This window comes from Streptomyces hamibioticus (assembly GCF_047946815.1).
In the GTDB taxonomy this organism is placed as follows: Bacteria; Actinomycetota; Actinomycetes; order Streptomycetales; family Streptomycetaceae; genus Streptomyces.
On record NZ_JBKKQY010000001.1, the window covers coordinates 4,365,268 to 4,419,676 of the forward strand.

A 54,409-nucleotide genomic window follows, 5' to 3' on the forward strand; every position below is an offset into this window, starting at 1 on the left:
GAACGTCGCGCAGGCCCTGGACGGCACGTACAAGATCCAGACCGCCGAGGAGACCTCCGACGAGAACCGCCAGGACGTCGGCGAGTTCATGAACGTCATCAAGTACGCCATGCTCGGCTTCGCCGGGATCGCCTTCCTGGTCGGCATCTTCCTGATCATCAACACCTTCTCCATGCTGGTCGCCCAGCGCACCCGCGAGATCGGCCTGATGCGGGCCATCGGCTCCTCGCGCCGCCAGGTGAACCGCTCGGTACTGGTGGAGGCGCTCCTCCTCGGCGTCCTCGGCTCGGCCCTCGGCGTCGCGGCCGGTGTCGGCATCGCGATCGGCCTGATGCAGCTGATGTCGGCGGCGGGCATGAACCTGTCCACCGACGACCTGACCGTGAAGGCGACCACCCCGGTCGTCGGCGTGGTCCTCGGCGTCGTCGTCACCGTGCTGGCCGCCTATCTGCCGGCCCGCCGCGCCGGCAAGGTCTCCCCGATGGCCGCCCTGCGCGACGCCGGCACACCGGCCGACGGCCGGGCCGGGTGGGTCCGCGGCCTGATCGGCCTGGTCCTCACCGGCGCGGGCGGCGCGGCGCTGTACACGGCGGGCACGGCGGACGAGGCCGGTGACGGCGCGCTGATGCTGGGCCTGGGCGTGGTCCTGTCGCTGATCGGCTTCGTGGTGATCGGCCCGCTGCTGGCCGGCGGGGTCGTGCGGGTGATCAGCGCGGTGCTGCTGCGCGCCTTCGGCCCGGTGGGCCGCATGGCCGAGCGCAACGCCCTGCGCAACCCGCGCCGCACCGGCGCCACCGGCGCGGCCCTGATGATCGGCCTGGCCCTGGTGGCCTGCCTGTCGGTGGTCGGTTCCTCGATGGTCGCCTCGGCCACCGGCGAACTGGACAGGTCGGTCGGCGCGGACTTCATCGTCCAGGGCAACCAGCGGATCGTGCCGCAGGCCGAGAAGGCGATGCAGAACACGCCGGGCCTGGAGCACGTCACCCGGTACAAGATGCTCGACGCGACCCTGACCTCCCCCGACGGCAAGAAGGACGACGACGGCGTCACGGCCGCCGACCCGACCTACGCCGAGGACCTGCGCCGCCCGACCACGGCCGGCACCCTGTCCGCGGCCTACGGCCCGGACGCGATGTCGGTCGGCTCGGAGTACGCCGAGAAGCACGGTGTCCGCGTCGGCGACACCCTCTCCGTCGCCTTCGCGGGCGGCGAGACGGCGAAGCTGAAGGTCGCCGCCATCACGGACGACGACACCGCCATCGACCAGGGCGCCCGCTACATCAGCATCGAGACGATGCGGAAGTACGTCCCGGCCGACCGGGTCCCGCCGAGCACGATCATGTTCGCCACGGCCGAGGACGGCCAGGAGGAACAGGCGTACGCGGCGCTGAAGAAGTCGCTGGACGCGTACCCGCAGTACCAGGTCCGGGACCAGACCGACTACAAGCAGGAGCTGAAGGACCAGGTCGGCCAGTTGCTGAACATGGTCTACGGCCTGCTCGCCCTGGCGATCATCGTGGCGATCCTGGGTGTGGTGAACACCCTGGCCCTGTCGGTGGTCGAGCGGACCCGGGAGATCGGCCTGATGCGGGCGATCGGCCTCTCGCGCCGCCAACTGCGCCGCATGATCCGCATGGAGTCCGTGGTCATCGCCCTCTTCGGCGCCCTGCTGGGCCTGGGCCTTGGCATGGGCTGGGGCGCCACCGCGCAGCGGCTGCTGGCGCTGGAGGGCCTGAACGTCCTCGACATCCCGTGGCCGACGATCATCGGCGTCTTCATCGGCTCGGCCTTCGTGGGACTGTTCGCCGCCCTGGTCCCGGCGTTCCGGGCAGGCCGCATGAACGTCCTGAACGCCATCGCGACGGAGTAGCCGTCCGGCAGTCCGACGCAGGCCACCGCACACGGGGGTTGCGGGGGAGGGCCCGGCACCGAGAGCCACACCGGCTTCCGGCGCCGGGCTCCCCCACGTTCTGAGGCCGCGCCGCCAGGTGGCCTTACCGGGGCCCACTTCACGGGGCCCACTTCACGGGGCCCAGTTCACGGGGCCATTTCGTGGTGCCCGTTTCACGGCCTGCGTCGGTCTGGAGCCCTGGCTCGGCCTGCCGGTCCGGTCACGGCGGCCGGGGCGGGGGCTGTGCTCGGCGGACCGAGTCGGGCGGCGGTGCCGTCGGGCGGGGCCGTTTCGGTGGCCGAGGCGGGTGGCGGTTGGGCACAGGGCCGGGGGGCCAGGGGGGAGCCCCCTGGCCGACGGGCGGGCCGACGCCGCCCGCCCCACCACGGACGTTGTCCACAGCCTCCGCCGTCCGCCCGCCCCGCGTCGTACGCTGGAGACCCCCCGGCCCTCACCGCGTCGGGCCATTCGTGTTGCCCACCCCCGGGACCACCCCGGCCCCGGCCCCCCGACCCCCGAATCCCCGGACCCCGAATCCCGGACCACTCCAAGGACGAAAGCGCCCCTCCATGAGCCTGCACGGTCTGCTCGACGCCGTCGTCAAGGACCCCGCCCTCGCGGAAGCGATCCCCGCAGCCGCCGACGGCCACCGTATGCACGTCGACCTGGTCGGCCCCCCGGCGGCCCGCCCCTTCGCGGTCGCCGCGCTGGCCCGCGACACGGGCCGCACCGTGCTCGCCGTGACGGCGACGGGACGCGAGGCCGAGGACCTGGCCGCGGCCCTGCGCTCGCTGCTGCCGCCCGAGGGCGTCGTGGAGTACCCGTCCTGGGAGACCCTCCCGCACGAGCGCCTCAGCCCCCGCAGCGATACCGTCGGCCGCCGCCTCGCGGTGCTGCGCCGGCTCGCCCACCCCCGCCCCGACGACCCCGAGACCGGCCCGGTCTCCGTCGTCGTGGCCCCCGTGCGCTCCGTGCTCCAGCCGCAGGTCAAGGGTCTGGGCGACCTGGAGCCGGTGGCGCTGCGCAGCGGCCGGAGCGCCGACCTGAACGAGGTGGTCGACGCCCTCGCCGCCGCGGCGTACGCGCGCGTGGAGCTGGTGGAGAAGCGCGGCGAGTTCGCCGTGCGCGGCGGCATCCTGGACGTGTTCCCGCCGACCGAGGAGCACCCCCTGCGCGTCGAGTTCTGGGGCGACGACGTCGAGGAGATCCGCTACTTCAAGGTCGCCGACCAGCGCTCCCTGGAGGTCGCCGAGCACGGCCTGTGGGCCCCGCCCTGCCGTGAGCTGCTGCTGACCCAGGACGTGCGCGACCGGGCCGCCGCACTCGCCGAGCAACACCCTGAGCTGGGCGAACTGCTCGGCAGGATCGCCGAGGGCATCGCCGTGGAGGGCATGGAGTCCCTGGCGCCCGTCCTCGTCGACGACATGGAGCTGCTGATCGACGTCCTGCCCGAGGGCGCCATGGCCGTCGTGTGCGACCCGGAGCGGGTGCGGACCCGCGCCGCCGACCTCGTGGCCACGTCGCAGGAGTTCCTCCAGGCCTCCTGGGCGGCCACCGCCGGTGGCGGCGAGGCACCCATCGACGTCGGCGCGGCCTCCCTGTGGTCCATCGCGGACGTCCGCGACCGGGCCCGCGAGCTGGGCATGATGTGGTGGTCGGTGTCGCCGTTCGCCGCCGACGAGGAGCTGGACGCAGACACCCTCAAGTTCGGCATGCGGGCCCCCGAGACCTACCGCGGCGACACCGCGCGGGCGCTGGCCGACACCAAGGGCTGGCTCGCCGACGGCTGGCGCACGGTCTACGTCACCGAGGGCCACGGCCCGGCGGCCCGCACGGTGGAGGTGCTGGGCGGCGAGGGCATCGCCGCCCGCCTGGACCAGGACCTCGGCGAGCTGAGCCCCTCCGTGGTGCACGTGGCCTGCGGCTCCATCGACTACGGCTTCATCGACCCGGCGCTCGAACTGGCCGTGCTCACCGAGACCGACCTGACCGGCCAGAAGGCCGCCGGCCGCGACGGCACCCGGATGCCCGCCAGGCGCCGCAAGACCATCGACCCGCTCACCCTGGAGTCGGGCGACTACATCGTCCACGAGCAGCACGGCGTCGGCCGCTACATCGAGATGGTCCAGCGCACCGTGCAGGGCGCCACCCGCGAGTACCTGGTCGTGGAGTACGCACCGGCCAAGCGCGGCCAGCCCGGCGACCGGCTCTACATCCCCACCGACCAGCTGGAGCAGATCACCAAGTACGTCGGCGGCGAGGCCCCCACCCTGCACCGCCTGGGCGGCGCCGACTGGACCAAGACCAAGGCCCGCGCGAAGAAGGCGGTCAAGGAGATCGCCGCCGACCTGATCAAGCTGTACAGCGCGCGGATGGCCGCGCCCGGTCACGCCTTCGGCGCGGACACCCCCTGGCAGCGCGAGCTGGAGGACGCCTTCCCCTACGCGGAGACGCCCGACCAGCTCACCACCATCGCCGAGGTCAAGGAGGACATGGAGAAGTCGGTCCCGATGGACCGGCTGATCTGCGGCGACGTCGGCTACGGCAAGACGGAGATCGCGGTCCGCGCCGCCTTCAAGGCCGTACAGGACGGCAAGCAGGTCGCGGTCCTGGTGCCCACCACCCTGCTGGTGCAGCAGCACTTCGGCACCTTCAGCGAGCGCTACGCGCAGTTCCCGGTGAACGTGCGGGCGCTCTCCCGCTTCCAGACCGACACCGAGGCCAAGGCGGTCCTGGAGGGCCTGCGCGACGGCTCGGTGGACATCGTCATCGGCACCCACCGGCTGTTCTCCTCGGAGACCAGGTTCAAGGACCTCGGCCTGGTCATCGTCGACGAGGAACAGCGCTTCGGCGTGGAGCACAAGGAACAGCTGAAGAAGCTGCGCGCCAACGTCGACGTGCTGACCATGTCCGCCACGCCCATCCCGCGCACCCTGGAGATGGCGGTCACCGGCATCCGCGAGATGTCGACGATCACCACCCCGCCGGAGGAGCGCCACCCGGTGCTGACCTTCGTCGGCCCGTACGAGGAGAAGCAGATCGGCGCGGCCGTCCGCCGCGAGCTGCTCCGCGAGGGCCAGGTCTTCTACATCCACAACCGCGTCGAGTCGATCGACCGAGCGGCGGCCCGGCTGCGCCAGATCGTGCCCGAGGCACGCATCGCCACCGCGCACGGCCAGATGTCGGAGCAGGCGCTGGAGCAGGTCGTCGTCGACTTCTGGGAGAAGAAGTTCGACGTGCTGGTCTCCACGACCATCGTCGAGTCCGGCATCGACATCTCCAACGCCAACACCCTGATCGTCGAGCGCGGCGACAACTTCGGCCTCAGCCAGCTGCACCAGCTGCGCGGCCGGGTCGGCCGGGGCCGCGAGCGCGGCTACGCCTACTTCCTGTACCCGCCGGAGAAGCCGCTGACCGAGACGGCGCACGAGCGGCTCGCCACCATCGCCCAGCACACCGAGATGGGCGCGGGCATGTACGTGGCGATGAAGGACCTGGAGATCCGCGGCGCGGGCAACCTCCTCGGCGGTGAGCAGTCCGGCCACATCGCCGGCGTCGGCTTCGACCTGTACGTACGGATGGTCGGCGAGGCGGTGGCGGACTACCGCAAGCAGCTGGAGACCGGCGGGGTCGAGGAGGAGCCGCCGCTCGAGGTCAAGATCGAGCTTCCGGTCGACGCGCACGTCCCGCACGACTACGCCCCCGGCGAGCGGCTGCGCCTCCAGGCGTACCGGGCGATCGCCTCCGCCAACAGCGAGGAGGACATCAAGGCCGTCCGCGAGGAACTCGTCGACCGGTACGGCAAGTTGCCCGAGCCGGTGGAGAACCTGCTGCTGGTGGCCGGACTGCGGATGCTCGCGCGGGCGTGCGGCGTCGGCGAGGTCGTGCTCCAGGGCACCAACATCCGCTTCGCCCCGGTGGAGTTGCGCGAGTCCCAGGAGCTGAGGCTCAAGCGGCTGTACCCGGGCAGTGTGATCAAGCCGGCGGCGCACCAGGTGCTCGTACCGCGCCCGAAGACCGCGAAGGTGGGCGGCAAGCCGCTGGTCGGCAGGGAACTGCTCGCGTGGGTGGGCGAGTTCCTGACCTCGGTCCTGGGCTCGTAGCCGGTCCCCTGGCACTCGTGCAGCCACGCCCGGCGCGGACGCGGGCCCTGCGCCGGGCGTGGGCGCCGGGAGGCCTGCGCCGGGCGCGTGGGTGCCGGGACGCGGAACCGTCCGCGGAGCCGGCTCCGCGGACGGTTCATGTCGTCGGGTCGGTCCGGCGGACGCCCGCCGATTCCTCCGGCGGTCTACTGCTGGTCCGGCCGGTCGCGCTGCTCGCCGCCCATGCCGAAGCGGTCCTCCGCCTTCTGCTGAGCGGTGTCGACCTGCTGTTCGTACTTGCCGCCGGTCCTCTCGTTGACCTGCCGTTCGGCCGCGTCGGACGCCTGCTTGCCCTTGTCCTTCGTGCCGTGACTCTTGAACCTGTCGAAGATGCCCATGCAAGGCTCCTTCCGGACGTGACTCACGTTCGACGATACGCCCGGCTTGTCCCGCATGCCCGCTGAGGCGCGGTGGGGTGCCGGCCGGCGGCTCGCTACCGTGGAGCCGACGAACGGCAAGGGGAGGGGCGCGGGTGAGGCGGCACAGCGGGACGGCGGGCGGATTCCGCCGCGCGGGCGGGGCGGCTGCCGTGTGCACGGCCCTGGCCCTGATCGCCGGGTGCGAGGGGATCGGGAGCGACGGTTCGTCGGCCGGCTCCGGCGCACCGGCACCGGATGGGCGGGCCGTCAGCCCCCTGGAGAACCCCGAGGGCACCGCACCGGGCCTCGCGCCGGTGACCGGCGACCACGACCGCGCCACGGCACGCGGGCTCATCGAGAAGCTGCGCACCAAGGGCCGCGGACCGAGGACGGGCTACAACCGGGACGAGTTCGGCTACGCCTGGATGGACACCGCCGACGGGGTGCCGCTGGCGAGGAACGGTTGCGACACGCGGAACGATCTCCTGCGGCGCGATGGCCGCGACCTCCGCTTCCGCAGCGGCTCCGACTGCGTGGTCATCGCCATGACGTTGCGCGATCCCTACACCGGCAGGACCATCGAGTGGCGCAAGCAAGACGCCGCCGAGGTGCAGATCGACCACGTGGTGCCGCTGTCGTACAGCTGGCAGATGGGCTCGTCGCGGTGGCCGGAGAGCAAGCGCGAGCGGTTCGCGAACGACGCGCTGAACCTGATTCCGGTGGAGGGGCGGGCCAACTCGGCCAAGGGGGATTCCGGCCCCGCCTCCTGGCTGCCGCCCGACAAGCCGGTCAGGTGCGCGTACGCGGTCCGCTTCGCCCAGGTCGCGCTGAAGTACGAGATGCCGGTGACCGCACCCGACAAGCGGATGATGCTGGAGCAGTGCGGCGGCTAGGCACCTGCTCCGCAGGCGGTGGAAACCCGCTTTCCGGCCCAGGTCGCGCTGGCTACGGTGACCGCATGGAGTACAAGGTGTCGAGTCTCGCCGAGCGGCCCGGGATGCGTGACGCGGTCCTCGCGATGGCGGACTCCTGGCCCGAGTTCGCCGTCGAGGACATGACGGGCAACGCCCACTACCCGCGCATCTCCCTGGAACTGCCCGAGTACGTGCAGTTCGCCGAGGACGAGCACGGCGAGGTCGTCGCCCACGCCCACAGCGTGCCGTTCGCCCTGCACACCGAGGGGCGGGGCACCCTGCCCGACCGCGGCTGGGACGAGGTGCTCGTGTGGGCCTTCGCCGACCTGCGCCAAGGTGTCCGGCCCGACACCGTCGGCGCCGTCTCCGTCACCGTCGCCCCGCACGCCCAGGGGCGCGGACTGTCCGGCCTGATGCTCTCGGCCATGCGCGACAACGCCCGCGCCCGCGGCTTCCGCGAGGCCGTCGCGCCCGTGCGGCCCAGCGCCAAGCACCTGGAACCGCACACGCCGATCGAGGAGTACGCCCGCCGACTGCGCCCCGACGGCCTGCCGCACGACCCCTGGCTGCGGGTGCACGTCCGGGCTGGCGCCACCATCGACTCGGTGGCACCGGCCTCGATGACCGTCGGCGCCTCGCTGGAGATGTGGCGCCGCTGGACCGGGCTGCCCTTCGACACGGCGGGCGACGTCGAGGTGCCGGGCGCCCTGGTCCCGGTGCGCTGCGAGCCGGAGCGGGGCTACGCGGTGTACGTCGAGCCCAATGTGTGGCTGCGGCACGCCCTGTGAACCCGTTCCGCAGGGCACCGTGGAGCGGCGCCCCGCCCGCGGCCGCTGCGGGCGGCCGGCACGCGGCCCCCAGGGGCGCGGCGCGCCGGTGCCTGACGCCCCGGTGAATCGTTGGTCGAATGGGTTGGCCAAAGCCTGGCCACTGCATACCATCGATCACCGCAAGACTTTGTGCACCGTCGCACAATCTCCAACGGGAGGTTCACTTGCACCGCCGCCGTCGCACCGCGCTCCTCCTCACCGCCGCGATCGCCGCCGCGGCGCACCTCCTGACCGCCTGCGGAAACGACGCGCACCCCGGCGCGGCGGCCGTCGTCGGCGGGCAGCGGATCACCGTCGCGCAACTGGAGGAACGGGTCGGCGAGGTGCGCGCCGCACAGCGCGCGGCCGTCCAGGACGAGGCCCAGTACCAGCAGGCCGTCGCCCGCACCGGCACCCTGAGCCGCGACACCCTGCACGGCATGGTCCTGGACCGGGTGCTGCACCACGCCGCCCAGCAGGCGGGTGTCACCGTCAGCCGCAAGGAGCTCCAGAAGATGCGCGACGGCCTGGAGAAGCAGGCCGGCGGCGCGAAGGAGCTGGAGACGGTCTGGCTGCAGCAGTACGGCATCGCCCCCGAGCGCGTGGACGAGAACCTCCGCCTCCAGCTCGAGGCCCAGAAGCTCGCCGAGCGGCTCGGCACCGACACCGGACAGCCCGCCTTCTGGCAGGCCCTGTCCAAGGCGTCCAAGCAGCTCGACGTCGACCTCAACCCGCGCTACGGCAGCTGGGACGTGGAGCGGAGCAGCCGCGTCGACGCCGAGACGCCATGGGTGCGGGAGGTCACGGAGGCGGGGACGCGCCAGACCGCCTGACGCAGGGCGCCGCCGTCGCCGTCTGGGGAAAACCGGAAGGCCGGGAGGCCCCGGAAGGACCCGGGGCAGACTCCGGCAGCCCGCCCTGTGGATAACTCGGGGAGTCGTGGGCGGCGTGCGTTACGTTCGGTGCTGTGAACGCAACGACCCCCGAAGCCGCCACCGGCCCCGCCTCCGACCCGGGCCGCATCGTCCTGCTGACCACCAGCCACCGGGTCGCGCCCGGCCTGCTGTCCTGGCCCGCCTGGCAGGCGCTGCGCTCCGCCGACCGCGTGCTGTGCGCGGACGGCGCCCATCCGCAGCTGCCGTACCTGCGCGAGGCGGGGACAGCGGTCGACGAGGCGGCCCCGACCGCCGAGCAGCTGGTCGACGCCTGCGCCGGCGGACACACCGTGGTGGTCGTGGCGACCGGCGAGGGCGAGCCGGACCTGACCGACGGCCTGGCCCGGCTGGCCGGCTCCGGCCGGGTCCGCATGCCGGAGCTGGAGCTGCTCCCCGCCTCCTACGACCTGCCGGGCGCACGGCTGCTCGACCTCGTGCAGGTGATGGACCGGATCCGGGCGGAGTGCCCGTGGTCCTCCCGGCAGACCCACGAGGGACTGGCGAAGTACGGCATCGAGGAGGCGTACGAACTCGTCGAGGCGATCGAGGACGGTGACCGGGACGAGCTGCGCGAGGAGCTGGGCGACGTCCTGCTCCAGGTGGTCTTCCACGCCCGCATAGCCGAGGAGGACGACACCGCCCCGTTCTCCATTGACGACGTGGCCGCCACCATCGTCACCAAGCTCATCCACCGCCACCCGCACGTCTTCGGCGACGAGACGGCCACGACCCCGGAGGAGGTCAAGGAGCACTGGCTGCGCATGAAGGCGGCGGAGAAGCAGCGCACGTCGGTCACCGACGGGGTGCCGCTGGGCCAGCCCGGCCTGGCCCTCGCGGCGAAGCTGGCGTCCCGGGTGCGGACCGCGGGCCTGGAGGTGGAGCTGCCGCGAGGCGAGGGCTTCGGCTACGAACTGCTCGCCCTGGCGGCGGCCGCGGAGGCGGCGGGCACGGATCCCGAGGCGGCCCTGCGCGCGGCGGCCAGAGCCTACCGGGACGCGATCCGCGCCGCCGAGGGCTCCTGACCGCGCCGCCGGACGCTCCTGACCACCGCGCCGGACGCTCCCGGCAGCCCCGCCGGGGCGCCCGGCCGCACCACCGGGGCCGGCCGCAGGTGACCCTGGCCCGAAAACGGCCGTGTGCTCCGGAGGCGTCGCCTCCGGAGCACACGGTGAGCAGTCGGCCGGACCGGTCAGGCCCGGCACCGCTGCGTCAGTTGAGGGACCTGAAGCCCGACAGGCCCGTGCCCACGTTCAGGCCGCTGCCCTTGATCTCCGGGTAGAACAGCAGGTCGCCGGAGGAGTTCGTGGCCCAGACGGACGGGAGGCCGTCGCCCTTCACGTTCGGCACCGACGTGACCAGCGGCCGGTTGGTCGTCGTCCACCCGGTGCCGATCTGGACGTTGCTCTCACCGGAGCCCAGGCCCTCGCCGTTCGGCCCGGTGCCGGCGTAGCGGTACAGCACACCGGTCGACTTGTTGCGGGCGATCATGTCGACGCGCCCGTCACCGGTGGCGTCCCCCGGCGCCGCGATGTCGTAGCCGGACCAGCTGCCGTTGCCGACCAGCACGGGAGGCTGCTCCAGGTACTCGTCGAGGTAGCCGGACGGCGAGCCGAAGTACAGCCACAGCAGGTTGCCCTGCTTGACGAGCAGGTCGGGGTGGCCGGGCCGGTCGTCGGGGCCGATCGTGCCGTCCCCGTCGAGGTCCAGCGGGCCGTCGACGTCACCGATCGCGAGGATCTGGGCCGCGCCCTGCCAGTGGTCGTTCTCCGGCTCCCAGACGTTCAGCTCCCGCACGTCGGAGGCGTCGATCGCGCCGGCACCGTCGTTGGCGTGGATCCACAGCCGGTCGCGCTGCTCGGTGGCGTCGTGACGCAGCAGGAGCAGGTCCTCGGTGCCGTCGTCGGTCCAGTCGCCGCGCCGGGTGGTCTTCGCGTCGGAGTAGCGTCCGGCCGCCGAGGCGGGCTCGGAGGCCTTGAGGGCGGCGCCGGTGCCGTCGCCGAAGTACCGCTGGAGGGTGCCCGCGCCGTCGACCGCCCACAGGTCGGGGTGGCCGTCGCCGTTGAGGTCGCCCGGCTTGTCGGGCACCGCGGCGCCGTTGACGTAGAACAGGTAGGCCTGCAGGTCGGACTTGTTCTGCGCGCGGTCGAGGCTGCGCACGTACAGGTGGTGCGGACCGGCCTTGGTCGGCGTGAGCGAGATGGTCACGTTGCCGTTGAGGGCCGCCGGGGTGGCGGTGCGCACGGTGGTGTCCTGGGTGGTCCAGTACTCGTAGGAGGCCACGTCCTTGGCCGTGCCGGGCGTGACGACGAAGTCGCCCTTGGTGCGCACCGGACTGGTGCCGGCGGGCCAGCCCGCGTCACCGTTCGGGAACTGCTCCGAGGACACGGTGGGCGGCGTGCTGGGACGCTGCGGGTCGAAGACGAAGCGACAGCCGGGCGCACCCTTCGTGGGGGTCCAGTCCGAGTACAGGGAGCCGTCGTTGGCCTGGGCCTTCCACGAGAAGTTGCCGTTCGCCGTGCCGACGTGGGGCACCAGCGTGCTCTTGGCGACCTTGAGCTTGGCGATCGAACCCGAGGAGACGGCCACGGTCTGGTTGACGACCAGCACACCGTTGGGGTCGTCGTTGGGGTGGTGTCCGGTCGGCCACAGGTGGAACTTGACGTTGACCGTGCCGCCGTCGGGGTCGCTCGCCCTGGCGGTCAGGTAGATGTCGGTGTCACCGATGTAGCCGTGCGGGGCGGTGTCGCCGCAGCCCGTGCTGTTCTTGGTGCTCGGAACGGTGTCGAGCGCGCTCGGCGCGGCCGGCGGCGTGTTGTACTCGGTGGAGATGACGGCGGTGGAGGCGTCGAACTTCTTCCAGCCGTAGGTGTCGGTCTCGCTCGCCTTCAGGCCCAGCGTGATGGTGTTCCACTTGTTCGCGGAGGCCTTGGTGGCCGCGTCGAGCGTGGAGAACTCCAGGTTGCCGGCCGGGCAGGAGGACGACCAGCCCTTGGCGTCGGTGACGGTCTGCTGCGCCGTGCTCCACGAGGGCTGGTTGTTCCAGGTGGTCGAGGAGTTGATCGTGCCGGTCAGGTTGAGCGTGACCGGCTTCTTGGTGCAGGACCAGGAGTGCGTGTTCTTGATCCGGAACGTGGACTTCACGATCGTCTTGCCGTGCAGGTTCCGGGAGTCCATCGTGAAGAAGGACCGCCAGGTGCCGCCGGTGTCCGACTCGTAGCCGACCCGGGCGACGTTGTCGGACTTGTTCCAGAACGCGGTGGTCGGGTACTTCTTCGCGACGGCGGCCCAGTTGTTGCGGCCCCCGGAGACGAACGGGTCGATGTGCACCGGGTAGACCGTGTCGGACCCGGTGAGCACCTCCTGGTCCGGAGTGAGCTTCAGCGCGTCGCCGTCGACGTCGGTCTTCAGCTTGGCCTGCTTGGCACCCACCGCCGGGTCGAAGTTGTGCTTCTGGTCCGCCGCGCGGGGGGCGGAGTGCGGTGCGGCGAACGCGGCGTCGGCCGAGCGCAGCTTGGCGGGGGCGGGCTCGGCGGGGACGCCGGAGCTGTCCCACATCAGCGGGGTGGGCGCCGTGAAGACCTCCTGGCCGGCCGGGTCGACGGCGGTCAGGTTGCCCGCCGCGTCGGCCTCGGCCTTCACGCCCTCGCCCCGCAGCGCGTACTGCAGCTGCTTGAGCTTGGGGTGGGCGGCTGCCCGCCGGTTCTTGACGACCAGCAGCTGCTGGAAACCGGTGACCCCGGCGCGCAGCTTGAGGTCGACGCCGGGCAGCACCTCGGCATAGGTGGCGGTGTCGCCGTCGAGGACCGGCGCGGGCAGCGTGCCCTCCCAGTCCAGCGCCAGCGAGCGGCCGTCCCGGACGATGGTGGCCATGGTGGTGTCGGCGGGCGCCCCGCCGCCGGAGAACTCGATGCCGACGGCCGTGGCCCGGGGCCGTACGACGCCGTCCTTGCCCTTGGTGAGCGTCGGGTCGGCGGTGACCAGGCGGCCGTTCTGGCGCACCCGGACCGGGACGACGTGCGTCTCCTGGGTGAGCGTGCCCCCGGGGTTGGCGAAGGTGCTGGAGTACTCCGTGCGCTCCGAGACCACCTCCACCCGCGCTCCGGTGTCGGCCGCCCGCTCCAGGGCGCGTTCGGTCTCGGTCCGCTCGATCGTCGGGGCGGCGTCCGCGGCTGTCGCCGTGGCCGCGGGCAGGACGGTGCCCGCCAGGCCCGCGACGATCGCGCAGGCTATGAGCCGGCCTGTTCCCCCCGGTCTGTGACCGCGCGAGGGCGGTTGCTTCCTCAAAACTCTCCCCTCCCTGGCACTTGGGCCGGGCCGCCGGTCGGCGGCCGTCTGCCCGCAGTGCGCCGGTGCCCTCGGAGAAGGCACCGGATACTCGGCGAAATCCAGAGAAGAGTAAACGCTCGCGGTGGCCTGAATTCCCTCCAGGTCCCGTCTGATCACAGCTCAGAAACGTTTCCTCGGCGGACTATAGAGCTTGTCCGATAGGTCTGATTCGCCCTCTTCGTGATCAGTAAAGCCCGCGTAATCTACCTCCGTTTTATTTGAAACTGACAGGGGGCGGGAGTGTTCAAGACCCTGGGCGCCGCGGCGGGGAAGCGGCGCAGAAGATCATCCATCAGGCAACGCCGATGGAGACGTGCCACAGCCATCACCTCAACAGCCGCGCTGTTCACCGGACTTCTGGGTACCGACATAGCGGTGGCGGCCGGAAAACTGAAATTGCCGGGCCTCGACGAGGTCAAGCCGGTGCCGGTCTCCGAGGTGCGGACCGAGAAGGCGGGGGGCCGCAACGACGCCGCGCGAGACGCGCTGCGGACCACCCCGAAGGTCAAGTGGCCCCGGGCGGCCACCGCCGAGGCCGACCTGCCGGAGCGGCGCGGCACCACCCGCAGGGCGGGCACGCTGCCGGTCGCCGTCGGCCTCCCGGAGAAGGACCGGAAGGGCAAGGACACCGCGCCCCCGCAGACGGCCGAGGTCCAGGTCCTCGACCGCGCGACCACCAAGCGGCTCGGCGTCGAGGGCGTCGTCGTGGCGGTGCGCGGCACCGGCGGCGGCGAGGACGGCAAGGTCCGGGTCACCCTCGACTACTCCGACTTCGAGCACGCCTACGGCGCCGACTGGGCCTCCCGGCTCTCCTTCGTCCAGCTGCCGCACTGCGCGCTGGACAACCCCGGCGCCAAGAAGTGCTCCACGGTCAAGCCGCTGGCCGGCGACAACGACGCCGACGACAAGACCCTGACCGCGGACGTGCCCGTGGACGGCACCGCCGAACTGTCCGGTGACCCGGTCGAGGGCGGGGCCCGGACCATGCTCGCCCGCGAGGCCGGCTCCGCCGACTCGGGCGTCACCCTGCTCGCCGCGACCGCCGCCCCCTCCGGCGGCGGAGGCGACTACAAGGCGACCCCGCTCAGCCCTTCGGGCCACTGGGCGGCCGGGTCCTCCTCCGGTGGCTTCACCTGGTCCTACGACATCCAGACCCCCGAGACGCCCGGCGGCCTCGAGCCGGAGCTGGGACTCGGCTACAACTCGCAGTCGCTGGACGGCCGGACCGCCGCCACCAACAACCAGGCCAACTGGGTGGGCGACGGCTGGTCGATGACCGAGAACTACATCGAGCGCCGCTACGCCTCCTGCAACGACGACAAGTCGGGCGGCAACAACACCGCCAACAACGGCGAGATGTGCTGGCGCAGCGACAACGCCACGATGTCCCTCGACGGCGAGTCCCACGAACTGGTCCGGGACGACACCACCGGCACCTGGAAGCTCAAGGACGACGACGGCACTCGCATCGAGCGGCTGAAGGACACCGCCCGCGCCAACGGTGACAACGACGGCGAGTACTGGCGGATCACCACCACCGACGGCACCCAGTACCACTTCGGCTACCACCGGCTGCCCGGCTGGACGTCGGGCAAGGCGGAGACCAACTCCACCTGGACCGTGCCGGTCTACGGAAACCAGTCCGGAGAGCCCTGCCACAAGACCTCGTTCGCGGACTCCTACTGCAAGCAGGCCTGGCGCTGGAACCTCGACTACGTCGTGGACACCAACGACAACGCCACCGCCTACTACTACGCCGCGGAGACCAACCGCTACGCCCGCAACGCCAGCGCCACCACCGGGCTCGGCACCGTGACCGCGTACGAGCGGGGCGGCTACCCGCTGCGCATCGAGTACGGCCTGCGCGCCGGCAACCTCTACGGCACCAACGCCGCCGCGGCGAAGGTGGAGTTCACCGTCGCCGAGCGCTGTCTGCCGGACGCCACGTTCGACTGCGCGCCGTCGAAGATGACCGCCGCCAACGCCAAGCGCTGGCCCGACGTCCCCGTCGACCAGTACTGCCGCGAGGGCGAGGACTGCAAGGCGAAGATCGCGCCGACCTTCTGGACCACCAAGCGGCTGACGAAGATCACCACCAAGGTCCTGGCCGGCACCTCCTACGCCGCCGTGGACAGCTGGGACCTGCGCCACCAGTTCCCCGACCCGGGTGACGGCACCACCCCGGCGCTGTGGCTGGCGGGCATCACCCGCACCGGGCACACCGCCGACCCGGCGCAGAAGCTGCCCGAGGTCACCTTCCTCGGCCAGCAGCTCGCCAACCGCGTCGACACCACCGGCGACGGCATCCCGCCGATCACGCGCTACCGCGTCCGCCAGGTGAACACCGAGACCGGCTCCACCATCGGCGTGACCTACTCGGCGCCCGAGTGCACCCCGGGCAGCCTGCCCGCGGAGTCGACCAACACCAAGCGCTGCTACCCGGTGTACTGGTCCTCGGCCGACTCCCCGGCCGCCGACTACAAGCCGGTCAAGGACTGGTTCCACAAGTACGTCGTCACCCGCGTGCTGGAGAACGACCTGGTCGGCGGTTCGCCCACCGAGCAGACCGACTACACCTACGTGGGCGGCGCGGCCTGGGCCAAGAGCGAGGACGAGTTCACCAAGGCCGAGCACCGCACCTACAGCGACTTCCGTGGCTACGGTGAGGTCCGCACCCAGGTCGGCAACGGCACCGACGGCCCCAGGCTGGACAGCCGGACCCGCTACTTCCGTGGCATCGAGGGCGCGACCGTCGCCGACTTCGAGGGCAACACGGTCGCCGACCATCCGGTGTTCGCCGGAGTCGAGCGCGCCGACGCCACGTACGAGGGCGGCGCGATCCTGGAAGAGGAGACCACCACGCCGTGGCGCAGCGGCCCCACGGCCACCCGCGCCCGCGCCGGTCTTTCCGCGCTCACCGCGTACCAGACCGACGTGGCCGAGGAGACCACCCGCAGCCCGCTGAAGGGCGGCGGCTGGCAGCGCACCAAGTCGGAGCGCACCTTCGACGCCTACGGCATGCTCGCCACGGAGACCGACCACGGCGACACCGCCAAGAGCGGCGACGAGTCCTGCACGAAGATGACCTACGCCCGTAACACGGCGGCGAACATCCTGGAGCTGGAGGCCTCCGAGAAGACCACCGCCGGCACCTGCGCCGCCCCCGGTGAGCTGATCTCCGAGGAGCGCACCTACTACGACGGCAGCACCACCCTGGGCGCCGCGCCGACCAAGGGCAACGCCACCCGGCAGGACGAGAACGACGACAAGGGCACCGGCTTCATCACCGCCGCCACAACGTCGTACGACGCCTACGGGCGGGCCACGAAGGTCACCGACGCCGAGAACCAGAGCATCACCACCGGCTACACCCCGGCCACCGGCCCGGTGACCAAGACGGTGGTGACCAACCCGCTCGGCCACACCCTCACCACGGAACTGGATCCGCGGCGAGGCGTCGTCACCGCCGAGATCGACCCCAACGGCAAGCGGACGGACGTCGCCTACGACGCGCTCGGCCGAGTGGTGAAGGTATGGGAGCCGGGGCGCAGCAAGAGCCAGTACCCCGACTCCCCGAACGCCTCGTACGAGTACCGGATCTCACGCACCGAGCCCGCCGCCGTCACCACCCGCGAGCTGCGCGGCGACGGTTCCACCGAGGCCAGCTACGTTCTGTACGACGGTCTGCTGCGCGAGCGCCAGGCCCAGTTCAGCTCCGCGAACGGCACGGGACGGGTACTCACCGAGACGCAGTACGACTCCCGCGGCCTGCCGTGGAAGGTGTTCGACGACTACTACGCCACCGGTTCCCCCGAGCCCGTCCTGGTGACGGGCGACGACACCAAGTCACCGGCCGTGGCGCGCACGGAGTTCGACGGCGCCGGGCGGGAGACCGTGACCGTCTCGATGAAGTACGGCACGGAGACCCGCCGCAGCACGACGGTCTACGACGGAAACCACACCACGGTCATCCCGCCCGCGGGCGGGATGGCGGCGACCACCGTCACCGACGCGCTGGGCCGTACCACGGAGGTGATCGAGTACACCAACCCGGCCCGTACGGCGTCGCAGTCCGTCAAGTACACGTACGACAAGCGCGGTTCGCTGGCCAAGATCACTGATCCGGCGGGCAACGAGCGTTCCTTCGCATACGACCTGCGCGGGCAGCAGATCCGCTCCACCGACCCCGACCAGGGCACGACCACCAGCACCTACGACCCGCTCGGCCGGCCGGTGAGCATGACCGACGCCCGCGGTGTGACGCTCACCTACTCCTATGACGAGCTGGGCCGTCAGACCGCGCTGAAGAAGGGCGGCACGCTCCTCGCGGAGTGGAAGTACGACGCCGTCGCCAAGGGCGAGATGTCGGAGTCCGTGCGCTACGCGGGAGGCAACGCCTACACCCAGCGCATCACCGGATACACGGATGACTACCAGGCCACCGGCTTCGAGGTGGTCATTCCCGCCGCCGAGGGCAAGCTGGCCGGTAGCTACCGGTGGGCCTACAGCTACAACAGCATCACCGGACTGCCGACCCAGATCGTCCAGCCCGCCATCGGAGACCTGCCCGCGGAGCGCGTCGTCACCCGGTACGGCGCCGACGACCAGGCCCAGGGCCTGACCGCGGGCGGCAGGATCCTGGTCAACTCCACCATGTACGACCCGTTCGGGCGCACGCTGCGCAGTGAGTACAACGACCAGACCCGCCGCCTCTACCGCAGCTGGTCCTACGACGAGCACACCGGTGAGCTGCAGCGGGTGACCACCGACCGGACCCTGTCGCCCCAGCGGGTGGAGGATCAGCACTACACCTACGACCTGGCGGGCAACGTCACCCGGATCGTCACCGAACAGGGCCAGGACCAGTCGCAGTTGAAGGACACGCAGTGCTTCGTCACCGACGCGCTGCAGCGGCTCGCCCAGGCGTGGACCGCCGTCGACAACTGCGCCTCGACCCCGTCCGCGGCCACCGTCGGCGGCCCTAAGCCGTACTGGACCTCGTACGAGTACGACGCACTGGGCAACCGGATCAAGGAGGTCCGTCACGACACGTCGGGCAACGGCGCCGCGGACGTCGTGCGCGACTACCGCTACGCCAAGCCCGGCGGTGCCAAGCCGACCGCGCTGACCTCCGTGGAGACGGCCAGGGCCGGTACGACCTCGATCGACACGTTCACCTACGACCAGGCGGGCAACACCGTCACCCGTGCGACGGGCGGCCGTGAGCAGACCCTGACCTGGGATGACGAGAACCAGCTCAGCAAGGTCGAGGAAGCGGGCAAGGCGGACACCGAGTACGTCTACACCCCGGAGGGGGACCGTCTGCTGCGCAAGGACGGCACCGGTACGACCCTCTACCTGCCCGGTGGCAACGAGTTGCTGCTCAAGCCGGACGGGACGCAGGCCGGAACCCGTTACTACGACTTCGACGGCGAGACGGTCGCGGCCCGCGCGGACGGGCAGATCCAGTTCCTGTTCGCCGACCACCACGGCACCGGTACGACGGCGATCGACGCCACCACTCAGGAGGTGACGCACCGCTCGCTGGATCCGTTCGGCGAGGAGCGGGGCCAGCTGTCGGCCGCGTGGCCGGTCAACCGGGGATTCGTCGATGGCACCATGGACGCCACCGGGCTGACCCAATTGGGAGCCCGGGCCTATGACCCGGCACTCGGCCGCTTCCTGAGCGTCGACCCGATGATCGACTACGGCGCGTCGCAGCGTATGAACGCGTACGCGTACGCGAACAACAACCCGGTCAGCTTCTCGGACCCGGACGGCCTGTTCTTCGGCAAGATCAAGAACGCCGTCAAGAAGGTCGCGAAGAAGGTTGTCAAGAAGGTCAAGAAGGTCGTCAAGAAGGCCAAGAAGGTCGTCAAGAAGGCCGTAAAGAAGGTCAGCCGCGTCGTCAAGAGGGTGGCCAAGACGGTTAAGCGCACCGTCAAGAAGGTCGCCAGGACGGTCAGCAAGGTCGTCAAGAAGACGTACCGGACGGTCAAGAAGTACGCCAAGAAGGTGACCCGCTACGCCAAGAAGGTCACCAAGAGGGTCGGGGGGTACGTCAAAAAGAAGGCCGACCAAGTCAGATCGGCGGCCAAGAAGGCGAGCCAAGGCGTCAGGAAGGCCGCCTCTTCCGTACGGAGCGCCGTGTCCAGGGGCCTGGACGCAGCGACCTCCACGGGAATGGCGGACGTCCTGGGCAAGTTCAGTACCATGACCGGAGCCGCGGCCGGACTCCTGGCGCTGACCGGGGTCGGCGCCCCGGTGGCGGCGGCGCTCGCCGCGATCTCACTGGGGACCGGCGTGGCCAGTGCGGGCATTTACGCGGCCCGCGAGGGAGTCGGAAGCCAGAACTTTAAGAACGCCGCCGTCGGTGTGGGCCTCGGCCTGATCGGAGGCGGTGCGGGACGCCTCGCCGGACGTGCCGCCAGCAGACTGGGCGTCCAGGGCGCCAAGTACATCGCGGGCGGTATCAAGGCGGCCTTGCCGGGCAAGGGTGAGGGTGGCGCCGCCATGGGAGCCGCGTCGAAGTACATTGCCGCGAAGTACGACGCGATGCCCACCCTGGTCGGTGCCTCCACCACCGACTGGTCGAACTGGTCGCTGGGCAACCGGTAGCCGACGACCGTCACCAGGGTGCCCCGGGCGCGCGTGCGCCCGGGGCACCCTGCTCAGTGGGCGGTGTGCCGAGAAGAAGAGAGAAGAGCCATGGTTTCCCATCCCGAGAACGAGGGTGTCCCGCCCGAAGGACGGCTGGAGTTCCTGACCCCGGACCGGATGCGCACCCTGGTGTTCGTCGCCGTCTGCGTGGTCCTGGGCGCGTACGGTCTGGTCCGGGTCGTGCTCGGGCACGTCACGTTCGTCGAGATCCTGGGCATCGCGCTGCTGGCCCTGTCGCCGTTCCTCCTCAACGTGGCCTTCGGCAAGACGGTCGTGGACGAGTCGGGCATCCGCACGGGCCGCCCTCTCGGGCGGCGCTTCGTGCCGTGGACGGACGTCGAGTCCGTCACCGTGGAGGAGAAGACCAGCCGTGGCCACGGCGCGCACCGGGTCCGCGTCCGCACCACTCGTGGCCGCACGGTCTGGCTGGCCGCCCCCTACATCGAGATCCGGTGCACCGAGCAGCAGTACGCCCGCTTCTGCGCCCAGGCCGATCGGATCATCCAGTACTGGCACAGGTCCAGGGACTGAGCCGACGCTGAATTACTGTGCCGTCACGGTGAACTCGCGCCAGCGGACACCCCTGCTATGGATGTCCATCCCGCTCATCGGTGGCCCTGGAGGGCCGCCGCCGACCGGCTGGGCGCTGAGAAGGAGTTTCCTGTCGTGGGCGGACGTCGATCCGTCGCTGTGGAGGAGAAGACCAGCCACGGCTAGCGATCCCCGTCACGGGCACCGTCCGTAACGGAGTCTGGAGTGTGCAATGGCTGAATTCGCCGAAGGCAAGCGAGGCGACGGTGCTGATGAGAAGGACGGCATCTCTGTGCGTGTCGCGTGTAGCTTGCTGCCATTTCGCCCCGATGGTGAGCGGATTCCGATCAGCTACATGCAACACCGTCTTGGTATCGCCGTATTCATTTGGGCTCCAGGAGGGTTGTGCATCGGTGTTGTCTCTGCCTTGGACAGGATGTGGTGGCTTTCCCTTCCGTGTCTAGCGGTTGGGGCGATCTCTGTGGCCTTCAGTCTTCTTGCGGTAAGGGGCCTGTGGAAAGTCAGGCGGCGGCGTCCGCGCGACGCGGGAAAGTGAGGAACAGGGTGGCAAGCCTGTTGAACCTCGGAGGGACGGTCGGCCGGGGGCAGTGGAGGGGCGAGGGTGGTGCGGATGACGGACTGCGGGCAAGGAGCTTGCTCCAAGCCGAAGGCACTGGCGGCCGCTGGTTTCGGTCTGCTCCTTGTGCTGCTCTCCACCGGGCTGTTCGCCACCGTGCCGAGCTCGCTGACGGACAAGCGTGCGTACGACACGGCGCCCGCCTGCCCGGTCGGCACGGCATCGGAGTCGTGCACGACGACGGTTCCGGCTGTCGTCGCGGGCAAGGAGGAGGAGTCTCGCGTCAAGAGCCACCTGTACTGGCTCCTCCTCGCCGAGCGGGGCAGGGATACCGCGCAACGCGTGTGTATGGCCGGGGCGGACCCGGTGTACGACGCGGTACACGCCGGTGACGAGGTCATGCTGACGTACTGGCGAGGTGAGGTGCGCACCGTCCGGTTCGGCGCCCTGACCCAGGAGACCCAGGCGTCGCCGGCCGACGACTGGCGAGGCCCGCTGGCCTTCGGCCTGCTGTTGCTGCCGCTGGGACTCGGTCTGCTGTGGGGCGGCTGGTGGCACCGCCGCCCGTCGCCCGCAGCGCAGGCCCGGCCCCGGCAGCTCACCGTGGTCGGTCTGGGCGCCGGTGCCCAGGGCTGTGTCGGCTTCGTCGGAGGCATGACCGGCAGTGGCGTCCCGGGTGCCCTCCTGATCACGGCCGCGGGTGCGCCCGCGGTCGCGGCCCTGGCCCGCCTGTGGGCGTGGAGGCTGCGCCGTCGCGCCGACCGCGCCGCTGACACCAGCGACATCGTCCCGGTACCGCCTGCCGGGAAGCAGTGTGTGCGCGCGACCGTACACGGTGACGTCCCCTACAGCGTGGACGGCTTCGACCACCTGGTGGTGGGCGACGGACGCCCGGCCGCCACCCCCGACCCCGACGGGCGCGTTGCCCGCAGGGCGCTTCCGCAGACGCTGACCGTCCAGCGCGTCCGGCCACTGCGGCACGACGACCCCGAGGACTGGCAGCACACCTTCCGGTACGAGGACGGTGTCGTCATCGAATGCCGGGACGGTGACCGGACAGTTCGCATCACCACCGCGCGACGCGACGCCCCCCTGGTCCTCGGCGCCCTCGCCATGGTCCCCGGGGAAGGCGCGTAGCGTGCGGCGGAGCCCCGTGAGACTGGAGTTCCGCACCCCGGACCGCGGGCGCTCGCTGGTGTTCGCCCTTGTCTGCACGGTGTGGGGCGTGATCGGACTGATCCGGGTGTCGCTCGGGCACGTCACGTTCTTCGACGTACTGGGCATCGCCCTGGCAGCCCTCTCGCCGTTCCTCCTCAACGTGGCCCTCGGCAGGACCGTCGTGGACGGGACGGGCATCCGCACGGGCCGTCCCCTGGCGCGGCGCTCCGTGCCGTGGACGGACGTCGAGTCCGTCACCGTGGAGGAGAAGACCAGCCGTGGCCACGGCGCGCACCGGGTCCGCGTCCGCACCACTCGTGGCCGCACGGTCTGGCTGGCCGCCCCCTACATCGAGATCCGGTGCACCGAGCAGCAGTACGCCCGCTTCTGCGCCCAGGCCGATCAGATCGTCCGGCACTGGCACAGGTACCGGGGCTGAGCCGACGCCCCGCCCCGCCCGCTACCGTCGAGGGGTGACCGACCAGACCACCCCCCGCACGCCCGCCCCCGACCTCTTCACCTGGGAGTTCGCGAGCGACCCCTACCCGGCCTACGCCTGGCTGCGCGAGCACGCGCCCGTGCACCGGACGAAGCTGCCCAGCGGGGTCGAGGCCTGGCTGGTCACCCGGTACGCCGACGCCCGGCAGGCGCTCGCCGACCAGAGGCTGTCCAAGAACCCGGCGCATCACAGCGAGCCCGCGCACGCCAAGGGCAAGACCGGCATCCCCGGCGAGCGCAAGGCCGAGCTGATGACCCATCTGCTCAACATCGACCCGCCGGACCACACCAGGCTGCGCCGGCTGGTCAGCAAGGCGTTCACCCCCCGCCGCGTCGCCGAGTTCGCGCCCCGCGTGCAGGAACTCGCCGACGACCTCATCGACCGGTTCGCCCCGCGCGGCTCCGCCGACCTCATCCACGAGTTCGCCTTCCCGCTGCCCATCTACGCCATCTGCGACATGCTCGGCGTCCCGCGCGAGGACCAGGACGACTTCCGGGACTGGGCGGGCATGATGATCCGGCACGGCGGAGGGCCCCGGGGCGGGGTCGCCCGGTCGGTGAAGAAGATGCGGGGCTATCTCGCCGACCTCATCCACCGGAAGCGGGCCGCGCTGCCCGCCGAGCCCGGCCCCGGCGAGGATCTCATCTCCGGACTCATCCGGGCCTCCGACCACGGTGAGCACCTCACCGAGAACGAGGCCGCCGCCATGGCCTTCATCCTGCTGTTCGCCGGCTTCGAGACACCGATTCAGGCAGGAGCAGAATTCAAGTTTATTGTCTGATCAGCTCCTGACCTGCTGAAACGACACCCCGAGGCCCCCACTCACCGCTACGAGCGGGGGCCTCGCTCATGATCAACAAGGGGTGAAGGAGACCGGCAGCGTGCGCAGGCCCCGCATGATCAGCCCACCACGCCAGCGCAGCTCCGCAGGGTCGACAGCCAGGCGTAGGTCCGGCAGCCGGCGCAGGAGAGTGGCCAACGCTGTGTGACCCTCCAACCGGGCCAAGGGAGCGCCCAGACAGTAGTGGATACCGTGACCGTAACCGAGGTGTGGGTTATCTCGGCGCGTCAGATCGAGGGTGTCCGGTGCGTCGAAACGCGCTGGGTCACGGTTGGCAGCAGCAAGCACGACGAGGACAGGATCGCCCTGGGAAATCTCTTCACCGCCGATTTCGAGCGGCTGAGTCGCATAGCGCCACGTCGCCAGCTCCACTGGTCCGTCATACCGCAGTAGCTCCTCGACTCCGGTCGCCAAAAGGCGGTCGTCGCCTTGTGCGAGGGCCTGCTGGAGCAGGAGCCGCTGAGCGGGGTGTTGCAGTAGTGCGTGAGTGCCGTTGCCGATCAAGTTAATGGTGGTTTCGAAGCCAGCGAACAGAAGCACAAAGCACATCGCGGCGGCCTCGTCCTCGGTGAGGTGTTCACCGTGGTCGCTCGCCCGGATGAGCCCGGAAATGAGGTCGTCGCCCAGAGCGCTGCGCTTGCGGTGAATGAGGTCGGCGAGATATCCCCGGATCTTCTTCACCGACCGCGCGACCCCACCGCGCGGGCCCCCGCCGTGCCGGATCATCATCCCGGCCCAATCTCGAAGGTCGTCCTGATCTTCCTTCGGGACGCCGAGCAGGTCGCAAATCGCGTAGATGGGGAGTGGGAACGCGAACTCATGGATGAGGTCGGCGCTCCCCTTTGCAGCGAAGTCGTCGATCAGCCGGTCCGTCAGCTCCTGCACCCGCGGCGCGAACTCCGCCACCCGGCGCGGCGTGAACGCCTTCGAGACGAGGCGGCGGAGGCGGGTGTGGTCCGGCGGGTCGATGTTCAGCAGGTGCGACATGAGGTTAGCGCTGCGCTCACCGGGGATACCGGTCTTGCTTTTTCGCTCCGCATCGTCAGCGTGGTGCAGGGGATTTTTGCTGAGCCGTTGATCGGCGAGGGCCTGGCGGGCGTCGGCGTACCGGGTGACCAGCCAGGCCTCGACCCCGCTGGGCAGCTTGGTCCGGTGCACGGGCGCGTGCTCGCGGAGCCAGGCGTAAGCGGGGTACGGATCGGTGGCGAACTCCCAGGTGAAGAGTTCCGGGTCGTCGTGCGCAGAGTTCACGGAGCGACGGTACCTGGGGATGGGATGACCCAATCGAGGGACACCGCGGGCAGCCGGGCGGGCGCGTTCACCGTTACCCGCCCCATGGATGCTTTTTGTTTGATATCACCCATACGAATGGGGAAATCCGTTTACGAGGAGGCTAGAAGAGTGAGTCCCAGAAAAAGGCGGCTTCTGGCGTGGCTGACCGGTCTTAGCGCGCTGGCAGTGGTCGTCTGGCTGGCCATGCGCAGCGTCGAGGCGGAGCCGGACATCGACCAGCGGAGCTACGAGAAGGGCTACCACGCCTTCGGGGGCGCCTGGTTGTCGCCGAGCGACGAGGAGCGGGCGGCGTCCGAGGCCCGATGCGAGGAGCTGTGGGGCGCCTTCCCGTCCGACGAGCTGGCCGGCCTGAATAAGGACGACTGGGTGGACGGATGCGCCGACTACGTCGAGGGAAGGGACTCTCGCTTCTAGCCCAGACGGGTGAAAGGGCAGAAAGTCTTGGGCCCCTGCCTCCTTCGGGAGGTGGGGGCCCGTGTCAGTGGTGGTGCCTACGCTGTGCGCTACGCGAGGAGTGAGGGAGAAATGGGCAAGATCCGGTGACGCTATTGCAGCGGGCGACCGCGGAGGGGGATGAGCTGATGCAGCAGTACTACATGCCGAGCGCCGAGAAGGACCGCAAAGAGGGGGGAAGCGACGAATGCTGATTGAGAAGGGCATGGTCTTCGACACCGTGGCGGAGAAGGGGTGCCACGCGTTGGCCACCCCTGACGAGGACGGCGTGTTTCTCGCCGTGGACAGCCAGAGCGTGGAGTGCGAGTTCAGCACAGACATGGTGCAGAATGCGCGGCGGCCCGGGTACCTCGTCGCGGCCCGCGCGGAGATCGACGGCGCCGATCTGAGCATCACCGACCAGGTCGCGGTGACGTTCTTCCCCGCCCTCGAAGCGGTGAAGGAGCTGGACCCGCAGCCGAGCGAGATGTTCGCTGTTTGGGAGGCCGGCGAAGTCGAGCCGTCCGCGGAGTTGGCCGAGCACCTGACACAGGGGCTGTTGCCTCAGTACGTGTACGTGTACGCCGGCGGTCGGCTGTGGCTGCTGGACGAGATGTACGTGGGCGTCACCAAGAGCGCCGGGCGTGGGTAAGGGGAGCGAGAGTGGCTGAAGAGCAGTCCTTGGACGAGGTACGTGACGAGCAGGCCGAAGGCTACCGGCTTGCGGTGCTGACTCATCTGACGAGCTGGGTGCAGGTTCTCACGGGTGTCCCGGCCGATCCGGAGAAGCCGGACAGTGCGAGCATCGCGTGGTCGCTCCAGAAGGCGTACGAGAAGCTGCTGAAGATGCAGCCGAATCCGGCAAGCGACGTCATTGGAGCTGACGGGGTGCTCATGATCCAGAGCGCCGCGCACCTGATGTTCCGAGCCTCGCAGCACAGCGGTGTGGACCGGGCGGCGGAGTGGCGTTGTGTGCGCGCCACGGTGACGCTGCTGGACGAGGCGTACAAGGACATCAAGTCCTGGCAGCGGTACAGCGACTTCGGTCGGCGGCACCCCGAGCTGCGGATCGAGTAAGAAGAGGCTGACACTCAGCCTTTTGGGCCCCAGTCCTGGTTATGGGCGGGGCCCTTTTTCATGCCCGAAATCAAAGGGAGGGGTCGGTATGGCCGAGGAGCAGCAGCAGGAGCCGCACGGTCGGTTCGGGTACGTCACGTGCGTGCCCAGCGAGCTGATGGACAACGAGGAGTTCTGGGACAACGTACGGCTTAGCCTGCTGGGTCTCGTCGGGCTGCGCATCTGGGAGTTGCGCGATGCGGAGGACGACGAGCTGGTGGAGCTGGGGAAGCTCGCGGCGTCGATCATCGGGAGCCGGGGCGACAAGTTTCAGTTCCCCAAGGACAAGAAGCCGAGCGGAGTCCTGGCCGAGCTGGTGACGGGGTTCGCCGCTGCGGCACGGCTGACGGACGGGGGGATCACCGCGATCGGGGTGCATGCGTGCTTCTACCCGCATGAGGGCTGCCCGAAGAACAAGGACCGGTAGTCGCCGGTCGTCGTCTGCCCCCGCTTTTCGGAGCGGGGGCTTCGTCATGTCTGGAGGAGCGTTGTGGTGGAGGTCTTGGGGTGGCTGTTCCGCAGCGACACGTCCACGGTGGTCACGTCGGTGTCGATCGGCCTGCTCGCGTTAGGCGGGTGCCAGTGGTTGATGGGGATGGATGAGCGTCGTCGGCGGCGGAAGCACCGGCGGGGCTGAGGGGGGCCTTCCGGTCATCGGGTGGCACGAGGGGGTTACTCCCTTGGCGCAGGCTCCTCGACGATCTCGGCGTCCATGATGCCCATCTGGGACAGTGCGTCTTCGGTTGACACTGTCCCGGCTGGCGAGAGGGCGGGGGGCCCATCGGAGCGTGATCCGAAGAGGCGGGAGATGATCCCGGCCTCGTTGCCGGCCCCCTGCCCGCGGCCTTCCATCTTCATGGAGAAGGTGAATCCTGCCTCCTCGATGTCTGCCTTCAGCTTGACGTACTTGGCGAGACGGTCCATTTCGCCCGACAGATTGGGGTCCGCGTACCCGCCCTCTACCTCCTCTGACATGCGCATACTGAAGACGCGCATGGCTTGCATGGTGATAAGGCTGTCGAGCAGTGCGATGTACTGCTCCTTGGTTTTGACCTTGATCGGCATCTCGTAGACGCACGACTCCCCGGGCTGGTACTCGGGGCACTTCTTGGCGAGGAAGCATCCGTCGCAGACCCGGACGTTGGGGTCGACGGCGTTGATGCGGTGCTCGGTGCGGGTCTTTCGTTTCCCGGTGTCGGGGTCGGTGTATCGGTGTGTGAACTCCTCGGTGGCGATGCCGGGGAGGAGCTTCTTCACTCGTTCGGCGGGTGGTTCAGCTACCCCTTCGTGCGCCGCTTCCGAGCGGATCGCCGTAACTGATGCGAGGCGGTTTTCCTCGTTTCCGTCAGTGGCCGTTTCGGCGGTGGGAGTTACTCCGTCTCCTTGGCGCTGCGAGATGTGGTCGATCTGCTTGCGCCAGGACCACAGCGAGAGGCGCAGGTTCTCGGTGGCGTCGTCGGCTTCGATCAGGTCGATGTCGAAGCCGGCGGAGGCGATGAGGGTGCGGTGGCGCTTGCGGGCCTGGGCCTTGTAGCGGGTGGGGTAGCGCTTCATCTCGGAGCCGGTCCAGATGAACGTTTCTCCGTGCTGGGCCGCGGAGAGCCAGGTGGTGGAGGAGACGCTGTACCAGTCCGCGGAGAGCATGAGGGGCGGGCTGCTGAAGCCCATGCCGTGGAGCTTGATCTGGCGGGAGATGCTGCGCAGTAGAGGGATGATGTCGCGGTCGCCGCAGGTGGCCTGGCCGACGGCGATGTAGGGGTATTGGTCGGCCATGCGCTTGAGGACGTCGATGCCCCACTCCTCGTGCCAGACGACGATGGCGCGTTCGGGGTCCAGGTGCTGCCGGCGGGCTTCGATCCAGTCGCGGCCCATCGTGAGCGCGTCGAACTCCGTGTATGCCTGGATGCGGTCCAGGTTCTGCTCCACGAACTCGTCGTAGTGGTCGGCGATGGCCTGGATTTCTTCGGGGGCGACCTCGACGCCGGCGCGGTTGAGTGTGTGGCAGCCACTGTCCAGGAACACGGACTGCTGCGGGGGGTAGTGGTCGTTGATGAGCCAGGGCTTGGAGAACTTCACTCGCCGGCGCAGTCCCATGTAGCTCATACCGACGTGGGTGGCCTCTTCGGCGGCCAGGAGGGTGCGGTGCGAGGGGATCTCCGCGCCGGCGAAGTAGACGATCATGAGGGTGGCTCCGGTTGTGCGGCGTCGTAGAACTGCTGTCGGCGGAAGTGGTGGTTGTCCTCGGCGCAGACCCTGGCGAGGTTGCTGGTGATGAAGGCGATGGCGTCTTCGCTGTCGGGGAAGTACTCGCGGGCCTGGCGGAGGATTTCGGCGAAGGCGCGGTAGTGCTTGCGGGACATGGCCACGTCAATTGTCCTTTTCGGCCTCGCGTTCGGCCTGCGCGCTGTGGAAGGCCGACCAGTGGGCGGCGACGTTGGCGTAGAGGCTCATGAATGCCACCCAGAGGATGCTGTTGGGCCACCAGAGCAGGGTGGGGATGGCGAGCAGCGCCCAGATGACGGTGAGGGTCAGGTGGAGGCGGCTGAGGAGGCGGGCCTGGCGGCTGTGGTTCATTCGGGGTCGATGAATTCGACGGTGGTGGCGCCGTCGTGTCCGTGGATGTGCTCGATGTCGTTGAGGGAGGCGTACGCGGCGGTGCTGGGGACTTCGGTGCGCCAGCGCATGGCGCAGGTGCCGTCGGGCCACTGGACGCCGTCGGCGACGTGTCCTTCGCCGGAGACTCCGGTGACGTCGGTGCGGCGGATGAGTTTGAAGCGGCGGGGGGCCTTGTCGGCGGGGACGATCATGGGGACTCCTGGGTGCGGGGGTCGGTGAGGCGGAGTTCGGTCTGCCGTTCGACGGCCGTGGTGAGGTCGTCCCAGGGGCGCGGGGTGCCGGGGTAGTCGGGGCGCCATTGGGGCTGGGTGTAGGCGGCGTGGGTGATCAGCGCGGTGTTCCAGCCGTCGTCGAGTTCTGCCGCGGCGCAGGTGGGGTCGGGCTCCAGGACGAGACCGATGCGCCAGGAGCGGACGCGGTTGAGGACTTCGAGGCGGCCGGCCGGCCCGGGGGTGGGCTGGTGGAGGAAATCGAGGTGGCCGGTGAGGTGGCGTTTGGCCAGCCAGAGGGCGCACTGCTGCTCGGTCCAGGTGTGGGAGAGCAGGTACAGGCGGGAGTTCTTGGCGAGGGCCTGGTACAGGCTCCAGCCGGTGTCGTAGTGGCCCTCGCCGGCGGGGGTGCGCAGGATTCCCTCGACGACCATGACGGCGGTAAGCACAGCGGCCCTAGATCTTGAGCTTGTCGGCGAGGGCCTGGTGGGCGGCCTGCTGCTGCATCTGTGCCGTCATGGCCATCAACTGGTGGGCCGTGATGGCGGCTTGCTTGCTGGCCTCGATGTCGGAGACGACCTCGCTCGCGCCGAACTTCATCTCCAGCACGCTGGGCTGGTGCTCGGCAGTGACCGGCTTGGAGATGTCGGACAGGGCCTCCCACTCGCCGTTGGTGTGCTGGACGACCATGAACGCGGTGCGGACCTGGAGGGTGCCGTCGGGCCCGGTGGGAGTGGAGGTGTCGAGGGGCATAGCTGCTCTGCTCCTAGTCGATTTCGTATGCGTCTTGCTTTTCCGCGCGCCGGGCTGCTCGGCGTTCGCGGTCGCGGGCTCGGATGCAGGTGATGCATTCACGTCGGCCGGAGTGCCAGCGGGTGTTTTCCTCGGTGTATTCGTGGCCCTTGGGGCAGTGAGTTTTCCGGGCATTTCGGGCGGAAAAGGATTCGCCGCGGGCGACGTTCTCGGTGGCCGGCACGGGCTCTAGGTGGTCCGGGTTGCAGCAGCTCCGGATTCGGCATCGGTGGTCGACGTGCCAGCCGGGCGGAACGGTCTTCTGATTGGCGAGTTCCCAGGCGATGATGTGGGTGCCTTTTGTGCGGCCGTTCGGGAGGCGGAATTTCCCGTACCCGTACTCGTCCTTGGCGCCCAGCCATATGTGGCAGTCGTCGAATTCGGTGCCCTTGTCGACCTTGTCGAAGAACCGTCGGGTCCAGTCGCGGTCGGCGGGGCGGCGCCGTGTGCTCACTTGTACAGCCCCAGCTTGCGACGCACCTTCTGCTCGTTGACGCTGCGGATGGGGCAGTAGTCGCAGAGGTAGCGCTGGGTGGCGGGGTTGGACTTGTCCCACTTCGGGAGACCTTCGCTCTTGCGGTCTCGGGCGGTGGGCGGGGTGATGAGCTTCTTGTCGCTGTGGAAGTCGGAGCAGGTCTCGGGTCGGTGCCGGCTGCGCCAGCACTGCATGGCGTCGGCCTTGAGGGTGTCGACGGCCTGATAGACCCAAGGCTCCATTCCTGTGGCGCCTTCCTGCTGCCAGACCCGCTTGAGGACTTCCTCTCGGATCTCGGCCGAGGAATGCCAGCGGTCCTCGTCTACGCCGTCGATCGGGTAGAGCCGACCGAAGTGCCTTTCCCCGTTGGGGTAGGCGTGTTTGGCGGCGGCGTATTCGAGGACCGCATCTCCGCGGGGATCGCCTTCGTAGGCGGGCAGGACTTCAGTGGTGCGGCAGTCCTTGCAGAGAAGCAGGCGGATTCGCGTCATGTGGGGACGCTAATACCACCGATTTTTCTGCCAGAAATTCCACGCGCCGCACGGGGTGCCGTAGCGGGCCTTGATATAGGAAAGCCCCCACCGCATTTGCGTGAGGGGGTTGGTGCGCCAGTCGCTGCCGGCGGACGCCATCTTGGAGGCGGGCAGAGCCTGGAAGAGGCCGTAGGCGCCGGAGGAGGGGTTCGTCGCGCGGTGGTTCCATCCGCTTTCCCGGGTGACCAGGTTGCTGAGGCACCGGTACTGGGTGGGGGACATCCGGGCGCGGGCGTAGCTTCTGGCACCGGAGACAGTGGCTGCGGGGGCGAGTGCTGGTCGCTGGGCGGTGCGTGCGGAGCGCTTCTCGGCCTGGCGGGCTCGGGCCTTGTCGCGGGCGGCCTGGGCGGCTGCTGCTGCGCGTTCGCGGGCCTGGCGCTCCTGCTCCGCCTTCTGGGCCTTCTCGACGGCCTCGCGGTGGGCGGCGGCCTGGGCGGCGGACTGGGCCTTCAGCGCGGCGCTGAGCTTGAGGTGGCCGGCGTCCACGGTCTGGTCGATCAGGGGCATCGGCGGGGTGAGGACGGCCGGGCGCTCGGGCGGCTGGTCGGGCTTGGCGTCGGCCGGCTGGGTGAGGGAGGCGGTTGTCAGGAGGGTGGCGAGTGCGGCGGCGGAGGCGATCCGCGTCTGGCGCCAGGAGATGGTGGGGAGCTTCGGGCGGGACACGAGGGTGCCTTTCAACGGGGACAGGACCCCGGCCATCCCGAAGGCTTTCCGGCGCCGGTCACCCTAAAGGGCCCGAAAATGAATCAGGTAGCCGGCGGCTTCCCGTATGGGGGCACCGTCGGGTTGGACTTGGGGTAGGCCGGCGGCTTGGCCAGGCCGAGGGCCCAGCCGAACGCGGGGCTGACCTTGGCTTCCAGCAGCCGGAACAGGCCGTGGTAGACGATGGCGAACGCGGCGACGAGGGCCTGCGCGAGTGCCTCGTCATCGACGTCGATGTAGACGTGCGCGAGGACCGCGCCCACGCATCCGACGATGACGGGGACCGCGGTTCTCCATAGAGAGGCCAGTACGTCGTAGGCGGTCATGCTTGGCCTGCTTTCTTTTCCAGTGGCTCACGGGGGTGAGTTACTTCGGGGGCAGCTTGAGTACCTGTCCGACCTTGATTGCGTTGGGGTTGGAGAGGCTGTTGAGCTTGGCGATTTCCGTGTAGCGGGAGGCGTCGCCGAGCTTGGTCCTGGCGATGGAGGAGAGGGTGTCCCCCTTGACGACGGTGTAGGTGGTTGTGCCGCCCGGCGACCAGGAGCTGGTGTGCTTGAGCCGCTCGGCGATGCGCGTGCGCAGGGACGCCATGGTGAAGCCCCTGGGGTCGCTCTTGTCGTCCGACCACTCCAGGTGCCCGATCGCGCTTTTGGCGGTCCAGCCGTGCGCGCGGCATACGGCGGCAGCGGCGCGGACGATGGCTTCGAGCTGCTTGGCCGGCCATGGGTCCTGGCCGTTGCCGAGGTTTTCGCACTCGAAGCCGTAGAAGTGCCTGTTGCCGTCTACGCCGTCCGAATTGCCTCGGGTGGGCTTGTTCGGTGCGGTGCCGTAGTTCTCGGCGATGACCTGCTGGAGCACCCTGGGGTCGCCGCCGCCGGCGTGGTTGGTGCGGCCGTAGCCGACCAGGTAGACCACGCCGTTCTTGCCGATGACGCCGTGGCACAGGGGCCCGGGGAGGCCGGAGTAACCCCGGCGGCAAATGTCGATGGTCTTCTGCGTGCCCTTGGTGACCGTGTGGTGGACCAGGACGCCGTGGACCGGGCCCCACGGGCGGGTCGAGGCGGTTCGGGTGTGTGTCTTCCAGGAGCCGACCTCGACGACGGTGAGCCCTTCGGCTCGCAGCGCATTGAGGAAGGCGGTGGTGGTGAGGGGGGTGGCCATTTACTTCACCTCCGGCCAGGACCACTGGGCCACGTCGTTGCCTTCCTTGCGGGAGGTGGCCCAGAAGGTGTCGTTGCCGTCCAAGTGGACTTGCAAGTTGCAGGTGATTTCGGCGTCGTCCCAGACGCGGACGATGGTGGCGGGGCAGACGGCGCCTTCGAGGGCTTCGTTACCGACGTGCCCGATGTAGCCGGTGCGGTCGGCGTAGCCGGGCCCGTTGGAGAAGTCCTTGCGTCGGCGGTTGATGTCGGCGCAGTCGGAGGCGGAGAGCCGGTAGAGGACGGTGCGGCCGACTGTGGGGGTGGGCATGGTGCGCGGCCTTTCAGACTGTCGGGACGCTGCCGGCGAGCGCATTGGAGGGCGTGGAAGAGCCCGCGCTGTTCCCGGCGACGGTGGTGAAGGAATAGGACTGGCCAGCCGCGTACTGGAGGGTGACGTGCGGGGCGGTGCCCAGCGGGGCGCTGAGGGTGGCGACCTTGCGGGTGCCGTCGTAAAGCGCGTACCACTCGGGGGCGCCATTGGAGGCGTTGATGGTGGGGGCCGTGATGGTGATCTGGAGCTGCCCGTCGGAGGTGGGGGCGGTGGTGAAGGTCGGCGCGTTGGGCTTGCCCGGGGGGTTGGTGGCGGCGGGGATCGTGCCGCGCAGCGGCGTGCTGAACTCGGAGACGGCGGAGCCGTTGGCGTCGGTGCGTACGGCGCGGACCTTGAGGGCGAAGCGGGTGCGGGGGACCTTGTAGGCGGGGGTGGTGAAGGTGACGGGGCCGGCGCCGGCGGGCTGGGTGACTTCGCCGAGCTTGGCGTCGCTTTCGCTCAGCCCGATGCGGCCGAGGTCCATGGCGTCGGTGGTGTCCTGGGCGGTGTTGTCGTAGATCTCGTACTTGGTGACATTCGGGATCTTGGTCCAGCGGAGCTGGATCGTTCCGCCTGCCGCGGAGCTGATGACCGGGAGCGGGGCTGCGAAGTCGATGTCGTTGGGTGGCCGGGGCGGCAGGGTGAGCTTCCGCTGGTCGTAGCCGACGGCCGGCGTGGTGATGGTGAGCGGGTCGGAGGCCGGCCCGTACTCGTACTGGGCGTTGTGGGCCGCAACGGTGAAGGTGTACTGGGTCTCCGGCTTGATGGATGTCCAGACGGGGTTCGCTGGGTCGGTGCGGTCCCAGTAGCCGTCGATGGTGGCCGAGGTCTCGCCGCCGGGGTGGTGGACGTCGCCGGTGCCGTTGACGGTGATCTTGTGGCCGGTGACACCGATGGACTGGAGGCCGCGGACGCCGGTGTAGTAGCGGTCGTCGAGGTCGGCATCCTGCTGGCCGACGTTGGAGCGCCAGAAGAGCAGGATCTTGTGCGGCTCGGTGATGCCGTAGGAGTGGGCGTTGCCGGCGCTGTCGAGGTACCACAGCGGCTTGGGTGGGGCGACCTGCTCACCGTAGTCGGCGGGGCGGTCTGCCACTCGCTGGTCGGCGGTGCGCGGGGGGTTGACCAGGCCGACCGGGGTGCCGGGCTCGGCGGTCAGGTCGCCCGATGTGTTGAGGTTCCACTTTTCGTTCGCCATCAAAGCGGCCTTTCTGCGTCAGTGCCGGTGTGGGGGTCGGCCGGGGGTGCGGGGGGCGCTGGGTTGGGACAGCGGCGGGTGAAGAGCCAGGCGATGACCATGGCGACGGCGGCGACGACGATGGAGGTCACCTGGGCGACGAGGTCACTGGTGTGCACGGCAGGTCTCCCGGTGCTGGTACAGCCAGGCGCTCGCGGCGACGACGGAGATGGTCAGGAACCGCAGGCTGTTGAGGAGGTTGACCGCCGCGTTCTCCTCGATCCGGAACAGTGCGAGGGAGGCGAAAGCCAAGATGTAGGCGGCCAGGTAGCACATGGGGCGCAAGCTGTTGCGGATGATGACGTAGGCCATGGCCACCAGGCCGATGGCGACGCCGGCCACGACGAAGGCCACGGCGATGAGCTGGGCGACGCCGTGGGTGTTGTACACGGAGAGGGCGCTGTCGTCGCTCATCCCGCGGTACAGCGCCAGTGAGATGGTGTAGGCGGACAGCGAGATGCCCAGCAGGTGCATGGGCGTGAGGCGCTTGGGTTCAGCTCGCGCCGGGATCGCTTTCATCGTCATCGTTCGGTAGAGGCTTTCTGCGCGGCCGGGGGATCGGATCGGGGTCTTCCGGCAGGTACTTGGCGATCAGGCGAAAGATGACGAGGCCCAGCGCGGAGACGAATATGGAAACGATCTGCGCCGCCACGTCGGACATCGTCATGGACCGTCCCCCTCTCGCAAGTGGTGCAGCCAGGCGGAAAAGGCTGCCAGGGAAACGCCGATGAAACTGATGACGTTGGCGAGCTGCATCCACACGGTGGCCGGCGAGTTGAAAAGAGACACGGCCGCGAAGGCGAGCAGGTACGCGGCGACATAGCCCATCAAGCGCAGGCTGGACGTCTTGAGCGAGTACATGGCCGAGCACGTGCCGAGTAGAATGCCGAGCGTGGTGTAGGTGAGTGCGATGTAGTACCGCGCCGTGTCGGTGGGTGCGTCGACCACCGAGAACGGGGTGCTGCCGAGCGCCTTTTGCAGGGACGCGGCGGCGGTGAAGGTGCTCAGTCCCAGGCCGAGCACCTTTTTCGTGAAGGCGGGCGGGTAGATCAGCCCGTCGTAGTGGTGTCGCACGGTCACATCCCGAAGTAGAGGTGTGCCGGCGGGTTGGGCACGTACCCGGGTGTGCGTGCGGCCAGACCGTCTGGACGGCGCTTTACCGGGGTCTCGTGGACGCCGTACCAGAGGTCGTTCAGGTCCTGGCGCACGGCGTAGGTGGTGGGATCGACGGCCCCGCCCCGGTCGGTGTTGATCTTCTTGTAGGTGCCGTCGGTCAGGCCCTCGTCGAGTTCGCCGGCCAGGCGGCGGCGGGGTGCGTAGCTCATACCGGTGGGGCCTTCCTCGTGCGTTCCGCGCGCCGCTGGGCGCGGAGGTGTTCGTACGTGGCCTTGATGCGGTGGAAGGCGGCCACAAGGAATCCGGACAGGGCGCGCATACTCACTTGGTCTCCCCGAGCTTTCGCACGGCCGGTGCCGCACGCTTCTTCGCTCCGCCGGATGGAACGCCCTTGCTCATGGACGTGCCGACGGAGATGCCGGCCTGGAATTCCGACGTGGTGCTGGGCGGCTTCGGCGCGTACCGGCCGGCGGTGCGCTGGTCCTGGAGGTTCGCCTTTCCGTGGGTAACCCCGGTGACGTTGTCTCCGCGGCCGGTGCGCCGACGGTCGGTGGTGCGGGTCGCCTTGGGCATTTCAGATCACTCCCAGCGCTGGAAATGAGGTGGCGGAATAGCCGGACTGCCGCTGCGAGAAGTCGACCCGGCTGCCGGGGTACACGTCGTCGAGTCGTGCGATGTCCGTGATGGACAGCACGTGTTGGGTGAATCCAAAGCGCGGTGGTGTCCTGCCGATGTTCGGCACCGGGGGCTTCATGCGGCGGGCGGCGTCCGGGGGGATGTCCGTCCACTCGCGCAGGTAGTTGGTGACCTCCTGCTCCCGGGCGGTGGCCCAGGGCCGGCGGGCGTAGAGGGAGTCCTGCTGCAACATGCACGTCACCTCCAGGCCGGTCGGAATCGCTGGAGCTGCGTGCGGCGCTGCTCGTTGACGGCCGTGAACGGGGGGGTGATCTCCTGGGTGTACACGCGCTGGGCGGTGGCGAACCGGGCCTGCGTGGCGACGAGCGTCTCGGACTTGCCGTCGTTCACCAGGGGGCTGCCGATCATGGAGCCGCGCTGCGTCCAGCGCTCGCCGCGGGCCTGGGCCTGGAGAGCGGCGGCCGGGTGCACGTCCTCGGTCCAGTAGTAGTCGGCCGGGTCGATCCTCTCGCCCTTGTGCACGCCGCGCTCGTAGGACTTCTGGGTGGCGCGGGCGCCGATGTTGTTGAGCAACCTGTCCTGACGGCGGGTGCCGGCGCCGATGGTGCCGAGGTAGCCGTCCGGGTATTCGGCGCTGGGCACATGGCCGCTGTCCATCATCCGGCGGGCGTCGAGGATGTCCCGGGCGCCGGAGATGAGCATGCCGCCGGAGCCGCCGGCGTACGTCATGGAGCCCGCCTGCGCCTGGGCGTAGGGCGGGTTGTACATCAGGTTGCTGTTGGCGCCTGCGCGGTTGGGGTAGCTCATGAGCGCATCCACCCCTGGTTCGTCTTGTACAGCGGGTTGCCGGAGCGCTTGGGGTCGGTGGCCGGCCGGTTGATGGACTGGAGGGCCTTGGCGGCGACGAAGGTGCCGACGCCGACGGCGCGGCCGGCACGGGCCATGCCGGGGGTGATGCTGAAGCCGGAGCGGCCCGAGACCGAGGAGGGCGGCGCGGTGGGCCGGGGCGGTGTGGTGGGGCGCGGGGGCACGGCCGACGGCGCGGGGGTGGTGTCCGGCTCCGGGGGCGGGCCGAAGCGCTGGCCCTGGGCGCGGTAGGCAAGCTGGTTGATGCGGACCTGTTGGCCCGGACCGGACGGGGTGGCCGGAGGGGGCGGCGGGGTGTTGTCAGGTACGGAGCTGGGGTCCACGCGCGGCGGTGGGGCGGCGGGCGGGTCGGGAAGTTCGGGCTGGGTCCAGCCGCTGGGTGCGGCGGGCTGGGCCGGGGTGCCGTTTTGGGGGGTGGCCGGCGTGACGCGGTGGCGGCGCATTGCTTGGTCGCCGAAGCCGCGGAAGGCGGACTGGCGGAACTGGTTGCTGTTGAAGTCCATGTCACCTCCCAGTGGTCATGCCGTGTTGGAATTCGGAGAGGGCGGCGGCACGCGAGCCGACGTCGGTGCGGAAGCCGGGGTCGGGGGCGGTGGGCGGTGGCGCGGGGGCCAGCGATCCCCGGTCGGAGGAGCCGGTGGTGCGCAGCGAGCTGGGCGTCAGCGGGCTGGGTGAGGTGACGGCCGTGCTCATGAGCGAAGCCACCCGGTGTGGTCGGCCGGCGCGGGCGGAGGTGCAGCGGACTGGCTGGGCTTGTCGCGCGAGGCTGCGTGGACTCCGGAGTTGGCGAACTGCGCGGCGGACAGCAGCCGGCTGCCGGAGTGGGCGGATGCGGTGCCGGCGGTGATGGAGCCGCTCGACGCAGCGGAGGTCACAGCCGAGCGGGTTGCGCTGGTGGCTGTGCCCCGGGCGGCCGTGGAGAGCCCCGCGCGGGCGGCGACGCCGGCGAGGAGGGGCCACATGGGTCAGCCCCGCTTCCCGGTCGCCTGGCCGGCCCGGAACTGCTCCTGGCTCCCGAACGCGGAGGGCATGCGGTACCGGCCGGTCGAGGCGCAGCAGGAGCAGCCGGCGCCGTGCAGGGAGCGCTTGACCTGGACCACGCCGGCCGGGCCGAACGTCTCGCTGGCTGAAGTAGTGCGGTGGGGGCGGTGGGTGTTGCGGCCGTAGGCGCCGTCGCCGCTCTTGGACAGGGCCTGACGGCTGACGGTCTGGCCGGCTTCGGGGCGAATCCAGCGCGCCTGGTGCAGCTCGTCACCCATGGTGGGGAACTGGCCCGTGGACAGCGGGCCGCGGGTGCTCGTCTTGCCCTTGTTCATGGGCGTCCAGTGGGACATGCTCTTCCTCCGCGCGGCGTGCGTGGCCCAGGGAGTCAGAACGTGAGCGATGTGTGAGTCAGTGCTGGGCGGCCTGATGAGTGGAGTTTAGGTCTCCGGATTTTCAGCCGGTATTTCATGTGCCCATAACGCGGATGGCGATGCCGAGGATCTCACCTTCCGGTGTCTTGCTGCGGAAAAAGGTGATCTCTTCCAGGAGTCGCGTTCCGAAGGAGCTGACGAAGCTCTGCGCGATGGGGATTGCCTTCACGGCCTGGTTGATGGCGCCGGCGCCGACGGCCTTGAGAACGACCTGATTGCCGGACTTGATGGCGTGGGCGATGGCTGAGCCGAGTTCCGGAGGCGGAGTCACGGACTTGACGCGGAACTCCTTCTCCTGCACCGGCGTGTCCTGAGTCTGCACGACAAATACGCTCCCTGCATTTGTGCTGATGCAGGGAGCGTAGGTCGAGGGAATTACCGTCTGTTATGCGGCGTCTTTCGTGCGGGTCCGCTTCGGGGGGTTGCGGATGGTGTCGAGTACTTCCTGCTGGAACTTCAGCTCCGGCGGCTCGGGGTTCGCCAGCGCCTCGGCGATGCGCGCCAGGGTGTAGGCGTCGGCGGCGTCGTTGTTGGACGCCTCGTGCTTCCAGCGCATGTAGACGGCCATCATGATCTTGTCCTTGTTGGCCTGTCCGCTGCCGGTGACGAACTTCTTCACCGACGCGGGCGCCACGGCATGCACGCGGCGCTCGATGTGCCCGGGAAAGGCGGCGACGAGAGCGAGCTTCATCATGCCGCCCAGCTCCCCCAGCTCCTCTCGCCGGTACTTGGAGCCGTAGGCGTAGCCCTCGTAGCAGATATGGGTCACCTGCCCGAGCAGGGCGACGCCAGCGAAGTGGTCGCGCAGCGTGTAGTACACGAAGTGCAGCCGGTTGATGCCGGTGCCGGCCGTCTTCGGGCTGAAGTCGAAGACACGCTCGCTCGCGGTGTCATCGGTGGCGTTGTAGCTGACGACTGCGCAGCCGGAATACGACTGGTCGATGCCGATGGAGATACGGGGCATGTCAGACCCCCCAGCGCTGGTAGCGCGAGTCGGCCTGGCTGTTCTGCCGGCGGGAGAGGTCGCGGGAGCAGAACTGCGCGCGGGCCGCCGCGTTGTCGTGGACCATCTCCAGGCCCTCGGCCAGGGCCTGGGCATCGAGGTAGCGCTTCTCGTCCTCCTGGACCTGGGGGTCGGCACCGGCCGCGGCCTTGCGGCCTGCCACGGTCCTCTCCGCGGACGCGGCGAGCGCGGCGCGGGCCGTCGAGTAATCGAGGTTCTGCTTGGCGGCGCGTACGTTGGTGCGGGCCTCGACCAGGCGCATGGCGGCGTACGCAGTCCAGGAGACGTACTGGCCGTACAGCGCCATGAGCTGCCGGTCGTCGAGGGCGGTGATGTCCGCAGGGAGCTGGGGGAGGTAGCCGTCGGGCTTCTCCTCCCGCTCGAAGCCCTGCTTTTCGAGGCGTTCCCAGAGGTCGTCGGCGGCGCTCATTGGTCGGTGTCCTCCTTGAATTCCAGGCACGCGGGGCAGCCGGAGCGCCCGTTGATGTTGCAGAAGGGAGGGGTGTCAGCCCGGAGACAATCGACGATGGCGGCGGCTGCTTCGATCAGCGGCTCGGAAAAGGACTCGTCGTAGGTGACCGTGAAGGACTTCGTCTCCTGCGTGGGCTTGAAGTCGTAGAAGAAGACGGTCTTCTCGGTGGGCAGATCCTCGAAGTGGTTGGCGAGGTACATGTAGAGCTGCACCTGGCGCACGGCGGTGGGCAGCGGCCGGCGGAAATCGCGCCACAGCCGGGTCATGTCGGGCAGCCGGCCGTACTCGGTGTCGACGGTGTACCGGTCCAGGAACTCGGGCCGCTCGAACCGCAGCGAGCCCAGCCCGAGGGTCTTGATCTCGATGAGGGAGGCGTCCTCGGGGCTGTAGCCGTCCGCCTTGCCGCCGATGCGCAGGGGGTGGGCGTTGAGGGGGACTTCGGCGTACTCCAGGCAGGAGGGCGGGGCGGAGCATTCGTGGCACTCGGCCGGCGTGGTGTCGTTCCAGAAGCGGGCGCCGCAGTACAGGCACTTCCAGTCGCCGGCCAGGCGGCCCATCTCGGTGAGCCAGCGCTGCCACTTGCTGTGGGTGCGGTGCCCTTCCTCGAAGATGTTCTCGCGGGTGAAGGTCGTCTTGCGCTTGTCGGCGGGCTCGACCGCCAGGCGCAGCCGGTGGTAGGCCGCGAGGTGGCACCAGTCGGACTTGACCATCTCGCTGGGGTGGAAGACGTCCTGGGCGCGGTCGCTGGGCTTGGCGGCCTTGTCGAGGACGTGCTTCTGGACGGCGCCGAACAGCGGTTCTGCGCTCTTGGTGGCGTTGAGGTACTCGGTGAGCTGCGGTCCGCCCTTTACGACGCGTGTGGCCACTGCTTCTCCTGCTGTTCGGGGGTGTTTTCAGCGGTGGGCGGATGCCATATCCAGCGCTCCGGCATCGCCGGGTAGCGCATACGCAGGGCCAGGCGGTCTTCAGGGCGCATGCCGCCCCAAATGCCGTAGTTCTCCCGGTTGACCATGGCGACGTGTAGGCATTCGGCCCGGCGGGGGCAGACCACGCCGTCATAGGTGCCGTTGCAGACGTCGAGCGCCTGGGTCTCGTCGGAGAAGAACACGTCCCGGCCGCGGGTAGGGGTGAGGGCACGGCATTTCGCTTCGCCGCGGTGATGCTTGGGGGACCAGTCCGGGGCGTTGATGACGGCGCGGATTCCCATCAGCTATCCGCCTCCAGTTCCAGGAACCGCAGGAAGTTCTCCTCGGAGATGACGACCCAGTTCCGGCCGTGCATCTCAAAGACGAAGGCCATCTGCCGCATGTCGAGGAGGGCGTTCTTCTCGGCGTTGACCAAGGCGGCGTGCGTCACGCTGAAGCGGCTGCTGGCGGTCGTCTTGCACTCGATGGACCACCGGTCGTTGCGGACGTCGTTCTTCACCGCCCACCCGGCGCCGGAACCTGCGACCGTGGTCCCGCCGATCCTCTGGGCGAGACGTTTCTCCTGGGTCCGGGAGGCTTTGATGCGGCGGTCCATCAGGCAGCACCGGGCTGTACGAGGGCCATGACGTCCGCGGTGAGCTGCTCCTGGAGGTCGAGGTCTTCCAGGAAGGCGGCGCGCATCCTCTTCTCGCCCTGCCACTGGTGGTTGGCATACTTGTACCAGGAGCCTTCGAGCTTGATCAGGCCGTGCAGGACGCCCATGGTGAGCATCTCGGCGGCCGTGTCGTAGTCGCCTTTACGGATGCCGGTGGCGGAGTCGGCGAAGTAGAAGCGGATGCTGGCCACCTGCTGTGGGGCCGCGCTCTTGGACTTGATCGTCTTGAGCTTGATGACCTGTCCGACGCGGACGCTGCCGCCGGGCCGCTTCTCGTCGATCCACTCGGTGCGGCTGGCTTCCAGCCGCGTGTAGTAGGCGTAGTTCTTGGCCTTGCCGCCGGGAGACGTCTTCGGGGTCACGCCGGCTGGCGACCAGCCGCCGATCTGGTCTCTCCACTGGTTGATGATCAGCGCCAGCAGGGGGCGCTCCACGTCCACCAGGCTGCGGCGGGTGGCGGAGCCGGCCTTCCGGAAGAACTTGCCGGTGACGCGGGCGCCGGCCGAGATGGTGGCCTGGTCCATGTCCCGCTCGGCCTCGTCGTCGGCGACGAGCGCGGGATAGGAGTCGAGGACCACCGCGTCGAAGGCGCGGGACTGGGCCGCGTTCAACATGGCGGTGTAGGCGTCCTCCATCGCGTTGGTGGAGTACACCGCGACGCGGTCCACGTCCACGCCGAGAGTCGACGCCCATTCGATGTCGTAGTGCTCCGCGGCCACCCAGAACGTCTGGAATTCCGGGTCGCGTTGCTGATTCGCCGCAATCGTCTTGTGGACGATCGTTGTCTTTCCCGAGGACTCGGCTCCCAGGATCTCGTTCCACTGATTGGCTGGCCATCCCCCTCCCAGCATGACGTCGAGGGAGAGGGAACCGGTCGTGAAGCGTGAAACCGCGGGCATTGTCGAGGCGACAATGACTGAGCCGGGGCCGTGTTTCTTATTGATCTGCGCCATGACGGCGCGGGCCTCATTGCTGAGCGGCATACGACGACCGTATGGAAGTCAAAAATTACCGCACAGCGCCAAACGGGTGACTAATTTTCTATTTACGGACAGCCAGGCGGTTCGTCGTCGGTGCCGAGACAGACGTGGGTCCAGGCCGGTGCGCCGGCCGGGGACGGCCGCGGTGCCGGCGGGGCCGAGCTGTCGGCGGCGGGCGCCATGCCGATGTACACGAGGACGGCGCCGGCCGCGATGAGCAGGAGCGCGATGGCGAAGCGGATCACAGGCGCCCCACGATCACGGTCGGCTGGTAGCCGGCGCCCTTGGCCTGGAAGAGGGAAGCACGGCTGGGAGCGCTGGAGTTGTTGGCGACAGCCACCCCTTGTGTCGAGTTCTGCACCGGGTAGTGGCACGCGTTGCACATGGCCTGTGTCTTCGGCGTCGGGCGCCAGTACTGGTCGCTGCCGCAGGAGGGGCACAGTTCGGTGTGCTTGGCGGACTGGGCCTTGTCGGTGCGGTACGCGGCCTGTGCTGGCGGCTGCTGCATGGGCTGCTGGGGCGCCGGCGCGGGGGCGTAGGTCGGGTGTGCCCACCAGGGACTGCCCTGCGGCGTGAGGCCGGCCTGCGGCACGGCCGGCGCCGGGGTGCCATTCGATTCCTGGAGCTTCCTGAGCCAGAAGTCGGAAGTCATCTCTTTACTCCCAGGGTGCCGTTTTCAAGGAGATGGCCGATGACGATGGCGACTGCTGTGCGGCTGACGACCGTGAACATGGCGTGCTCCGAATCGTCTTCGTCGTCCTCGTCGTCGCGGTTCAGGCGGACCAGCCTGTAGAGCATGTCGGCCGCGATGTCCGCGTGCGGGAAGACCTCGTCGGCCACCTGATTGAATGCTTCGATCCGCATGTGTGACTTGTAGTGCTCGATTTCGTCTACGTCTGGGCCCGCAGGCACCATGCCGAGCATTTCGCACACCGTGTGATAGTCGCTGCACGCGACGACGTCGCGCAGCATTCCGCGGAGGATGGCCGGTGCTTCAAGCTGGGTGGGCATAGAGCCAGAGTAGATCGAATGATTATTTCGCTTCACTCCAGCGCTTGCAGATTTTCACGTCAGTGGTAACGGGGACGGAAAGGAGCTGCATGTCGGGGCCGGCCATTGCGTCGTGCAGGATCTTCGCGCCTTCCTCCGCGGTGTCGACCGGGCACATGGCGGCGATTTCGTCGTGCACGGTGAGCAGGATCTGCATGTCGGGCAACAGGTTCTTGTGCAGCCTCGTCAGGGCCAGCTTCGTCATATCCGCGTTCGAGCCCTGGATATGGGAGTTGACGACCTGGCGCTCCGCCTTGGCGCGGCGCCCGTGGTCGTGGGACAGCAGATCGGGAAGCCGGCGCTTCCGGCCGAGAAGGGTGCGCAGGTACGGCACCGGCCGACGGCCCCGCACGGTGCGCAGCAGCTTCCGCTTGTAGGCGTAGACCTCGGGGAACTGCTTCTCGTGCTCGGCCAGGATCTGTTTCGCACGGCGCAGCGTGGTGTGGGACATGTCCGCCACCTTCTGCGGGCCGGCGCCGTAATTGATCGCGAAGGCAATGGCCTTGGCGATCTGCCTCATCTGCTTGGTGACGTCCTCGGGAGCGACGCCGAACACCGCGGCGGCGGTGGCCGTGTGGGCGTCCACGCCGTCCCAGAATCCTTGCCAGAGCGCCCCCTTGCCGGCGAAGTGGGCGAGGATGCGCTGCTCGATCTGGGCGTAGTCCGCGACGAGCAGGACGAACCCGGGGATCGGGTCGACCAGGTCCCGGATCGCCTTGCCCCACTCCGTGTCCGGCCTGGGCCAGTTCTGGACGTTGGGCTTGGAGGAACTGAAGCGGCCGGTCACGGTGCCGTACTGCTTGAGGATGGGGAAGATCCGGCCGTCGAAGATCTGGGTCGGCTTGTCCTCGTCCGGGTTGCCCAGGTAGCCCTCCACGTACGTGGACAGCAGCTTTGATACGTCCTGGTACGCCAGGATCGCGTCGACCACCGCGTTGCGGCCCTTGTACGGCTCCAGGGCCTCGGCATCGGTGGACGGGGCCCCCTTGGGCGTGCGCTTTCGGGGGCGCAGGCCCTGCTCCTCGTAGAGGATCTGTGCCTTCTGGGGGGCGCTGCCGAGATTGAAGACCCTGCCGGCGGCGCGGTACACGCCGGCCTCGCACTCGGTCATGCGCTCGCGCAGTGATGCACGGAGCCGCTCCAGGGCGGCGATGTCGATGGGAACGCCTCCGGAGCCCATGTGCAGGACGCACGCCAAGACGTCCATCTCCAGGGCCCACATGTCCTCCAGGCCCTCGTCAGTGATGCGGGGCCGGATGTCCAGCCACTGGAGCCAGGTCGAAGCGGCGTCCATGTAGGCGTAGTCGGCGACGGTGCGAAAGCCGTGCTTCTCGACGCACTTACCGACGTCTTCGGTGTCGTAGACGAGGTTCCAGCGTTCCTTGTCGAGCGGCTTCAGACCGATGGGGCGGTTTTCGTTGAGCATCCACGCGCCGACGATGGTGTCCCCGTACGGCGGAGGCGGGTACTTGCCGCGGTAGTACTTCGCCACCGACAAGAGGTCGAAGGGCGCGTTGTGGGCGACTTTCATCCGCTCGCTGAAAAGCAGCTCCTCCAAGGCGTCGAAGACGACGGAGGGCCGGAGCTGGGGCGGGGGCTCCTCCCACTGCGCGGGGATCTGCTCCCACTCGCCGGTGCGTTTGTTCTTCCGGCGGGTCGCCTTCCGCAGCAGCGTGTTGCCGTTGGGGTGGCCCATGGGGATGACGACCGTGCGGCCGTTGGTGGCCATCGAAAGCCATACGACTTCGTTGACGGCGGGGACACCGCGGTATTCGCCGGTGGTTTCGACGTCGAAGGCGAAACCGTCTTCGGTGCGGAAGTAGTCGACGGCGTCTTCGAGCTGACGGGTGTCGGTGATGAGCTGCACTGGAACCCCGGGCCGGTGAGGAGACGGAAGAGCCCGCGCCGGCGGAGAGCGAGGGGAGCACACCGGCGCGGGCAGCTTGAGGGGGGAAGGGGCCGTCAGGCGTCGTCCATCAGCATGTGGACGATCTCCTCCATGGCCTCCTCGTCGAGCGGCTCCTTGACCTTCTCGCCGTACTCGTGGCACTCGGCCTGGAACTGGCGCAGGGCCTCCTCGTCCAGCGGCGCGACGCCGTACTCCTCGTCCAGGTCGCGTTCCTTGACCCGCTCCAGGGTGTACTCGACACTCCGCTTCTTCTGTTCCTTGCGGATGGTGAAGTAGAGGTCGCTCCTGTTGAGGGGGCCCCTCTTCTCGTCGGTCGCGATCTCCTTGAGCTGCCTCGCGATCTTGATCCCGACGTCCCACACCTTCAGGACCGGGTACTCCGGGTCCTCCAGGGACACGACGTCGAAGCAGGCGCTGAAGCGCTTCGCCTTGTCGCCGATGGCGCAGAGCGGGCAGGCCGGCGAGCCCCAGCAGCGCACAGACTTGGAGCCGTCCTCGATCTCGTCGATCCAGTGGCTCGCGAACACGTCGAAGGGTCCGGCAGACAGGATCTTGATGACCATGCGGTTCTCGGTCACCTTGAGGTAGAGGTCACCACCGCCGGCGGCGGAGGCGACCTTGTCGACGTCGTCCCAGCCCGGCTGGCTGGTCGGGCCGGAGCCGGTCTTCACGACGCGGCCGGCGACCGCTTCCCGGCGGGCGGGCGTGCGGGAAGGGGTGGTGGGTTCCTCGGCCTTGTTGGGCAGGGTCCGGCGGCGGCCGTAGGTACGGGTCTCGGGCATGACTCAGCTCCAGTCGTGAATGGGCTCGGGGAGGACGGCGCGCGTCTGCCGGAATAGCTCCGTGCAGCGGGCCGGGAATTGTGTGTGGGAGAGAAACCGCTTGGTGCCGGACAGCACGCCCTCTTCGTAGGCGATGGCGACCACGCCTTCGATCTGCCTGCGGGTGTACAGGCGGCGCCGGCCGTTCTTCGATTCGCTGTTGTAGATCCAGGTAGCGCCGGGGAACAGGCCGAGGCTTTCCCACTTGTAGAGGGTCTTGGTTGAACGGCAGAGCGCGTTCGCCAGGTGGCTGATGGCGAAGAACTCGCGGTAGTAGCCCTGGATTTTCTTATAGACCGGGTCTTCGTCCCAGCGGATCGCGTCGCCCAGGCCCGGATTGACGACCGGGTGGGGGACTCCGATGGGGCGGGCGGTCCCGGGGTAGACGTCGAGCGGCTTTCGCGGCGGGTGAATCATGACGTCAGTCCCCGGAAGGCGTACGTCTCCTTCTGGACGAAGATCCGGTCCATTTCCTCTTCGGTGAGGTGTCCTTCCTGGAGCAGGACGTACAGTTCGTCCGCGTCCAGGGTCGGAACCGGGGGAAAGGCCCGGCGGTACAGCGCCTCGCCCTTGTCCTTGAGAATGCGCTCGGCGACTTCCTCGTCGGCGCTGATGGAGACTCGCCGCTCGCGCTTGATCCGGATGTACTCGTTGTCGCCGGCCGGAATGGGGAATGGCAGATCCAGGTACTGCGATCCCTTGTGGTCGGTGTACCCGCGCTGTTCGACCGCGGCGGCCACCTTGTCCCGGAGCTTGTTGAGTCGGGACGTCTGGTCGGTTACCTGGGCCTTGAGGACCGCCCATTCCCTGAACAGTGGAATGACCGGGTCAAAGGGGATGCGCTGGGTTTCCGGGGCGGCCGTGGGATTGTTTTCTTCAGGCACGCAGTGCTCCCGTAGGGGTGGTGCGAAGGAGCTACTCCGAAGCTCCGTGCAGTTGACCCTACGAAATGAAAAAATGACCGCCTATAGGCCAGACGGGTGCCCTCAGAGGGTATTTCCGATGTGGTCCGAGAGGCTTTCCACGTCCACGTCGAGGGAGCCGGCGCCGCGGCCGTCGACCACGGCCTGAGAGAGGGTCTGACGCAGCCGGAGGGTGGCCTGGACGCGCTCTTCGATGGAGTCCTCGACGACCAAGTTGACGATGTGGACGCGGTCGAACTGCGAACTGGCGCGCACGTGCCGGGTGTTGCGCTGGGCCAGTAGGCCGTTGGAGTACGGAAGGTCGTAGTTGATCAGGTACTGGACTTCCGGCAAGTCCAAGCCGTAGCCGCCGGCGTTCGTGCTGAGGAAGACGCCACATTCCGGGTCGTTCTTGAACCGGCTCAGGGCGCTGGCCTTCTGGTCCGAGGTGAGCTGGCCGTGGAAGGAGACCACCTCGGAGTACTTCTCCAGGCGGGAGGCGAGGCGAGGCAGGAGCCGGCGGTAGTCGGTGAAGACCGCGACTTTCGCCCCCTCGCCGGTCATCGTGGCGACCAGCTCTTCCAGAGCGTTGAGCTTCGGGGAGTGGTGCAGGTCGGGCAGGTCGATGCGGGAGGCTGCGAACTGGGCTGCGTACTCGGAGCCGTCCGTCTTGCTCTCGTGGAAGGCGACGGCGGAGTCCATCAGGAGCTGGGGGTGGTCCAGCAGCAGCCGGGCGGCCTGCATGCGGGCCATGACCTTGCCCTGCGCGCCGAAGCCGGTGTCGGGGCGGACACCGGCGTAATAGGCGGCGACATCGAAGTCCTCGCCGGCCTCAGCCAGCTCGTCCATGGCGGCCTGGAGGTCGAGCAGGATGGCCTTGTAGATGGCCTTGGTCGTCTTGTCGAGCTGCACGAGGTGCGTCGTCTCCGTTACGGACGGCAGGTACTTCGCGACCTCCGGGTCCAGGCGCGACTTCCGGATCATTGCCTTGGACAGGTTTCTGTGAAGCAGATCCAGGTTTTTGTACGACAGCACGCCGCCGAACCAATTCCTGTTGATGAAGCTCTTGTCGAAGTGGTCCCAACGCCCCAGAACCTTTTCGTTGACCCATTCCATGATGGAGAAGACTTCCTCGGGCCGGTTCTCGACAGGAGTTCCGGTCAGGGCCACGCGGATCGGCGGCTTGAGCTTCTTCACGCGCTTGGTCGTCTGGGCAGCGAAATTCTTGATCGCGGTGGCCTCGTCGAGGACAAGGGCATCGGCCCACACCGCGCACAGGTACTTCCAGTCGTGCAGCACGGAGCCGTAGGAGGCGATGACGTAGTCCGCGTGCTGGGCTGCCTCCCATTGCTTGCGGCGCTTGGCCGGCGTGCCGTTGACGACCACGCACACGTCCTCGGTGGGAACGGTGAGCTTCACGCCGCGGACTTGGACGGTGCGCCTGGGGGCGTCCGTGAACTGGGCCAGGGCCTGGGCCCACTGCCATTTGAGCGAGGACGGGACGAGGATGACGCAGCAGCGGATCTCGCCGGCGCCCAGCAGCTCTTCGATGGCGGCGATGGTCATGACCGTCTTGCCGGTGCCCATGGAGTACGCGACCAGCAGGCGGCGGTCGGAGAGGATGCGTTGTACGCCGTCGTGCTGGTAGGGGTGCAACGTGCCGGTGAACATCTAGCGCCTCCTGCGCCACGGATAGTGGGCGCCGGCGTATGCGGACTTGGCCGCTTCGTCGTCCATGTCGCCCAGGTCTTTCGCGGAGTTCCCGCGGTAGTTCAGGAACTTGATCGCCAGCCCTCGCGGTCGCCAGCGCGCGTACAGCCGGTCGCGTGAGGCAATTCCGGCGGTGTCGTTGTCGAGGCCGAGCACGAGAGTCGAGCAGCGCTCTTTGATGAGGCGCATCTGGGCCTCGGACACGTGGGCGCCGTAGGCCGCGAAGGCGCCCGCTATTCCCAGTGAGTGTGCGCGGACGGCGTCGAGCGGTGATTCGAGCAGGAGCGCTGTGGGCCCTTTCCAGGAGAGGTCACCGAAAAGGGTCCGCGACTTGGGAATTCCCGACGGGTAGTTTCGGAAGTACCTCTTGCCCTTCTCCTGCCACCCCCACAGTTCACCTGTGACGGGGTCGCGGATTGGAAGAATCCAGTGCCGGTTCCCGGGATGCCACAGCACACCAAACGCCCTGCACGCTTCGGCGGTCAGTCCTCGCGATTCAAGCGCATCAGCAGGAGGAGGCTCGAAAAGAGCCAGCGACGCTTCAGTGACTCGTTCCTCTGGTGGTTTGCGCTCGGGCTGCTCCTCGTCGTCCCGTGTGCGGTATACGCCGTGTCGTGCGATCCACTGGAACGCTTCCACACGGGAGTACCCCAGCCGGTCTTCGACCAGGTCGATGAACGCTCCGGCGTACCCGCACGAGAAACAGTGAAAAAGCCCCGAGTGGGAGTTGACGGAGAACGACGGCCGGCGGTCCGCCTTCCCGGTCAGAGCAAGGTGGGCGGGGCAGCGAGCGAGAAACTCCGTTGAGTCTTCTCCGCTCACCTCCCGCAGAACCTCGATGTCCAGGTGACGCATCGCGCCGGCTACGTCGGCCGGCACCGGGTTGGAGAACGCGGAGAGCTGGGTCCAGGCGTCAGTAGGGGAGGTCATCTTCGACCTCCTCCTCCTCGAATGCCGGCGGGTCCCAGGAGATGGAGAGGAGGTTTTCCTGCGGGGGCGCGTTCCGGGCAGCGAGCACCTTCATGCGGTAGAAGAACTCTTCGTCGGTCGCCTCCATACCGACGACCAGGTCCGCGTCTTGCACCCAGGCCGAGGTGTACCCGAGCGACGATGCGGTGAGCCCTTTGGCGCCGACCTTGTGCGACAGCGACTGGGTGGTGATGACCACCGGGATGTCGTTGTTCAGCGCGATCTTCTTGAGTCCTCGGGAGATGTTCGTCAAGGCGATGGGGGTCTGCGTCTCCCGGGACACCTCGTCGAGAAGGAAGTAGGCACCGTCGATGAACACGACGTTCGGTGAGAGCTGGTCGATCTTCGACTGGATTCCGGTCAGCGTCATCGCGCCGGCGCGGTCCTCGGTCACGATGTACGGCTGCTCTCCGAGCTGGCCGGACAGGGCCTCCTCCAATGCCCGCCACTCCCGCGCGGACAGCTCGCCGGTCTGGAGCTTGCGCGGGTTGACCTTGGCCAGGAAGCCGTCGAGCCGACGGGCGATCTCGATGTATGGCATCTCGAAGCTGATCAGCAGCGGCCGGGCCCCGTGGTCGTAGGCGGAGCGGGTCATCCCGAGCATCACGGTGGTCTTGCACGACTTGGCGAGGCCGGTGAGCACGATCATCTGCTGCGGCTGAATGCCGAGCGTCAGCTTGTCGAGGAAGCGAAAGCCCGTCGGGATGCCCAACAGCTCGTTCGGGTTGTCCCGCGCCTGCCGGTACGTCTCCAGGCGTTCGGCGCCGGTCGACGCGTAGTCGATCTCCCGGGAGGACGCGGTCGCCGTGGCGGCCTGCGCGAGCATGATCCGCAGGAGCGGCAGTGCAGCCTCGCTGCCGTTCTTATCGAGGGCCTCCGCGACCGCGTCCAGGCCCAGGTCGATGATGACCCGGCGGCGAGCCTCGTGCAGCTCCCGGATGAGGTAGTCGATCGGGCCGGAGCCTTCCTCGCGGAAGGTGAAGTTCGGGTGATCCCGCTGGATTACCTCGGGGGTGGGCGGCTCGCCGAAGTCGGCCTTGAAGGCGAGGATCTCGGTGAAGATCTTGCGCGTGGTCGGGTCGAGGAAGTGATCAGCGGTGATGCGCGCGGTGGTGACTGTCTCCAGGTCCCCGGTCAGCGCAATGTAGCTGATCACTTCCTCTTCGATGCTGCTCACAGGACTTCCAGCAGCGTCAGCGGGCCGGCTTCCTCTTCAAGGTCGCCGAGCGGGACAGGGCCCATGCAGTCGTCGTCAACTACCGGTTCGACGGTGATGTGCGGCAGCTCGCCGGCGACGAAGGTTGCGACGACGGCCCAGCCGGTCAGCGGTAGCTCGTCGTAGCCCGACAAGCCGAATTCTGACCGCAGGTGTGCGATTTTCCCCGTGGTGTCGGGGATGAGCTGGACGACTTCTCGTCGGCGGTCTTCGCCTTCCTCGGGTCGGTAGTCGTGCACTCAGACCACCTGACCCATCAGCTCGGGGTTGTGGGGGTGCACGTAGATGCCGCGCGGTCCGTACCGCAGGGTGTGCTCGGGCAGGCTGTGGAAGATGTGCGCGTTGCCGAGGAGGGTGACCAGGCGAGCCATCTCGTTGGGCGTGGTGACGACCAGCCGGCCGTGGGGGATGGACTCGGCGTCGACCCGGACGGCGAGGTCGCCGGCCAGTTCCTGGGGGAGGAACGTGACCAGGGCCACGCTCACGTCGCGCTGCCACAGGCGCCACAGCTCGGCGACGGCCTTGCCGTTGGTCTCCTCGAAGAGGTCCAGCGCGCACCGACTGAGTCGGCTCCAGCGCACACGCCTGCGGAAACGATTCTCCGTGAAGCGGGGCCCGGGGAGGCCGATGAGGTGCTCCCAGACGACGAAGACCTCCGTGGTGATCGGCTCGTCGTCTTCGAGGTCGGCGTATCCGATCACGCGTCGGCCCTCCGCAGCGAGTCACCCAGGAAGATCTCCCGTCGGGTGCACTGGTCGACGAAGCTCCGCAGGGGCTTGGAATAGCGCTGCGCCCAGGCATCGCCGGGCAGGTTGGTGGTGATGAGCGTCGGCCGGCCCGTGTCGAATCGCTGCCGCAGCAGCTCGTTCAGTACGTCCTCGGCGTACTGGGAGCTGGTGGAGTGCTCCTGACCGACGTCGTCCAGCAGGACTACATCCGCCCACTCGGTGCGTTCGATGGCGTACTGCCAGCGCGACAGCTCCTCGGGGTCGGTGTCCGCGCCCGCCTTGAGCACTTTGATCTTGCGCTCGACGTGGGCGGGGAAGCGGGCGTGGTAGACGGAGACGCCCCACCGCCGGCGCAGCTCGCATAGCACCGCGGCGGCCATGGTCGTTTTGCCGGTGCCGGGCGGGCCGGCGAAGAGCAGTCCGCGGCCGAAGATGTTGGGGTTCGTCGGCAGGCCCCGCCAGTTCTTGTCCTGTTGGCCGCGGAACTGCTCGACGTAGGAGCGGCAGTTCTTCAGGGTGCGCTCCTGGCTGGTGCCCATCTCCGCCACGTCGTTGAGGGTGAGGCCGCGGAGCCGCGGAGGAATTCCGGTACCGACCCAGCGGGCACGCTCGGGGTCCATGCGGGTGGTGATCACGGGTTCTCCCAGGAGGCGGCGAAGGACTCGTCCTCGCTGCGGTCGGTGGTGGCGGTGGTGTTCCAGCTCTCGTATTCGGCGTCCGTGACGGTCACGCCGGTGCCTCGCAGGGCGCGCAGCAGCTCGTAGCGCCGCCACTTGAAGTCCCAGACGTAGGGCTTGGTGGGGGCCCTGCCGGCGAGGCGGGTGACGTAGAGGTCGACCATGGCGCGGCAGTCGTCGGGGCTGAGGCCGACGTCGTTCCGCAGCTCGCTGAAGATGGCCATGAGCGCCTGCCGGTTGCCGATTTCGAGGGTTCCCGCCCAGCTCAGGGGCGGGCAGGCGCGGGTGAAGTAGTCGACCAGGCCGCGGATGGAGTCCGGGCCGTGTGTGCGGCCCTGAGAGCGCCTGGTGCGGCGCGGGGCGGGCTCGGGCGGGGTCCAGGCGGTCTGCGGGGCTGAGGAGGGTTCTGGGGTGCCCTGGAGGAGCTTCCGGGCGCAGGCCGTAGCGTCGAATTCGGCGTCGGGGTCAATGCGGTGTCGAGCCATGGTGTGTCTCTCCTGGCGGTGTGGCGGGCCAGAAACTGCACGCGAACGGATGTTCGCGGGCAGTAAATAGAAACCGAAGGTTTCTATTCACCAAGCAATGGCTTGGGCTAGAGCTTCTGCTTGTATGTGCGCGCTCGATGAGTCAGTTGCTGTGTCACCGGAGTTACTCGCTCCGCGTCAGCTCCTCCTCCAGTCGACGGTTTTCCTTCACGAGGAGGCTGATGGCGCAGTCGACGAGCTGGTGGTGCGGCATGTGTTCCTGTGCCATCCGAACGGGGCCGAAGACGCTCGCCACTGGCACGTCGCCGACGCGAATCTGCGTTTCTGTCTTGGCGCCCGGCCAGGCGAGCACGCGGACAAGTCCGATGGCACGAAGGTCGCTTACTGCCCGAGTCGCGGTTCGGAGGCAGACCTTCATTTCGTCCGCCAAGTCCTGCTGGGTCAGGTAGGCGCACGACCAACCTGTGTTCTCGTCGTACCGGCTTTCGGCGTGCGTGACGAGGTTGGTGTAGGCGGCCTTGGCCCTCTCAGGAACCCTCGCGAGAATTGCATCTACGGGAATTTCGAGGCTCATGTAAACTCCCCGTGGAGTTAGTTGAATGGCGTGGCAGCCAGAGCGACGGCCCCCGGCGGAATCCGGTCAATGTCCGCCGGGGGTCCTGCTGTTTCAGGCGGGGACGCGGCGGGTCTGCGCGTTCTTCGGGGGCCGTCCACGACCGGCCGGCCGCCACTGTCCCGACTGCTCGTCGAAGATCTCCAGCCGGGTCTTCTTCCGCGTCTCGCCGGCCTCGGTGTCTGCCGGTGCTTCCGGCTTGGGTGCGAGCAGCGACCGGCCGCGCACCAGGCCCTGCCGGAGGTCGGCCGCCGAGCTGACCATCGCGCCGAAAATGGTGTCGATGAATCCCTCCGCGTCGGCGAGGGCCTGCCCCACGACGGCGGCCTCCGCCGCGGTGAGTGTGACGTCCGGGGCGTCGGAGACGACGCTGAGTGCCATCTGCCCGTCGGCTTCGACCTCCAGGACCGGCTCCTCCGGCGGCGTGTGGTCGGGCAGGTGCTGCCAGGTGATTTCCAGCAGCATGCGAGCCAGGTCATGGACGGGGATGCCCTCGCGCAGCGCTGCGGCGGCGGCATCGGCCGTTGTCTGGTCGAACGCGCCATCGTCGGAGAGGACCAGCAGCATCGGGTTCTCGGCCTTGACCAGGCGCTCCACCATGCCGGCGTCCGGGTCGACACAGTTGATGAAGATGTCGTCCTCGGGGTCGACCACGTTTCCGAGGATGTCGTCGGTGCGGTCGTTGCCCGTCTCGTCGAAGAGC

General features: G+C 68.8%; 64 protein-coding genes and 1 pseudogene (2 of these 65 running past the window's edge). 15 read left to right on the forward strand and 50 right to left on the reverse strand.

The features are described 5' to 3' along the window. Together ACLGIH_RS19725 and mfd are read left to right on the forward strand one after the other, a co-directional pair. On the forward strand, positions 1-1,870 hold the 3' portion of the coding sequence (locus ACLGIH_RS19725; RefSeq protein ID WP_416526561.1) for an ABC transporter permease. Its footprint begins 695 nt before the window's first position; the window shows 1,870 of its 2,565 coding nt (coding positions 696-2,565); its start codon lies off the left edge, out of view; its stop codon occupies positions 1,868-1,870. 590 nt (positions 1,871-2,460) lie between these two features. Further along, complete coding sequence (mfd, locus tag ACLGIH_RS19730) at positions 2,461-5,994, forward strand: transcription-repair coupling factor (protein WP_416526562.1); 3,534 nt, start codon at positions 2,461-2,463, stop codon at positions 5,992-5,994. Positions 5,995-6,179: 185 nt separating this feature from the next. Here mfd and ACLGIH_RS19735 read toward each other — a convergent pair whose 3' ends face one another. Then, complete coding sequence (locus tag ACLGIH_RS19735) at positions 6,180-6,371, reverse strand: antitoxin (RefSeq protein ID WP_416526563.1); 192 nt, start codon at positions 6,369-6,371, stop codon at positions 6,180-6,182. Positions 6,372-6,505: 134 nt separating this feature from the next. Between ACLGIH_RS19735 and ACLGIH_RS19740 the strand changes: the two genes are divergently transcribed. The 4 genes from ACLGIH_RS19740 (at position 6,506) to ACLGIH_RS19755 (ending at position 10,072) form a co-directional block, all read left to right on the forward strand. After that, positions 6,506-7,285, forward strand: a complete 780-nt coding sequence (locus ACLGIH_RS19740; protein WP_416526564.1) for an HNH endonuclease family protein — start codon at positions 6,506-6,508, stop codon at positions 7,283-7,285. Between the two features lie 65 nt (positions 7,286-7,350). Then, positions 7,351-8,094: a GNAT family N-acetyltransferase gene (locus ACLGIH_RS19745; protein WP_416526565.1), complete on the forward strand. Its 744-nt coding sequence runs from the start codon at positions 7,351-7,353 to the stop codon at positions 8,092-8,094. Positions 8,095-8,300: 206 nt separating this feature from the next. Next, a complete protein-coding gene (locus tag ACLGIH_RS19750; RefSeq protein WP_416526566.1) occupies positions 8,301-8,948 on the forward strand; it encodes a SurA N-terminal domain-containing protein in 648 nt (215 codons plus the stop codon). 134 nt (positions 8,949-9,082) lie between these two features. Further along, the gene (locus ACLGIH_RS19755; protein ID WP_416526567.1) at positions 9,083-10,072 is read left to right on the forward strand and encodes a nucleoside triphosphate pyrophosphohydrolase; all 990 of its coding nucleotides are present in this window, start codon (positions 9,083-9,085) and stop codon (positions 10,070-10,072) included. 187 nt (positions 10,073-10,259) lie between these two features. Here the strand turns inward: ACLGIH_RS19755 and ACLGIH_RS19760 are convergent, their stop codons facing one another. Further along, on the reverse strand, positions 10,260-13,334 hold the full coding sequence (locus ACLGIH_RS19760; RefSeq protein WP_416526568.1) for a VCBS repeat-containing protein: 3,075 nt from the start codon (positions 13,332-13,334) through the stop codon (positions 10,260-10,262). A gap of 417 nt (positions 13,335-13,751) precedes the next feature. Here ACLGIH_RS19760 and ACLGIH_RS19765 point away from each other — a divergent pair, with 417 nt between their 5' ends. The 5 genes and pseudogenes from ACLGIH_RS19765 to ACLGIH_RS19785 all read left to right on the forward strand — a co-directional run. Continuing rightward, a complete protein-coding gene (locus ACLGIH_RS19765) occupies positions 13,752-19,994 on the forward strand; it encodes an RHS repeat-associated core domain-containing protein (protein ID WP_416526569.1) in 6,243 nt (2,080 codons plus the stop codon). A 90-nt stretch (positions 19,995-20,084) separates the two neighbouring features. Beyond that, positions 20,085-20,567 (forward strand): PH domain-containing protein, encoded by a 483-nt coding sequence (locus tag ACLGIH_RS19770; protein WP_416526570.1) that lies wholly within the window; start codon positions 20,085-20,087, stop codon positions 20,565-20,567. A 631-nt stretch (positions 20,568-21,198) separates the two neighbouring features. Continuing rightward, on the forward strand, positions 21,199-22,281 hold the full coding sequence (locus tag ACLGIH_RS19775) for a hypothetical protein (RefSeq protein WP_416526571.1): 1,083 nt from the start codon (positions 21,199-21,201) through the stop codon (positions 22,279-22,281). A 16-nt stretch (positions 22,282-22,297) separates the two neighbouring features. Continuing rightward, positions 22,298-22,741 (forward strand): PH domain-containing protein, encoded by a 444-nt coding sequence (locus tag ACLGIH_RS19780; protein WP_416526572.1) that lies wholly within the window; start codon positions 22,298-22,300, stop codon positions 22,739-22,741. Positions 22,742-22,775: 34 nt separating this feature from the next. Next, positions 22,776-23,549 (forward strand): annotated as a pseudogene (locus tag ACLGIH_RS19785) (cytochrome P450 family protein); the annotation flags it as partial. Positions 23,550-23,654: 105 nt separating this feature from the next. Here the strand turns inward: ACLGIH_RS19785 and ACLGIH_RS19790 are convergent. After that, the gene (locus ACLGIH_RS19790; protein ID WP_416526573.1) at positions 23,655-24,893 is read right to left on the reverse strand and encodes a cytochrome P450 family protein; all 1,239 of its coding nucleotides are present in this window, start codon (positions 24,891-24,893) and stop codon (positions 23,655-23,657) included. Positions 24,894-25,043: 150 nt separating this feature from the next. On the opposite strand from ACLGIH_RS19790, the gene ACLGIH_RS19795 reads away from it, so the two are divergent. The 4 genes from ACLGIH_RS19795 (at position 25,044) to ACLGIH_RS19810 (ending at position 26,910) form a co-directional block, all read left to right on the forward strand. Next, a complete protein-coding gene (locus ACLGIH_RS19795; protein ID WP_416526574.1) occupies positions 25,044-25,349 on the forward strand; it encodes a hypothetical protein in 306 nt (101 codons plus the stop codon). A 226-nt stretch (positions 25,350-25,575) separates the two neighbouring features. After that, entirely contained in the window at positions 25,576-26,019 is a 444-nt protein-coding gene (locus ACLGIH_RS19800) for a hypothetical protein (protein ID WP_416526575.1), read from the forward strand. 11 nt (positions 26,020-26,030) lie between these two features. Next, positions 26,031-26,444, forward strand: coding sequence for a hypothetical protein (locus ACLGIH_RS19805; RefSeq protein ID WP_416526576.1), 414 nt, complete (start codon positions 26,031-26,033; stop codon positions 26,442-26,444). A gap of 88 nt (positions 26,445-26,532) precedes the next feature. Continuing rightward, positions 26,533-26,910 carry a hypothetical protein gene (locus tag ACLGIH_RS19810; protein ID WP_416526577.1) on the forward strand — a complete coding sequence of 126 codons (378 nt, stop codon included), beginning with the start codon at positions 26,533-26,535 and terminating at the stop codon, positions 26,908-26,910. 245 nt (positions 26,911-27,155) lie between these two features. On the opposite strand, the gene ACLGIH_RS19815 is transcribed toward ACLGIH_RS19810, so the two are convergent. From ACLGIH_RS19815 to ACLGIH_RS20045, 47 genes are all read right to left on the reverse strand, one after another. Continuing rightward, positions 27,156-28,664 (reverse strand): hypothetical protein, encoded by a 1,509-nt coding sequence (locus ACLGIH_RS19815; protein ID WP_416526578.1) that lies wholly within the window; start codon positions 28,662-28,664, stop codon positions 27,156-27,158. Next, the gene (locus ACLGIH_RS19820; RefSeq protein ID WP_416526579.1) at positions 28,661-28,849 is read right to left on the reverse strand and encodes a hypothetical protein; all 189 of its coding nucleotides are present in this window, start codon (positions 28,847-28,849) and stop codon (positions 28,661-28,663) included. The genes ACLGIH_RS19815 and ACLGIH_RS19820 overlap by 4 nt, the downstream gene beginning before the upstream one ends. A gap of 1 nt (position 28,850) precedes the next feature. Then, positions 28,851-29,057, reverse strand: coding sequence for a hypothetical protein (locus tag ACLGIH_RS19825; protein WP_416526580.1), 207 nt, complete (start codon positions 29,055-29,057; stop codon positions 28,851-28,853). Continuing rightward, entirely contained in the window at positions 29,054-29,290 is a 237-nt protein-coding gene (locus tag ACLGIH_RS19830; RefSeq protein WP_416526581.1) for a hypothetical protein, read from the reverse strand. Before ACLGIH_RS19830 ends, ACLGIH_RS19825 begins: the two co-directional genes overlap by 4 nt. After that, on the reverse strand, positions 29,287-29,742 hold the full coding sequence (locus ACLGIH_RS19835) for a hypothetical protein (protein WP_416526582.1): 456 nt from the start codon (positions 29,740-29,742) through the stop codon (positions 29,287-29,289). Before ACLGIH_RS19835 ends, ACLGIH_RS19830 begins: the two co-directional genes overlap by 4 nt. Before the next feature lie 22 nt (positions 29,743-29,764). Continuing rightward, the gene (locus ACLGIH_RS19840; RefSeq protein WP_416526583.1) at positions 29,765-30,061 is read right to left on the reverse strand and encodes a hypothetical protein; all 297 of its coding nucleotides are present in this window, start codon (positions 30,059-30,061) and stop codon (positions 29,765-29,767) included. Between the two features lie 13 nt (positions 30,062-30,074). Next, entirely contained in the window at positions 30,075-30,554 is a 480-nt protein-coding gene (locus ACLGIH_RS19845; protein WP_416526584.1) for an HNH endonuclease signature motif containing protein, read from the reverse strand. After that, entirely contained in the window at positions 30,551-31,066 is a 516-nt protein-coding gene (locus tag ACLGIH_RS19850; protein WP_416526585.1) for a hypothetical protein, read from the reverse strand. Before ACLGIH_RS19850 ends, ACLGIH_RS19845 begins: the two co-directional genes overlap by 4 nt. A gap of 9 nt (positions 31,067-31,075) precedes the next feature. Further along, positions 31,076-31,771, reverse strand: coding sequence for an aggregation-promoting factor C-terminal-like domain-containing protein (locus tag ACLGIH_RS19855; protein ID WP_416526586.1), 696 nt, complete (start codon positions 31,769-31,771; stop codon positions 31,076-31,078). 83 nt (positions 31,772-31,854) lie between these two features. Continuing rightward, the gene (locus ACLGIH_RS19860) at positions 31,855-32,073 is read right to left on the reverse strand and encodes a hypothetical protein (protein WP_416526587.1); all 219 of its coding nucleotides are present in this window, start codon (positions 32,071-32,073) and stop codon (positions 31,855-31,857) included. Between the two features lie 103 nt (positions 32,074-32,176). Then, complete coding sequence (locus ACLGIH_RS19865) at positions 32,177-32,971, reverse strand: peptidoglycan recognition protein family protein (protein WP_416526588.1); 795 nt, start codon at positions 32,969-32,971, stop codon at positions 32,177-32,179. Then, positions 32,972-33,280: a hypothetical protein gene (locus ACLGIH_RS19870; RefSeq protein ID WP_416526589.1), complete on the reverse strand. Its 309-nt coding sequence runs from the start codon at positions 33,278-33,280 to the stop codon at positions 32,972-32,974. Positions 33,281-33,293: 13 nt separating this feature from the next. Further along, on the reverse strand, positions 33,294-34,517 hold the full coding sequence (locus ACLGIH_RS19875; protein WP_416526590.1) for a fibronectin type III domain-containing protein: 1,224 nt from the start codon (positions 34,515-34,517) through the stop codon (positions 33,294-33,296). Further along, positions 34,517-34,675, reverse strand: a complete 159-nt coding sequence (locus ACLGIH_RS19880) for a hypothetical protein (protein WP_416526591.1) — start codon at positions 34,673-34,675, stop codon at positions 34,517-34,519. The genes ACLGIH_RS19875 and ACLGIH_RS19880 overlap by 1 nt, the downstream gene beginning before the upstream one ends. Beyond that, complete coding sequence (locus tag ACLGIH_RS19885) at positions 34,662-35,081, reverse strand: hypothetical protein (RefSeq protein WP_416526592.1); 420 nt, start codon at positions 35,079-35,081, stop codon at positions 34,662-34,664. Before ACLGIH_RS19885 ends, ACLGIH_RS19880 begins: the two co-directional genes overlap by 14 nt. After that, positions 35,050-35,223 (reverse strand): hypothetical protein, encoded by a 174-nt coding sequence (locus ACLGIH_RS19890; RefSeq protein WP_416526593.1) that lies wholly within the window; start codon positions 35,221-35,223, stop codon positions 35,050-35,052. The genes ACLGIH_RS19885 and ACLGIH_RS19890 overlap by 32 nt, the downstream gene beginning before the upstream one ends. Then, positions 35,220-35,636 carry a hypothetical protein gene (locus tag ACLGIH_RS19895; protein WP_416526594.1) on the reverse strand — a complete coding sequence of 139 codons (417 nt, stop codon included), beginning with the start codon at positions 35,634-35,636 and terminating at the stop codon, positions 35,220-35,222. Before ACLGIH_RS19895 ends, ACLGIH_RS19890 begins: the two co-directional genes overlap by 4 nt. After that, on the reverse strand, positions 35,633-35,881 hold the full coding sequence (locus tag ACLGIH_RS19900; RefSeq protein WP_416526595.1) for a hypothetical protein: 249 nt from the start codon (positions 35,879-35,881) through the stop codon (positions 35,633-35,635). The genes ACLGIH_RS19895 and ACLGIH_RS19900 overlap by 4 nt, the downstream gene beginning before the upstream one ends. A gap of 112 nt (positions 35,882-35,993) precedes the next feature. Continuing rightward, the gene (locus ACLGIH_RS19905) at positions 35,994-36,245 is read right to left on the reverse strand and encodes a hypothetical protein (RefSeq protein WP_416526596.1); all 252 of its coding nucleotides are present in this window, start codon (positions 36,243-36,245) and stop codon (positions 35,994-35,996) included. A 1-nt stretch (position 36,246) separates the two neighbouring features. Further along, complete coding sequence (locus tag ACLGIH_RS19910; protein ID WP_416526597.1) at positions 36,247-36,540, reverse strand: hypothetical protein; 294 nt, start codon at positions 36,538-36,540, stop codon at positions 36,247-36,249. A 5-nt stretch (positions 36,541-36,545) separates the two neighbouring features. Continuing rightward, positions 36,546-37,115 (reverse strand): hypothetical protein, encoded by a 570-nt coding sequence (locus ACLGIH_RS19915; protein WP_416526598.1) that lies wholly within the window; start codon positions 37,113-37,115, stop codon positions 36,546-36,548. Further along, entirely contained in the window at positions 37,112-37,678 is a 567-nt protein-coding gene (locus ACLGIH_RS19920) for a hypothetical protein (protein WP_416526599.1), read from the reverse strand. Before ACLGIH_RS19920 ends, ACLGIH_RS19915 begins: the two co-directional genes overlap by 4 nt. Position 37,679: 1 nt before the next feature. After that, positions 37,680-37,868: a hypothetical protein gene (locus ACLGIH_RS19925; protein ID WP_416526600.1), complete on the reverse strand. Its 189-nt coding sequence runs from the start codon at positions 37,866-37,868 to the stop codon at positions 37,680-37,682. Positions 37,869-38,140: 272 nt separating this feature from the next. After that, the gene (locus tag ACLGIH_RS19930) at positions 38,141-38,509 is read right to left on the reverse strand and encodes a hypothetical protein (RefSeq protein ID WP_416526601.1); all 369 of its coding nucleotides are present in this window, start codon (positions 38,507-38,509) and stop codon (positions 38,141-38,143) included. Between the two features lie 115 nt (positions 38,510-38,624). Further along, entirely contained in the window at positions 38,625-38,912 is a 288-nt protein-coding gene (locus tag ACLGIH_RS19935) for a stage V sporulation protein S (protein WP_416526602.1), read from the reverse strand. 63 nt (positions 38,913-38,975) lie between these two features. Continuing rightward, the gene (locus tag ACLGIH_RS19940; RefSeq protein WP_416526603.1) at positions 38,976-39,554 is read right to left on the reverse strand and encodes a crossover junction endodeoxyribonuclease RuvC; all 579 of its coding nucleotides are present in this window, start codon (positions 39,552-39,554) and stop codon (positions 38,976-38,978) included. Position 39,555: 1 nt separating this feature from the next. Continuing rightward, positions 39,556-40,023 carry a hypothetical protein gene (locus ACLGIH_RS19945; protein ID WP_416526604.1) on the reverse strand — a complete coding sequence of 156 codons (468 nt, stop codon included), beginning with the start codon at positions 40,021-40,023 and terminating at the stop codon, positions 39,556-39,558. Next, positions 40,020-40,931, reverse strand: a complete 912-nt coding sequence (locus ACLGIH_RS19950; protein ID WP_416526605.1) for a hypothetical protein — start codon at positions 40,929-40,931, stop codon at positions 40,020-40,022. Before ACLGIH_RS19950 ends, ACLGIH_RS19945 begins: the two co-directional genes overlap by 4 nt. After that, the gene (locus tag ACLGIH_RS19955; RefSeq protein ID WP_416526606.1) at positions 40,913-41,272 is read right to left on the reverse strand and encodes a WhiB family transcriptional regulator; all 360 of its coding nucleotides are present in this window, start codon (positions 41,270-41,272) and stop codon (positions 40,913-40,915) included. The genes ACLGIH_RS19950 and ACLGIH_RS19955 overlap by 19 nt, the downstream gene beginning before the upstream one ends. Then, positions 41,272-41,586, reverse strand: a complete 315-nt coding sequence (locus ACLGIH_RS19960) for a hypothetical protein (protein ID WP_416526607.1) — start codon at positions 41,584-41,586, stop codon at positions 41,272-41,274. The genes ACLGIH_RS19955 and ACLGIH_RS19960 overlap by 1 nt, the downstream gene beginning before the upstream one ends. Beyond that, a complete protein-coding gene (locus ACLGIH_RS19965) occupies positions 41,586-42,629 on the reverse strand; it encodes a RecA family protein (RefSeq protein WP_416526608.1) in 1,044 nt (347 codons plus the stop codon). Before ACLGIH_RS19965 ends, ACLGIH_RS19960 begins: the two co-directional genes overlap by 1 nt. 62 nt (positions 42,630-42,691) lie before the next feature. After that, a complete protein-coding gene (locus ACLGIH_RS19970) occupies positions 42,692-42,871 on the reverse strand; it encodes a hypothetical protein (RefSeq protein WP_416526609.1) in 180 nt (59 codons plus the stop codon). Further along, a complete protein-coding gene (locus ACLGIH_RS19975; protein WP_416526610.1) occupies positions 42,868-43,278 on the reverse strand; it encodes a hypothetical protein in 411 nt (136 codons plus the stop codon). The genes ACLGIH_RS19970 and ACLGIH_RS19975 overlap by 4 nt, the downstream gene beginning before the upstream one ends. Beyond that, on the reverse strand, positions 43,275-43,637 hold the full coding sequence (locus ACLGIH_RS19980; protein ID WP_416526611.1) for a hypothetical protein: 363 nt from the start codon (positions 43,635-43,637) through the stop codon (positions 43,275-43,277). The genes ACLGIH_RS19975 and ACLGIH_RS19980 overlap by 4 nt, the downstream gene beginning before the upstream one ends. A gap of 22 nt (positions 43,638-43,659) precedes the next feature. Then, positions 43,660-45,543, reverse strand: a complete 1,884-nt coding sequence (locus ACLGIH_RS19985; RefSeq protein ID WP_416526612.1) for a DNA polymerase — start codon at positions 45,541-45,543, stop codon at positions 43,660-43,662. Positions 45,544-45,638: 95 nt separating this feature from the next. Continuing rightward, a complete protein-coding gene (locus tag ACLGIH_RS19990) occupies positions 45,639-46,367 on the reverse strand; it encodes a hypothetical protein (protein ID WP_416526613.1) in 729 nt (242 codons plus the stop codon). Positions 46,368-46,370: 3 nt separating this feature from the next. Next, positions 46,371-46,823, reverse strand: a complete 453-nt coding sequence (locus ACLGIH_RS19995; protein WP_416526614.1) for a hypothetical protein — start codon at positions 46,821-46,823, stop codon at positions 46,371-46,373. Continuing rightward, positions 46,820-47,290, reverse strand: coding sequence for a hypothetical protein (locus ACLGIH_RS20000; RefSeq protein WP_416526615.1), 471 nt, complete (start codon positions 47,288-47,290; stop codon positions 46,820-46,822). Before ACLGIH_RS20000 ends, ACLGIH_RS19995 begins: the two co-directional genes overlap by 4 nt. Before the next feature lie 102 nt (positions 47,291-47,392). After that, the gene (locus ACLGIH_RS20005) at positions 47,393-48,979 is read right to left on the reverse strand and encodes a DEAD/DEAH box helicase (RefSeq protein WP_416526616.1); all 1,587 of its coding nucleotides are present in this window, start codon (positions 48,977-48,979) and stop codon (positions 47,393-47,395) included. Next, entirely contained in the window at positions 48,980-49,948 is a 969-nt protein-coding gene (locus ACLGIH_RS20010; protein WP_416526617.1) for a toprim domain-containing protein, read from the reverse strand. Beyond that, a complete protein-coding gene (locus ACLGIH_RS20015) occupies positions 49,932-51,164 on the reverse strand; it encodes a DnaB-like helicase C-terminal domain-containing protein (protein WP_416526618.1) in 1,233 nt (410 codons plus the stop codon). The genes ACLGIH_RS20010 and ACLGIH_RS20015 overlap by 17 nt, the downstream gene beginning before the upstream one ends. Next, positions 51,161-51,442 carry a hypothetical protein gene (locus ACLGIH_RS20020; protein ID WP_416526619.1) on the reverse strand — a complete coding sequence of 94 codons (282 nt, stop codon included), beginning with the start codon at positions 51,440-51,442 and terminating at the stop codon, positions 51,161-51,163. The genes ACLGIH_RS20015 and ACLGIH_RS20020 overlap by 4 nt, the downstream gene beginning before the upstream one ends. Then, positions 51,443-51,904, reverse strand: coding sequence for a hypothetical protein (locus tag ACLGIH_RS20025; RefSeq protein ID WP_416526620.1), 462 nt, complete (start codon positions 51,902-51,904; stop codon positions 51,443-51,445). It lies immediately after the preceding gene. Beyond that, positions 51,901-52,566 (reverse strand): ATP-binding protein, encoded by a 666-nt coding sequence (locus ACLGIH_RS20030; RefSeq protein WP_416526621.1) that lies wholly within the window; start codon positions 52,564-52,566, stop codon positions 51,901-51,903. The genes ACLGIH_RS20025 and ACLGIH_RS20030 overlap by 4 nt, the downstream gene beginning before the upstream one ends. Continuing rightward, positions 52,563-53,093 (reverse strand): hypothetical protein, encoded by a 531-nt coding sequence (locus tag ACLGIH_RS20035; RefSeq protein WP_416526622.1) that lies wholly within the window; start codon positions 53,091-53,093, stop codon positions 52,563-52,565. Before ACLGIH_RS20035 ends, ACLGIH_RS20030 begins: the two co-directional genes overlap by 4 nt. 163 nt (positions 53,094-53,256) lie before the next feature. After that, positions 53,257-53,667, reverse strand: a complete 411-nt coding sequence (locus tag ACLGIH_RS20040; protein WP_416526623.1) for a hypothetical protein — start codon at positions 53,665-53,667, stop codon at positions 53,257-53,259. A gap of 93 nt (positions 53,668-53,760) precedes the next feature. After that, a protein-coding gene (locus tag ACLGIH_RS20045) for a hypothetical protein (RefSeq protein ID WP_416526624.1) crosses the window boundary here: on the reverse strand, positions 53,761-54,409 show its 3' portion. Its footprint extends 236 nt past the window's final position; only the last 649 of its 885 coding nucleotides appear in the window; its start codon lies beyond the right edge, outside the window — the gene reads right to left on this strand; it ends in the stop codon at positions 53,761-53,763.

Excerpts from the sequence above, each read along its gene's own strand:
- ACLGIH_RS19955 (WP_416526606.1), bottom strand. The coding sequence starts at position 41,272 with ATGGGAATCCGCGCCGTCATCAACGCCCCGGACTGGTCCCCCAAGCAT.
- ACLGIH_RS19980 (WP_416526611.1), bottom strand. The coding sequence starts at position 43,637 with ATGCCCACCCAGCTTGAAGCACCGGCCATCCTCCGCGGAATGCTGCGC.
- ACLGIH_RS19825 (WP_416526580.1), bottom strand. The coding sequence starts at position 29,057 with ATGAACCACAGCCGCCAGGCCCGCCTCCTCAGCCGCCTCCACCTGACC.
- ACLGIH_RS20010 (WP_416526617.1), bottom strand. The coding sequence starts at position 49,948 with ATGACCTCCCCTACTGACGCCTGGACCCAGCTCTCCGCGTTCTCCAAC.
- ACLGIH_RS19870 (WP_416526589.1), bottom strand. The coding sequence starts at position 33,280 with ATGCCCACCCCCACAGTCGGCCGCACCGTCCTCTACCGGCTCTCCGCC.
- ACLGIH_RS19885 (WP_416526592.1), bottom strand. The coding sequence starts at position 35,081 with ATGACGATGAAAGCGATCCCGGCGCGAGCTGAACCCAAGCGCCTCACG.
- ACLGIH_RS19965 (WP_416526608.1), bottom strand. The coding sequence starts at position 42,629 with ATGCCGCTCAGCAATGAGGCCCGCGCCGTCATGGCGCAGATCAATAAG.
- ACLGIH_RS19930 (WP_416526601.1), bottom strand. The coding sequence starts at position 38,509 with ATGTCCCACTGGACGCCCATGAACAAGGGCAAGACGAGCACCCGCGGC.
- ACLGIH_RS19735 (WP_416526563.1), bottom strand. The coding sequence starts at position 6,371 with ATGGGCATCTTCGACAGGTTCAAGAGTCACGGCACGAAGGACAAGGGC.
- ACLGIH_RS19830 (WP_416526581.1), bottom strand. The coding sequence starts at position 29,290 with ATGATCGTCCCCGCCGACAAGGCCCCCCGCCGCTTCAAACTCATCCGC.
- ACLGIH_RS19915 (WP_416526598.1), bottom strand. The coding sequence starts at position 37,115 with ATGAGCTACCCCAACCGCGCAGGCGCCAACAGCAACCTGATGTACAAC.
- ACLGIH_RS19975 (WP_416526610.1), bottom strand. The coding sequence starts at position 43,278 with ATGACTTCCGACTTCTGGCTCAGGAAGCTCCAGGAATCGAATGGCACC.
- ACLGIH_RS19890 (WP_416526593.1), bottom strand. The coding sequence starts at position 35,223 with ATGACGATGTCCGACGTGGCGGCGCAGATCGTTTCCATATTCGTCTCC.
- ACLGIH_RS20005 (WP_416526616.1), bottom strand. The coding sequence starts at position 48,979 with ATGTTCACCGGCACGTTGCACCCCTACCAGCACGACGGCGTACAACGC.
- ACLGIH_RS19910 (WP_416526597.1), bottom strand. The coding sequence starts at position 36,540 with ATGTTGCAGCAGGACTCCCTCTACGCCCGCCGGCCCTGGGCCACCGCC.
- ACLGIH_RS19990 (WP_416526613.1), bottom strand. The coding sequence starts at position 46,367 with ATGCCCGAGACCCGTACCTACGGCCGCCGCCGGACCCTGCCCAACAAG.
- ACLGIH_RS19920 (WP_416526599.1), bottom strand. The coding sequence starts at position 37,678 with ATGGACTTCAACAGCAACCAGTTCCGCCAGTCCGCCTTCCGCGGCTTC.
- ACLGIH_RS19745 (WP_416526565.1), top strand. The coding sequence starts at position 7,351 with ATGGAGTACAAGGTGTCGAGTCTCGCCGAGCGGCCCGGGATGCGTGAC.
- ACLGIH_RS19945 (WP_416526604.1), bottom strand. The coding sequence starts at position 40,023 with ATGAGCGCCGCCGACGACCTCTGGGAACGCCTCGAAAAGCAGGGCTTC.
- ACLGIH_RS19850 (WP_416526585.1), bottom strand. The coding sequence starts at position 31,066 with ATGACGCGAATCCGCCTGCTTCTCTGCAAGGACTGCCGCACCACTGAA.
- ACLGIH_RS19995 (WP_416526614.1), bottom strand. The coding sequence starts at position 46,823 with ATGATTCACCCGCCGCGAAAGCCGCTCGACGTCTACCCCGGGACCGCC.
- ACLGIH_RS19835 (WP_416526582.1), bottom strand. The coding sequence starts at position 29,742 with ATGGTCGTCGAGGGAATCCTGCGCACCCCCGCCGGCGAGGGCCACTAC.
- ACLGIH_RS19810 (WP_416526577.1), top strand. The coding sequence starts at position 26,533 with ATGGCCGAGGAGCAGCAGCAGGAGCCGCACGGTCGGTTCGGGTACGTC.
- ACLGIH_RS19960 (WP_416526607.1), bottom strand. The coding sequence starts at position 41,586 with ATGGACCGCCGCATCAAAGCCTCCCGGACCCAGGAGAAACGTCTCGCC.
- ACLGIH_RS19800 (WP_416526575.1), top strand. The coding sequence starts at position 25,576 with ATGCTGATTGAGAAGGGCATGGTCTTCGACACCGTGGCGGAGAAGGGG.
- ACLGIH_RS19770 (WP_416526570.1), top strand. The coding sequence starts at position 20,085 with ATGGTTTCCCATCCCGAGAACGAGGGTGTCCCGCCCGAAGGACGGCTG.
- ACLGIH_RS19900 (WP_416526595.1), bottom strand. The coding sequence starts at position 35,881 with ATGAGCTACGCACCCCGCCGCCGCCTGGCCGGCGAACTCGACGAGGGC.
- ACLGIH_RS19865 (WP_416526588.1), bottom strand. The coding sequence starts at position 32,971 with ATGGCCACCCCCCTCACCACCACCGCCTTCCTCAATGCGCTGCGAGCC.
- ACLGIH_RS19875 (WP_416526590.1), bottom strand. The coding sequence starts at position 34,517 with ATGGCGAACGAAAAGTGGAACCTCAACACATCGGGCGACCTGACCGCC.
- ACLGIH_RS20035 (WP_416526622.1), bottom strand. The coding sequence starts at position 53,093 with ATGGCTCGACACCGCATTGACCCCGACGCCGAATTCGACGCTACGGCC.
- ACLGIH_RS20040 (WP_416526623.1), bottom strand. The coding sequence starts at position 53,667 with ATGAGCCTCGAAATTCCCGTAGATGCAATTCTCGCGAGGGTTCCTGAG.
- ACLGIH_RS19905 (WP_416526596.1), bottom strand. The coding sequence starts at position 36,245 with ATGCCCAAGGCGACCCGCACCACCGACCGTCGGCGCACCGGCCGCGGA.
- ACLGIH_RS19925 (WP_416526600.1), bottom strand. The coding sequence starts at position 37,868 with ATGAGCACGGCCGTCACCTCACCCAGCCCGCTGACGCCCAGCTCGCTG.
- ACLGIH_RS19775 (WP_416526571.1), top strand. The coding sequence starts at position 21,199 with ATGACGGACTGCGGGCAAGGAGCTTGCTCCAAGCCGAAGGCACTGGCG.
- mfd (WP_416526562.1), top strand. The coding sequence starts at position 2,461 with ATGAGCCTGCACGGTCTGCTCGACGCCGTCGTCAAGGACCCCGCCCTC.
- ACLGIH_RS19840 (WP_416526583.1), bottom strand. The coding sequence starts at position 30,061 with ATGCCCCTCGACACCTCCACTCCCACCGGGCCCGACGGCACCCTCCAG.
- ACLGIH_RS19815 (WP_416526578.1), bottom strand. The coding sequence starts at position 28,664 with ATGATCGTCTACTTCGCCGGCGCGGAGATCCCCTCGCACCGCACCCTC.
- ACLGIH_RS19940 (WP_416526603.1), bottom strand. The coding sequence starts at position 39,554 with ATGCCCCGTATCTCCATCGGCATCGACCAGTCGTATTCCGGCTGCGCA.